Source organism: Kocuria sp. KH4, assembly GCF_053711175.1.
Genome location: NZ_JBSJYX010000001.1, coordinates 391,324 through 441,044 on the forward strand (window position 1 = coordinate 391,324; position 49,721 = coordinate 441,044).

Sequence of the window (49,721 nt, forward strand, 5' to 3'; positions counted from 1 at the left end):
CGGTAGAAGCGCACCCCGCCCGCGTAGACGGCGATGACCGGGCGCCCGGCCCACCGGGACCCGCACACGAACGCGGCCTCGTCGATCCAGCGCATGGCCGTGCCGCCGTGCACCTTCCCGCCCCAGTTGATGTCCGTGGGGGCGGCCAGGAAGCGCAGCACCGTCTCCTCGGCCGTGCCCTCGTCGGTGTGCTTCTGCTCCGCCATCAGCGACTCGATGCTGTTGCGCAGCTCGATCCGCCGCTTGGTCACCGCCTGCTGCCGGCGCTCGTGCTCGGTCTCGGGCGTCCACTGCGGGACCGGGGTGGGGCGGCCGTCCCCGTCGACGGCCACCATGATGATCAGGCAGGTGTCCCGCAGGGTCACCCCCTGCTCGCGCGGGTCCGCCGAGGCCACCTCGACCCGGATGTGCATCGAGGAGCGGCCGGTGTGCACGATCTTCGCGGCGACCTCGACCATGTCCCCCACGCTGACCGGGCGGTCGAAGTGGATGTTGCCCACGTAGGCGGTGACGCAGTAGGCCTGCGACCAGCCGACGGCGCACGCGTACGCGGCCTTGTCGATCCACTCGAGCACGCGCCCGCCGTCCACGGTGCCGGTGCGCCCGGCGTCGGTCGGGGCGGCGAGGAAGCGGAGCACAGCGGTGTCACGGGCGGCCATGGCACCAGTGTGGCACGCCCGCCCCGGGCCGGTGCTCACGGGGCGAACGGCGCCCAGGCGTGGAGGCGGCGGAGCATGTCCGACTTCTTGTGCGCGTGCCCCTCCATGCGCACCAGGATGTCGTCGAGCGCCTCGATCGCGTCCACCACGAACGGCCCCTTGTTGAGCATCACGCACTCGGCGCGCTGACCCATCGCCGCGTCGGTGACCTCGGCCCGGGAGGGCAGGCCCTTCTTGGCCAGGGACTCGAGCACCTGGGTGGCCCACACGACCGGGACGTGCCCGGCCTCGCACAGCCACAGGATCTCCTCCTGCACCTCGGCGAGCCGTTCGAACCCGGCCTCGACCGCGAGATCGCCGCGGGCGATCATCACGCCGACGTCCTGCCAGCGCATCGCCTCCAGGAGCATCAGCGGCAGCGCCTGGAAGCCGCCCACCGTCTCGATCTTGAGGGTGATGTCCAGCTCGCGGCGGCCCACGGCCTCCAGCTCCTCCAGCAGGTCGCCCACGTCCTGGCGCGAGCGCACGAAGGACATGTTGACGGCGTCCGCGTGCTCGGCCACGAAGGGCAGGTGCGCGCGGTCCTCGTCGGTGAGCGCCGGGATCCGCAGGTCGGTCTCGGGCAGGTTGATGCCCTTGCCGGCCCGCAGCTTCGTGCCCCCGGGCGCGGCCTGCAGCACCGCGAGCTCGATCTCCTCGGGGGACACGGCCGTGATCCGGCACCGGATCCTGCCGTCGTCGAGCCACACGGGCTGCCCCTCCCGGGCGTCCGTGAAGGCCTCGGGCAGCGAGCAGCCGATCCGGTGCGGCCCCTGCGCCCGGACCGGGGCGGGGGTCATGTCCCGGGTCAGCACAAGCACGTCGCCGGTGTGGACGCGCAGGAACTGCTCGAGCGCGGGCAGCTCGCCGAGGACGCCCTCGGTGCCGTCCTCCGCCTCGACGGCCAGGCCGGTGGCGAAGTAGACGGTCTTGGAGCACTCCGCCAGCACGCCCGGTCCGGTCGCCTCCAGCACCCGCAGCGTCCGCCCGGAGCCGCGGGCGTCCTTCAGCCGCAGCCGCTCCCCCGGCACGCGCGCCGCCGTCCAGGCGGGGTCGGCCACGGGGACGGCGGGGGCGTCGTCGTCCACCCCCGGGTCCGGGTCCCCCAGCCAGAGGTGGGCCGGGACGGTGACCCGGCCGCGGCTGTCCCGGACCGGCTTGATCTTCTCGACCTGCGGGCCCGGCTCGACCGGCCCGGTGCGCAGCTTGGGCCCGGCGAGGTCCATCGCCACGCGCACCTCGTGCCCGGTCGCGCGCTCGGCCGCCCGCACGTGCCCGATCATGGCCTCCCACTGCTCGGGGCCGTCGTGCGCGCAGTTGATCCGGGCCACGTCCAGGCCGGCGCGGACCATGGACTCGACGAGACGGCGGTCCCCGGCCGCCTCCGAGGGCAGGGTCACCATGATGCGGGTGCCCCGGTCCTCGCGGCCCGGTCCCAGCAGGGCGGCGGTGTTGCGGCGCAGGACCTCGGCCCCGGGCAGCTCCGGCTCCTCGAGGCCGATCCCGGGGTCGGGGGCGGCGAAGACCTCGTCGGTGCGGGCCGCGAGCACCTGCAGGGTCTCCACCACGGCGGTCAGGTGGGTCATGACGCCCGCCTCCATCCGCCCGAGCGAGGACAGGCCCAGGGCGCTGAGGTCCCGCTGCAGGTCCCGCACGTCCTGGCTGCGCACGGCCACGTAGTCCACGAGGTTCAGGGCGGAGCGGCGGTGGCGGGGGGTCACCCGCTCCAGCTCCGGCACCGCGGCGCGGCGGGCCGCGGCGACCACCTCGACGAGGGCGAGGACGCGGTCGAGCAGCTCCGCGGCGCGCTCCTGCCGGGCGGTCATCGCCGGCCTCCGGGGACCACGTCGACCCACACGGGGCGGTGGTCGGAAGCCGGGAAGGGGTGCTCGCCCGTCAGCTCGGCGCCGGGGGCGCCGGGGACGGGCCAGAACACCCCGGCACCGGTCACCCGCAGGTTCCGGGAGGGCAGCACGTAGTCGGCGCGCAGGTTACCGGGGGCGGGGTCGTCGGTGAAGTCCGCGGTGTCGTGGGCCGGGTCGGAGCGGTGGGCCCGGTTCGCCCCGCCCTGCCGGGCGGCGGCCTCGGGACCGCCGGCGGAGGCGGGCAGGGGGTCCTGCACGCGCGGGTGCGCCAGCAGCTGCTGGATCGCCCCGGGCCACGAGTCGCCGTCGAGCGGGTCCGCGTTCTGGTCGCCCATCACCACGAACCGCTCCCCCGGGCGCAGCCCGCCGCGCCCGCCCTCGTCGTCGTAGACGTACGACGACGCCGCGGGGCCGCGCACGTAGTCGGCCCAGAACCGGATCTCGTCGGCGTTGCGCCGGCCGTTGCGGTCCTCGGGCCCGTCGAAGGTCGGCGGGGTCGGGTGGGACGCCAGCACGTGCACCGTCGTGCCGCCGATGCGCACCGGGACGTCCCAGTGGGACTTGCTGGACAGGCGCAGCTGCTCCGCGTGCCCGGGGGCGTAGTGCCCGGCGGGCAGGCGGCTGCCGGGCATGTCCGCCCACCGGAAGTCCCGGAAGGTGCGGATCCCGTCGGTGTCGAGCGGGTGCTTCGAGTAGAGGACCATGCCGTACTGGCCCGGGAAGAGCCCGAAGCCCCACGCGTCGTCGGGCCCGCCCACGACCCCGTCCCGGTTCAGGTCCAGCCCCGAGGGCTCCCCGGTGTTCACCGGGGCGGTGTAGACGTACGGGTAGTGCACCGGGTCCTGGCCGCGCTGCGGGACCTCCAGGTAGTTCGTGCGGAACAGCTCCGCCGAGCGGCCCGCCGCGTCGTGGTCGAACTCGTTGAGCAGCAGCACGTCCGGAGCGGTCCGCTGGACCAGCTCGGCCACCGCCCGGGCCTGCGCGTCGTCCGGGGTGGCGAGGTCCTGCTGCAGCCGCCCCGGGGCCGAGCGGTGGAGGGACGCGTTGTACGTCATGAACCGCACCGGTTCCTGCGCCGCCATGGCCCGCTCCCTCCCGTGCCCGGGGGCCCGGCCGTGGCCCTGCGCCCGGGCCGGGCCCTCTCCCGCGGCGGCCGGCAGGCCGGCGCCCATCAGGAGCACCGCGAGCCCCACCGCCGCCGTCGATCTGCTCGGTCCCAATGATCCTCCTCGTCCGCCCGGCTGTCAGGCCCGACCGTAGCGGGTCCGGGCGAACAGCGGTTGAACGGGGAGCGGCCCGGGCCGTGCGGGCGGCTGGGACTGCCCGGGCGGCGCGGGCCGCTCAGGCGGCGCGGGCGGCCGGGGAGCGGCGCAGGCGGTAGCCGTGGACCGGGACGAGCCGGCGGGCGCCGGTCCCCGTCTCCAGGATCCAGAGCAGGCCCAGGTGCGGGGCGGACTGGCCCACCGTGCCCACGTGGCGGAGGGCGCCCTGCTCCCACACCTCGATCCGGTCGCCGGACCGGATCAGGGCCGGGTCCCGGACCCAGTCCTCGTCGGCGGGGGTCAGCTCGGCAGGGGGCAGGTCGGTGGGAGAGACCCCGGGGACCGCGGCGGTGCCGGGGCCGGCGGGGACCGTGGCGGGGATCGTGGCGGCGGCCGTGGCGGTGGTGGGAAGAGCGGTCATGGTGCACGTCCTCTCGGGGCCGGTCTGGTGGGAGCCGGGGCCCTCGACTGCGGGTTCGTCGGACACCCCCAGGATCGTCCGCCGATGTGGCCGGGACGTTTCGCTCCGGTTGACGGGCCGTGCCGTCACGCCGGGAGGCCTGTGAGATCCGCCACCGGCCGTTAGGCTCGTGCGGACGCCGCGCCCGTCCCGGCGCCGGCCCGCCACCGGAAGGACCCACCGTGAGCAGCCCGCAGAACACCGCTCCCGAGCACACCGGCTCGGAGACGACCAGCGCCGAGACGACCGGCGCCGGGAGGACCGGCCCGGAGCGGATCAACTCCGAGAACATCAGGACCTATGTGGAGCGCATGGCCTCGGACGCGCCCGCCCCCGGCGGCGGCGCCGCCGGGGCCCTGCAGGCGGCGCTGGGCGCGGCCCTGCTCGGGATGTCCGCGCGCTACTCCACCGGCTCGGAGCACGCGGCGGACGCGGCCGCCCGCACCGAGGAGCTCATCCCGGCCGCGCTGCGGCTCGCCGACGCGGACGCGGAGGCCTTCGGGGAGCTCTCCGCGGCCTTCGGGCTGCCCCAGGACACCGACGAGCAGCGGGCCGCGCGCTCCCGGGCCGTGCAGGAGGCCACCGCCGGCGCCGCCCGGCCCCCGCAGGAGCTGATCGGCGTGGCCGCGGAGGTCCTGGACCTGGCCCGGGAGCTGACCGGCTGGTGCAACCCCAACGTGCTCAGCGACGTCGCGGCGGCCGTGGAGGCCGCCCGGGCCGCCGTGGCCACCGCGCTCGTCACCCTGGAGATCAACGTGCGCTCGCTGAAGGACGAGGACGTAGCGCAGCGGCTGCGGGCCGAGGTGGCCCGCGGCGAGCGGGCCGTCGAGGACGCCGCGGAGCTCAGCCGGCGGATCCGGGAGCGGGTTCAGGACTGAGCGCAGGCCGGCGCACCGCGAAGGACCCGGCCACCGCCAGCAGCGAGATGATCCCGCCGCACAGGAAGGCGCTGTGCACGCCCGCCTCGGTGGCCTCGGGCGCCGCGGCCCCGGAGGCCGCGGCGCCGGCGGCGCCCAGGGTCAGGACGGTGACGAACAGGGCCGTGCCCGCGGCCCCCGCCACCTGCTGCAGGGTGCCCACCATGGCGGAGCCGTGCGAGTACAGCCGCTCCGGCAGGGAGCCCAGGCCGGCGGTGAACAGCGGGGTGAACATCAGGGCCAGTCCCGTGCTGAGCACCACGTGGGCGAGCAGCACCATCGGCACCGGCGTGGCCGCCGACGTGGACGCCAGGTACCACAGGGACCCGCTCAGCAGGATCGAGCCCGGCACGAGCAGCACGGTGGGGCCCGAGCGGTCGTAGACCCGCCCGACGACGGGCGCGAGCAGGCCCATGACGAGGCCGCCGGGCAGCAGCAGCAGGCCCGTGCCCAGGGGGTCGAGGCCGTGCACGGTCTGCAGGTAGATGGGCAGCACGATCAGCGTCCCGAAGAGGGCCATCATGCTGACGGCGAGCACCGCCGTGGACGCCGTGAACACCCGGGACCGGAACGTCCGCAGGTCCAGGAGCGCCCGGTCCGCGCGCTGCAGCCGGGTCTGGCGCCGCACGAACACGGCCAGCGCCGCCAGCCCCACGACCAGGGGGACCCACGCCGGGACGGCGGCCTCGCCGCCCTCCCCGAGGGTGCTCAGGCCGTAGACCAGGCCGCCGAAGCCCAGCGCCGAGAGCACCACGGAGACCACGTCCAGCGGCGCCGGGCGGGGCTCGGTGACGTTCTGCATCCGCCACGCGCCCAGCAGCAGGGAGCCCACCGCGATCGGCAGCACCAGGATGAACATCCACCGCCACTCGAGCACGCTGAGGATGACGCCCGAGATGGTCGGCCCCACCGCGGGGGCGACCGAGATCACGATGGAGATGTTCCCCATGACCCGCCCGCGCCCGACCGGCGGCACCAGGGTCAGGACCGTGGTCATCAGCAGCGGCATCATGATCGCGGTGCCGCAGGCCTGCACCACCCGCCCGACGAGCAGGGTCCCGAACCCGGGCGCGACCGCGCAGACGAGGGTGCCGAGGCTGAACAGGGTCATGGCGGCCAGGAACACGGGCCGGGTGTGCAGGCGCTGGAGCAGGAACCCCGTCACCGGGATGACCACGGCCATGGTGAGCATGAAGGCGGTGGTCAGCCACTGGCCGGCCACCGCCGTGACGGAGAGGTCGGCCATGAGACGGGGCAGGGCCACGCCCATGATCGTCTCGTTGAGGATCACCACGAACGTGGAGACGAGCAGCAGCCCGATCACCAGGCGGTTGCGGGCGGAGTGGTCGGTGGCGACCGCGGGGGCACCGGTGTCCGGGACCCCCGCGGTGGGCGCGGGGGCGGGGACCGGCGTGGTCTCGGACACGGGGAGGTCGGGAGTCATGGGCAGGGGATCCTTCGGGACGCAGCAGGGGTACACCGGTGCAGCCGCCGGGCGCGCCGGTTCATTCCCGCCGGGGACGTGACAATGGGCTCATGCGCAGATATCTCAAGGACGCCGGCGTGCACGCCGAGATCCTCCCGGACGGCTTCACCGAGGGCGGGTTCGTCCTGTCCATCGGCGGGGCCGAGCAGTCCCACGTCAACCTCGCCCACCCGGAGGAGATCTTCTACGAGTACCTGCGGCGGGTCGCCAACGTCGTCGACGTCGTGGCGGCGCCGGGCGCGCCGGTCACCGCGGTGCACCTGGGCGCCGGGGCGCTGACCCTGGCCCGCTACGTGGCGGCGACGCGCCCCGGGTCCCCGCAGGCGGCCGTGGAGCTCGAGCGGGAGCTGCCCGCGTTCGTGCTCGACGCGCTGCCCCTGCCCGCGGGGGCGGACGTGCGCGTGGTCGTCGACGACGCCCGGGCCGCGCTGCCGCACGTCGTCGCCCCCGGGACCGCCGACCTGGTCGTCCTCGACGTCTTCTCGGGCCGGGACGCGCCCGGGCACCTGACGGAGCCGTCCTTCTACGCCGAGGCCGCCGGGCTGCTGGCGCCGGGCGGCGTGCTGGTCGTCAACGTGGGCGACGACCCCGGGCTGGGCTTCTTCGCCGGTCAGGCCCGGGCCGCGCGCTCGGCGTTCGCGGACGTGTGGTGCCTGGCCGAGGAGCGGCTGCTCACCGGCCGCTACCCGGGAAACCTGGTCCTCGTGGCCGGGCGCCGCCCGCTGCCCCGGGACTGGGCGGAGGCCTTCGCGGCGGCCGGCCCGCACCCGGCGGGGGTGCTGGACGGGCTGGGCCTGGAGGAACTGCTCGCCCGCCTGTAGCCTGGCTCACACCGCCGAGCCGAGGAGCGCGCCGTGAGCAGCACCGAGAACACCGTGCAGGGCCCCGCCGGGAGCGGCACCGCGGACGGCTCCGCGGACACCGCCGTCCTGGAGTCCTCCCCCGCCGTGGAGGGCGAGACCTTCTCCCGTGTGGCCCTGACCCCGGCCGCCGTGGAGCTGCTGGGGACGCTGCGGGAGCGGCACGGGCGGCTGATGTTCCACCAGTCCGGCGGGTGCTGCGACGGGTCGGCGCCCATGTGCTACCCGGCCGGGGACTTCCTCACCGGCCCCGCGGACGTGCTCCTGGGCGTGTTCCGGCTGCCCGGGGACCCGGCCACGGCCGAGCTGGAGTTCTGGATGTCCCGGGAGCAGTTCGAGTACTGGAGGCACACCCTGCTCACGGTGGACGTGGTGGTGGGACGCGGCTCGGGCTTCTCGGTGGAGGCCCCGGAGGGCAAGCGGTTCCTCATCCGCTCCGCGCTCATGCCGGACCCGGCCGCCGCCTGAGCCGGCCCTGCCCGTCGAAGGACGGGCCCCGGTCGTGGACCGGGAAGGTGGCGAAGGCCGGGACCTCGTAGGGGTGGGCCCCGGCCATCGCCCGCAGCACGCGCTCGCGCTCGGCCGCCGGGTAGAGGGTCTCGATCCGGACCTCGTCGACCTGCTCCGGCCGCCCCACCTCCCCGATCGCGGGATCGGCCCCGGGCAGCGGCGTGAAGCGGCCGGTCCCGGGGCTGACGAAGGCCACGTGGGAGTAGTGACCGGCGCGGCCCGCCCCGGCGTCGCCGAGGGCCTGCAGGACCTGCTCCGCGTGCGTGGCGGGGACGTAGACCACCAGGCAGTGCTGCTCGGCGCTCGGGGGCTCAGGAGTCATGGGGCGCGCACACCTCCGGCTCGACGTGGTCGGCGGGCTCCAGCTGGATCGTGGAGTGCTGGACGGAGACCGGGAAGTGCCCGGCCACGCAGCGCTGGATCCGGCCCAGGGCCTCGGCCGATCCGCCCGCGTAGAAGTACTCCTCCTCGAGCACCACGTGGGCGGTCAGCACGGGCAGGTCCGAGGAGATCCGGGAGGCGTGCAGGTCGTGGACCTCCACCACGTGGGGCAGGCCGAGGATGTGCTCCCGGACCTCGGCGAGGTCGAGGCCGGGGGGCGCGCTCTCCAGCAGCACGGACAGGGACTCCACGAGCAGCCGGATGGTGCGGGGCACGATGAGCAGCCCGATGAGCAGGGCCACGACGGCGTCCGCCTGCACCCAGCCGGTGAGCGCGATGACCACGGCCGCCACGATCACCGCCACGGACCCGAGCGCGTCGTTGAGCACCTCGAGCATCGCCGCCCGCAGGTTGAGGTTGGAGCGGCGGCCCCCGAACAGCACGACCATCGCCACGAGGTTGCCCAGCAGCCCCAGCACCCCGAAGACGATCAGCTCGGCGGAGGCCACCGGCTGCGGCTCGACGAAGCGGCGCACCCCCTCCACCAGCACGAACAGCCCCACGGCCAGCAGCACCGCCGCCTGCAGGGCCGCGGCCACGATCTCGGCGCGCCGCCAGCCCCACGTGCGCCGGGCGGTCGGCGGGCGCAGGCCCAGCTGCGCGGCGACCAGTGCGAGCAGCAGCCCCCCGGCGTCGGTGAGCACGTGCGCGGTGTCCAGGAGCAGGGCCAGGGAACCGGTCCACAGCGCGCCGGCGAGCTGCACGACGAACAGGGCGGCCGTGATGCCGAACGCGGTGGCGATCCGCCACCGGTCGGTGCCCGGCCCGGCGTGGGAGTGCCCGGGCCCGTGCTCGTGCCCGTCCGCCGCGTGCCCGCGGGCTCCGGTGTGGTCGTGCGCCATGCCTCCATCGTAGAACGGCGCGGACGGACCTCCGCCGCGGCGGGGCCGGGGGCTCAGCCCGTGACGAAGGCGCGGAACTCGCCGGTGGCCGGGCCGTAGTGGGAGTCCACCTTCATGACGGCGCCGGGCACCTCGCGGCCGTGCAGGCCCCGGAGCAGGTCCCGCACCGCCCGCCGGGGGCCCTCGGCGATGATGCCCACGGTGCCGTCGGTGTTGTTGACGGCCGAGCCGACCAGGCCCAGCTCCTCGGCCCGGCGGGCGGTCCACCAGCGGAAGCCGACGCCCTGCACGGCGCCGTGCACCACCGCGGTGAGCCGCAGCGGCTCGTCGACGTCCAGCTGGTCCGGCTCGCGCCCCGCGGCGGCGCCCGGGTGGATCGGCGGCAGGCTCACAGGTCCACCACCGTGGACTCGCCGGGGTCGATCTGCTCGCCGGTGGCCCGGGCCTTCGCCCAGCGCAGGGCGGTGGCCACCGTGCCGGGAGACCGCCAGTGCTCGGCGGTCTCGGTGCGCACGCGCAGCACCACCAGCCCGGGGGTCGAGGGCCCGTCCGGGTAGTAGGCCCGCAGCGCGTCCGACCACAGCCCCTCGATCACCGCCGGGTCCTCGACCACCTCGGCGGCGCCGGCGATCGACACCCACTCGTGGTCGCCCACGAAGGCGACGTTGACGGCGTCGTTGGCCCGCACGTCCCGCACGGCGGAGGTGTCCCGGCTCGTGAAGAAGTCCAGGTCCTCCCCGGGGGCGACGTCGACCACGGTCATGGGCCGGCTGACGAGCTTGCCGGTGGGCTCCCGGGTGCCGAGCATGCCCACCCGGGTGCGGTTGACGAACTCGACGATGTGCTGGATGTCGTCCTGGTGCGTGCTCATGAGCCCAGCGTAGGCAACGACCGCGCTCCGGGGCACGGCCGGGCGCGGGAGTTCTTCGTGGGCGGAACCGGATGCCGGCCGCCGGGCGGCCGGCGCCGGGGCGCGCCCGGACCGTTCTCCCGGGCACGCACGACGAGGGCGGTCCTCAGCCGCTCAGCCGAGCACCTCGAGGGCCTCGGAGATCAGCGTGTCCCCGTCGGAGAAGTCGATCTTCCGGCCCACGGTGGAGGGGTCGTCGAGCACGGCCCCGACCACCAGGGCCACGTTGGCGCGGGAGGTCTTCCGCTCGCCGTCGCGCTCGCCGGCGGAGACGTCGATCTTGCCGCTGGCCTCGTCCTCGGTGAGGGCGCCGGGGCCCACGATGGTCCAGTCCAGCGCGGAGGCCCGCAGGTGGTCGTCGGCGTCGGCCTTGGCCTGGGCGTAGGCGTGGAAGGGGTCGTCCTCCGGGATGCCGTGGTCCTGGCCGGCCCCGAAGTAGGAGACCATCACGAAGCGCTTGGCCCCGGCCACCTCGGCGGCGTCCATCGCGCGGATCGCCGCGTCGCGGTCCACGGCGTAGGTGCGCTCCGGGCTGCCGCCGCCGGCGCCGGCGCTCCACACCACGGCGTCGTGGCCCTCGAGCAGGTCCGCGATCTGCGCGACCGACAGCTGCTCCACGTCGGCGACCACGGGAGTCGCCCCGGTGTTCTCGACGTCGTCCGTGTGGTCCGGGTTGCGGAAGATGCTCGTGACGTCGTTGCCGCCCGTCTTGAGCAGCTGGGAGAGGATGAGTGCGACCTTGCCGTGGCCGCCGATGATGGCTACGTGCGACATGGGGGTGCTCCTTACGGTGCGGAGGGAGTGCGTCGTCCTCCTCCGACGCTAGCCGCGTCCGCACCGCAGGGACACGGCTCACGCGCAGGGCGAAACCGGGAATGCGCGGCCGCCCCGCCGCGGGACCCCCGGCTCGGGTAGCCTCGGTGCGGCCACCGTTCCCGACCGAAGGCTCTCCGTGCTCATCTTCCAGGTCCTGCTGTCCACGATCGCCCTGGTCCTGTTGGTCGCCGCGCTGATCGACGGCGCGGCGATCCTCGCGCTGATCGCGGCGATGATGCTGATGGTCGCGCTGTCCGGCGTGTTCGTCGCCTACCGCCGGGAGAGGCACCTGGGCCGTCGCTGACCCGGTCCGGGCGCCCGCCGGACGCCAGGACGCGGGACGGCGGCCGCTACTCGGCGGCGTCCTCGATGCCCGTGACCGCGGTGAGCAGCAGGACCGCGTCCTCCAGGGCCTCGACCGCGTGCCGCTCCACGGGCAGGACGTGCAGCTGCCCGGCCTCGAGGACCAGGTCCTCGCCGGATCTGACGCGGATCCGGCCGTGCAGGATCTGCAGGCTGCCGGCGTACGGGGCGTTGTGCTCGGCCAGCACCGTGCCCTCCTTGAGGGCCACCAGGGTCTGGCGGAGCACCTTCTGGTGCAGCAGGCGCTCGGAGCTGCGGCCGTGGCCGTTGTGGCGGGCCTCGTTGAGGTGCTGCAGGGCGATCTCGTTCAGGTGCCGCATGGTTCTCCTCCTGGGTGGGTGATCCGGTCGCCGTCGACCACGGCGACGTCCCGCGGCGCCGCCTGGTCCCCGGCCGTGGACGGTGTGCGCTGCCATGCCCCCAACCCTACTGACCGTGTCCCTGGAGCTCCCCGGGGCCGACACGGCCGGCGTCGCGGCCCGTGCGGCTCCGGCCGCCGCGGAGGCCTCACGGCCCGGCCCCGGTCCAGCGGGCCGAGCCTCCCGGGGTCCGCCGGCCCACGACCGCCGGGGAGTTCCACGCCGCCGGGTCCACCACCGGGAAGCGGCGTCCCGTCACGGCGGCCGGGACGATCCGCACGAACCGGTCCTTGACCCCGGCCTGCCATGGGAACAGCGGCAGCTCCAGCGCGGCCATGAGGGCGTGGCCCCGCGGCACCTCCTCGGCCGAGCCCTTGAGCACCACGCTCCACGCCGTGGAGGTCGCCGGGTCGTGCCCGTCGACCTCGAAGGCCACCGGGGCGGCGGCCATCGCGGCGGCCGTCTTCGTGCCCGCCGCGGAGCGCAGGACCACCGACTCCCCGTCCACGGCGTAGTTGACGGGGAAGACCTCGGGCGCCCCGTCCACCACCACGGCCAGCCGGCCGACCCCGGCCGTGCGCAGCAGCTGCCAGCAGGTCCCGGCCGGGAGCTCCTCCACGTCCTCGCGGTACCGCTCCATCGCCGCCTCCTGCCCCTCGTGCGCGTCCACCGTGCCCGACCTGCCGCGCCTGTCCGCGGCGCCGCCCCCGGGGGCTCCCCCGGGGCGCCTCTCCCGCGGTGCGCGCCTGGTCCCAACCTATGCCCGGGCGGGCGCGGAGGGAACGGCGTGGCGCACCGGCCGGTCAGGGGTGCGAGAATGGCTGCCATGAGCGTGGTGATCGCGGGATGCGGAGACCTGGGCACGGAGATCGGGCTGCGGCTGGCCGACCAGGGGCACGAGGTGCTGGGGCTGCGCCGCCGGGCGGAGCTGCTGCCCCCGCCCCTGACGGGAGTGTCGGTGGACCTCGGCGCGGAGGTGCCCGAGCTGCCCGGCGACGTGGAGCTGCTGGTCGTGGCCACGGCCGCGGACGGGCGCACCCCGGAGGCCTACCGGGCCGCCTACCTCGACGGGCTGCGCCACCTGTTCGACGGGCTGCGCGCCGCCGGGTCGCTGCCCCGCCGCGCGCTGCTGATCTCCTCGACCGCCGTGTGCGGGGACGCCGAGGGCGCCGAGGTCACCGAGGACGACCCCCCGGCCCCCGCGAGCCCCACCGCGCAGATCCTGCTGGAGGCCGAGGAGCTGTTCCACGAGCAGTTCCCGCACGGCACGGTCCTGCGGCTGTCGGGGATCTACGGGCCGGGCCGGACCCGGCTGATCGACAAGGCGCGCTCCGGGGACACCGCGGCCGGGGCCGCCTGGACCAACCGGATCCACCGGGACGACGCCGCCGCGGCCGCCGTGCACCTGCTGACCATGGAGGCGCAGCCGCTGACTCTGTACCTGGGCACGGACGACGAGCCCGTGCCGGAGCGGGAGGTCCTGGAGTTCCTGGCCCAGGAGCTCGGCGCCCCGCTGCCCGAGGACGTGCCGGAGGCCGACGCGCCGCGGCGGGGCTCGAAGCGGCTGTCCAACGCCCGGCTGCGGGCGTCCGGGGTGCAGCTGCGCTATCCCACGTACCGGGAGGGCTACCGGGCGGTGCTCGCCGGGGAGGGCTCGCGCCACCCCTGACCGGAGCCCACCCGCAGCACCACGTCCCGCACCTCGTAGGCGGCGATGAGCTCCACCCAGGACACCCGGGGCGGGTGCGCGAACTCCAGGGGCAGCCGCAGCAGCCGCTGCAGGAAGACGTCGGTCTCCTGGATCGCGATGAACCCGCCCGGGCAGCGGTGGGCGCCGTCGCCGAAGGACATCGCCTCGGGGCGCACGCCCTTGGGCCGGGGTCGCTCCGGGCACAGCTGCCGGGCGTCCTCCCCCAGCTCCTGCGGGTCGGCGTTGGCCTGCCGGACGTAGAGGTCCAGCAGCGCCCCCGCCGGCACCTCGTGGCGCTCCTCGCCGTCCTCCAGGACGAGGTCCTGGGTGGTGCGGCGGTAGAGGTGGCCCACCACCGGCTCCAGGCGCAGGATCTCGTGCAGGATCCCGTGCCGGGCCGGCTCCTCGGCGGCGAGGTACTCCGCGCGCAGCCCGTCGTCCTCCAGCAGGTGCCAGGCCGCCACCGCGATGAACTCCCGGGTGGTGGCCATGCCCGCGGCGGCGTAGGTGAGGCACTCCACGAGGATCTCCCGGTCCGTGTACCCCTGCTGGAGCAGGTGCGAGATCACGTCCTCCCGCGGCTGCCCCCGCCGGGCACGAATGGCCGGGCGCACGTCCCGGAACCGGAAGGCGCTCATCGCCCACACCGGCCGCACGGCGCCGACGACGGCGCCCAGCCGCCCCGGGAGCCGGCGCGTCGGGGCACCGGAGGAGCCGGTGACGGGGCCGCTGAAGAAGCGCTCCAGGCGTCGGGACATCCCGTCGACGTCCGACTCCGTCAGCCCCACCACCTGGGCGGCGACCTCCACCGAGTAGCGCAGCGTGACGGCGGAGAGCTCCGCCCCGCCGTCCCGCCGGATCCGCTCGACCAGCTCGTCGGCCCGCTCCTCCATGAGGTCCCGGTAGCGCCGGCGCACGGTGGCCGGGGTGAAGAACCGGGCGGTGGCGCTGCGCTGGCGCCGGTGCTCGGGGCCGTCCGCGTAGAGAACCGGCGGGTGGTCGCCGGTCAGGCCCTGGCGGGCGGTCTCGGCGCTGAACCCGGCCTGCACGGTGGCGTCGGCCTCCCGCAGCACCTGGCGCACCAGCGGCAGGGCGCGGACGTGCCAGACGCCGTCGTGCACCTCCACCCGGGGCGTGGCCCGCTCCCCGGGCGGCGCGGTCCGGCGCCGGTCCGCGTGCGGGTCGCCGTGCGGAACGGGGCAGCGGGCGTCGTGGTCGCTCATGGAGCCATGCTACCGGCGGGGGTGACGCCGCTCACGGCGGAGCGACGACGAGCGCCGGGAACACACCGTGCGTGGGCGCGTGCACGGCGAGCGATGGGTCGAGGACGTCGGTCCGGGAGACGGGTCCCGTGCTGCCCGGCCGGGGCGCCCGCTCCCCGGCGAGGGGCCGGGCGGCGGGCCGGGCCTCAGATCCGGTCGGCCCGGTCGTTCTCCACCTGGGCCAGGCCCGGCAGGATCAGGGAGGAGGCCGGTCCGGCGAGCACCACCAGCAGCACCCGCAGCTCCGTCTCCGCGCGGTAGGTGCCCACGATGCGGTGGTTCGAGTCCAGGACCACGAGGTTGTCGTCCGCCCGGTAGACGGGCAGGGCCAGCACCACGGGCTCGCCGTCGTCGTCGGCGAGCTCCTCGCGGATCCGGTCGAGCTTCGCCTGCCGGCCCTCCGGCCAGCTGGCGTCGGCCGCCTGGGCGACGGTCAGCGGCCGGTGCTGGGGGTGCGACCACTCGCCGGGGTTGCCCTCGGGGTCCACGTGCCACACCGTGTAGAGCCTGCCGATGTCCTCCCGGGACGAGAGCACCAGATCCTCCACCTGCGCGTTCTCGTCGTCGAGCGCGTCCCAGTCGAGCCAGGTGCGGATGCTGTCCCCGAAGAGCGTCTTGAAGTCCGATACGTCCATGGCGCCATCTCAGCAGACTCACGGTCCTGCCGCCACAGCCCGGCGCGCCGCGGGGCGGGCCCGCCCGGGTGCGCGCGGTCGTCGGGACGTCAGCCGTCGGCGCCGCGGCCGTTGCGCGGCACGTGCTCGGCCCGGACGTTGAACGCCGAGGCCGAGCGGTCGCCGGGCTCGAGCGGGAAGACCGCGTGCCCCTCGGTCCAGTGGTGGCGCGCGTAGTCGTGCAGCCGCTCCGCGAAGGGTCCTCCTCGCCACTCCAGGTAGGGCATGTCCTGGCTCGCGTCGAGGAGGTAGTAGCTGCTGAAGGCCCGCACGACCTCCGGCGCGGCCGGAACCGGTCCCGGGACCGCGCCGGCCTCCGCCGCGGGACCCTCCGCCGGGACGGATTCCCCGAGGACCAGGAACAGCGGTGCCCCCGGCAGGCCGTCGTGGACCCGCACCGCCAGGCGCTCGGCGACCACGGGGTCGGTCTCCCCCAGCACGCGGAGCTGGTGGACCAGGGTGTCGAAGCTGCGGCGCAGGTCCATCGGCGAGAGCCCGTAGTGGTGGCGGATCTCCCGCAGCCGGGCCGCGAGCGCCGGCGACCGGGGGTCCAGGACCAGCAGCCGCACCCGGACCCCGGCGCGGAGCGCGCGGTGGATGGCGTCGAGATCACCGGCCAGCGTCAGCGGGAAGGTGTCCATCCACCACAGCTCCTGGCCGGGGCGCACGCTGCGGAGCACGTCGACGACGTCGAGCTCCTCGCGGACCCCCACGAGGCCCAGCTGGTCACCGCGGGGCGGGCCCGGCTCGGCGGCCGGACGGGCCGGCACCTCGGCGGGCGCGGCCGCGGACCGGCGCGCCGGCGCGGCGGCAAGCAGCAGGCCCACCCCGCCCACGGTCAGCAGCACGATCCCGGCGTCCCGCAGGACCCCGGGCCACGACGGCCCGCCCAGTGCGGCGCCCACGACGAGCGCCGCGCCGAGCACGGCCAGCATCGCCGGCACGGTGACGGCGGACTGCTCCCGGCCCGTTCGCCCGGCGGACCGCCGGGTCTCGGCCGCGGCCCGGTCCTGGGCGGCACCTCGGATCTCCAGCACGGGGCTCCCCTTCCTCGAGCGGATGTGCTGACAGGTTCGCACGCGCCCTGACCAGCGCGTTAGCACCGCCGGCTCCCTGAACGTTTGTGACAGCCGGCGGCCCGGCTGGCGTGCGGCGCCGGGTTCCGTAGACTGGATACCAGGTGAGCCGGGAAGTCTGGTCGGCACGAACATGTTGCCGCCCGATTGACGGAGGAACCCCGTGTCCGCTCACGATCCCACGGTCCGCCCGGAGGACCACCCCGAGAACCGCGCCCGGAACCACGGCGACGACACGCTGCGCCGCGGCAGCTACCGCGAGGTGCTGCGGGTCGGCGAGATCCTGCGCAAGGAGACCGTCGGCGGCCTGCTGCTCGTGGCGGCCGCCCTCGTCGCGATCGTCTGGGCCAACTCCCCGTTCGCGGACAGCTACTTCGCCCTGCGCGACCTCGAGGTCGGCTACGAGCCCTGGCACCTGAGGCTCAGCCTCGGCGCGTGGGCGGCCGACGGCCTGCTGGCGGTCTTCTTCTTCCTGGTGGGCCTGGAGCTCAAGCGCGAGTTCGTGGCCGGTGACCTGCGGGAGTTCCGCAAATCCGTCGTGCCGATCACGGCGGCGGTCGGCGGTGTCGTGGTGCCGGCCGCCGTCTACGCCGCGATCAACCTCTCCGACCCCGAGACCTCCGGCGGCTGGGCCATTCCCACCGCCACCGACATCGCCTTCGCCGTGGCGGTGCTGGCCATCATCGGCTCGCACCTGCCCGCGGCGCTGCGGCTGTTCCTGCTGACGCTCGCGGTGGTCGACGACCTGCTGGCCATCACGATCATCGCCGTCTTCTACTCGGAGGACGTCTCGGTCCAGCCGCTGCTGCTGGCGCTGATCCCGTTCGCGCTGTACCTGTTCCTGGCGCAGCGGTACCGGCGGTTCTTCGGCCTCAGGGCCCCGGCCGCCTGGCTGATCCTGCTGCCCCTGGGCGTCGTCGTCTGGGCGCTCGTGCACGAGGCCGGCATCCACGCCACCGTGGCCGGCGTCCTGCTGGGCTTCGCCGTGCCGGTGATCCGCGGCCGCGCCGAGGGCGGGCCCTCGGCCGGGCCGGGCCTGGCCGAGGTCTTCGAGCACCGCTTCCGCCCGCTCTCCGCCGGGTTCGCCGTGCCGGTCTTCGCCTTCTTCTCCGCCGGCGTGGCCGTGGGCGGCTGGGAGGGCCTGACCTCCGCGCTCTCCGCGCCGGTGACGCTGGGCATCGTGGCCGGCCTGGTGCTGGGCAAGCCGATCGGCATCGTGGGCGCCACGTGGCTGGTCACCCGGCTCACGCGCGCCCGGCTCGATCCCTCCTTCCGGTGGATCGACCTGGTGGGCGTCTCCCTCCTGGCCGGCATCGGCTTCACCGTCTCGCTGCTCATCGCGGAGCTGAGCTTCGCCCCGGGCAGCCTGCCGGGCGACCGGGCCAAGGTGGCGATCCTCGCGGCGTCCGTGCTGGCGGCCACGCTGGCCTCGGTGCTGCTGCGGGCCCGCAACACGCACTACCGCGCGATCGAGCGGCTGGAGTCGGTGGACGCCGACCGCGACGGCATCCCCGACGTCTACGAGGAGGACGAGGCACGGGAGGCAGCCGCACGGCAGGACGCGGTCCGGCAGGACGGCCGCCGCTGAGCGGCGGGGCCGCCGCGCCCGGCCCCGCACACGACCAGGCCCCCGCCCGGGATCCCGGGCGGGGGCCTGGTCGTGTGCACGGTGCCGTCAGCCCGCGAAGAGCTTCAGGGCCTCCCGGTTGAACGCCTCGAGGTCACCCGGGTTGCGGGAGGTCACGAGCCGGCCGTCGACGACGACCTCCTCGTCGGCCCAGTCCGCGCCGGCGTTCCTGAGGTCCGTGGCCAGGGAGTGGTAGGACGTGAGCCGCCGGCCCTGCGCGAGCCCCGCCTCGATGAGGATCCACGGAGCGTGGCAGATGGCCGCGATCGGCTTGCCCGCGGCGTCGAACTCCTTGACCAGGCGCAGGGCGTCCTGGTCCACGCGCACGGTGTCGGCGTTGAGGGTGCCGCCGGGCAGGACCAGGGCGTCGAAGTCCTCCGCCGAGGCGTCGGCCAGCGCGGCGTCCACGTCGTAGCTGCCGGCGCGGTCCCAGTCCCCCTGCATGGCGGTGATGCTGCCCTGCTCCGGGGACAGCAGCACGGGAGTGCCGCCGGCCTCCTGCACGGCCTTCCAGGGCTCGGTGAGCTCGGGCTCCTCGACGCCGTTCGTGGCGATGAACGCGATCTTCTTGCCGGTGATGTCGGTGGTCATGCGCATACCTCCTGCTGGATGGACGGACACGGATCGGTGGACGGGGACGGGCGGTCACGGGCGGCCGCGGGGTCGGGGACGGCCGTCCCCGGTGTCCCGCCGGCGGCCGTGCCGGTCCCGCCGCCCGGGTGCCTCCCACCGGTGCGTCCCGCTGGGGCGCACCCGTCCACTCTGGCCGCAACGGCCCGGTTCGGGAAGCTCACCGGCGCTCCGTTCTCGGACGGCGATCAACCGGGTGCCCGGAGGCCCCAGGGGATGCCTGCCGGACCGGCGGCGACCCGCCGCCTGTGCGAGGCTGGGCCCATGGTGAAACTCCTGCTGCTCGCCGACACGCACGTCCCCAAGCGGGCCCGCGACCTGCCGGAACCGGTGTGGCGGGCGGTCGACGAGGCCGACGTGGTCCTGCACGCGGGCGACTGGGTCGACCTCGCCACCTTCGAGCGGCTGCAGGAGCGGGCCGCGCGGCTGGTGGGGGTGTGGGGCAACAACGACGGCCCCGAGCTGCGCGAGCGGATGCCCGAGGTCGCCCGCGAGACCATCGGGGGCGTGCGCTTCGGCGTGGTCCACGAGACCGGTGCCGCGGCGGGGCGGGAGGCCCGCGCGGACCGGGCCCATCCCGGCCTCGACGTCCTGGTCTTCGGCCACAGCCACATCCCGTGGGACAGCACGACCCCCCGGGGGCTGCGGCTACTCAACCCCGGCTCCCCCACCGACCGGCGGCGGCAACCGCACTGCACCTACGCCACGGCCGTCGCCGACGGCGGCCGGCTCACCGGCGTGCAGCTCCACCGCCTCCCGCGGCGCTGAGCCGCTGCCGCCGATCCGGGCCGGCGGCAGCGGGCCCGCCGGTCAGCGCAGGCCCCGCAGCCCGTAGTAGCGCCGGCCCACCACGGTCCCGTTGACCCGGATCGCGGCCCACACCAGCACCAGGAGCAGCGCCACGACCACGACGGGCGCCGGCACGAAGAGCACCCACACCACCAGCGCCATGCCGGGCACGGCGAGCGCGATCGGCCAGGCGTACTGCACCATCTCCACCGCCATGTAGTCCTGCATCTCCCGCAGGACCGGGTCCTGGGGGACCGCGCCCCGGCGCACCGACGTCCGCAGCCCCTTGCTCGCCCGGGCGCGGGCGTCCATCAGGTCGTTGCGGGGGGCGTCGTCGGCGCGGGTCAGGGACAGGACCATGCCGCTGAGCAGCAGGGCCGCCCCACCGGCCCCGAGCCCCCACCGGGCCGGGCCGACCGTGCCGTCCGCCCCGAGCAGCAGCGCCGCCGCGATGCCGCCCAGCAGGCCGGCGACCAGGCTGAGCACGGCCGCCCGGACGACCCGCCGCGCCCAGACGGCGTCGAGCTCCCCGAGCCGCGGGATCTGCACGTGCGGGTGGTCGGCTCCGCTGAGCCGGATCTCCTCGTCCACGGCCGGGCACCGTCCCCTCGTCGTCGGTCTGCGTGCGGACGTCTCCATTGTCGCGCGCCGGGCACTCCGCGGCCCGGCCCGGCACCACCTCGGGCACCGCCGCGGGCCCGAGGTGGTGCCGGGCCGGGAACGGCGCCACCCCCCGGGCCCGGCAGGCTGCCGGGACCGGGGGGTGGCGTGCGGGCGAACGGGCTCAGGCCGCCTGGTAGGTGAGGCAGTCGGCCTCGTCCGCGCCGGCGCCGATCTTCACGTCGTGGGCCGTGCACATCAGGTGGGAGTTGTGCACGCACTCGGCCCGCTGGCAGGCCCCGACCTCGGCGTGGACGGTCGGCAGGCCGCCCTCCCTGCCCAGCGGGATGAAGGTGCCGCAGTGGGCGTGGCCGGAGGAGCCGGAGACGGTGATGGCGTGGGCGGTGCACTCGTGGTCGTGGTTGTACGAGCACTGCCCCACGGTGCAGTCGGAGACAGGAACGAACTCGGTGGTGGCCATGGCTGATCCTCCTGGGGATGTCCACGAGACCGGGCCGGTGGCGACGGCCTCTTCGTGCTTCCAGGATGCGCCGTATCGGCGGCCATGGATAGCACAAATTTCCGTGCCCGAATCCCCGCCGTTGCGCCCCGGGTGCCCGTCCCGGGGCGCCCGGGGCACAATGGCGGGAACCGCAGCACGGCGAGGGCACCGGGCCCGCGACGGAGGCCGCGGGCGCAGAGGGCCCCGCCGGGGCCGGAGGAGGTCCGTTCCATGCACGTCCTGACCGAACTGGGCGCGGCGCTGGCCGCCGGGACGGTGGAGGTCGTCGACCTCACCACCCCGCTGACGCCGCGGACCCCGATCCTGCAGCTGCCCGAGCCCTTCGCCAACACCGTGGGCCTGTCCATGACGCCCGTGAGCGCCTTCGACGACGCCGGACCGGGCTGGGCGTGGAACGACCTGCGGCTGGGCGAGCACGCCGGCACGCACCTGGACGCCCCCGTGCACTGGATCACCGGCCGGCACGGGAAGTCGGTGGACCGGATCGAGCCGGCCCGGCTCGTGGGTCCCGCCGCGGTCGTGGACTTCACCGCCGAGGCCGGGACGGACGCCGACGCCCTGCTCGAGCCCGAGCACCTCGACCGGTGGGAGGCCCAGCACGGGCGGTTCCCGCGGAACTGCTGGGTGCTGCTGCGCACCGGCTGGTCCGCGCGCGGGGAGGACCCCGCGCGGTTCCTCAACGCCGACGAGCACGGCCCGCACGCGCCGGGGCCGTCCGCGGCGGCCGCCCGGTGGCTGGCCGAGCACCCGCACGTGAGCGGGTTCGGGGTGGAGACCGTCGGCATCGACGCCGGCGCCGCGGGCGGCTTCGACCCGCCCTTCCCCGCCCACCACCACCTGCTCGGCGCCGACAAGTACGGGCTGACGTCGCTGCGGGGCCTCGACCGGCTGCCGGTCCTCGGCGCCCAGCTGGTCGTGGCGCCGCTGCCGGTGGTGGGCGGCACCGGCAGCCCCGCCCGCGTGCTCGCCCTCGTCGAGCGGGCCGGGGCGTGAGCGGCACCGTCGCCGAGCTCGTGGGCCGCACGCTGGCGGAGCTGGGGGCCGGTCACGTCTTCGGCGTGGTCGGCAGCGGCAACTTCCACCTGACCAACGCGCTGATCGCGGCGGGCGTGCCCTTCACCGCGGCCCGGCACGAGGGCGGGGCCGCGACCATGGCCGACGCCTGGGCCCGCACGAGCGGGCGCGTCGCGGTGCTGACCACCCACCAGGGCTGCGGACTGACCAACGCGGTGACCGGGATCGGGGAGGCCGCGAAGTCCCGCACGCCGCTGGTCGTGCTCACCGCCGACGCCCAGGCCGCGGCCGTGCACTCCAACTTCCGGGTCGACCAGGACGGCCTCGCCCGCTCCGTGGGGGCGGTGGCCGAACGGGTGCACTCCCCCGCCAGCGCCGTGGCCGACGTCGTCCGGGCCTACCGCCGCGCCCGCAACGACCGCCGCACCGTGGTCCTCAGCGTGCCCCTCGACGTCCAGGCCGCCGCCGCTCCGGACACCTCCGGGGCGCCCGTGGTCCCGCCCGCGCCGCGGGTGCGCCCGCACGGCGACGACGCCGGCCGGCTCGCCGCGCTGCTGGCCGCCGCCCGGAGACCGGTGTTCGTGGCCGGCCGGGGCGCGCGCGGGGCAGGGCCCGAGCTGGCCGCCCTGGCCGAGCGCACGGGGGCGCTGCTGGCGACCTCCGCGGTGGCCAAGGGCCTGTTCGCCGGGGAGCCGTTCGACCTCGGCATCTCCGGCGGCTTCGCCACGCCGCTGGCCGCGGAGCTGATCGGCGCGGCCGACCTCGTGGTGGGCTGGGGCTGCGCCCTGAACATGTGGACCACCCGGCACGGGCGGCTGATCGGCCCGGAGGCCGCCGTGGTGCAGGTCGACCTGGAGGAGACCGCGCTGGGCGCGCACCGGCCCGTCGAGCGCCCGCTGGAGCTCGGGGTCGTGGGCGAGTGCGCGCAGACCGCCCGCGACGTCCTGACCGCGCTGGAGGGCGCGCCCGCGCCGGCGTCGTCCTGGCGCACCCCGGAGCTGGCGGCCCGGATCGGCCGGGAGGGGCGCTGGCGGGACGTGCCGTTCGAGGACCTCTCCACGGGCGGGCGGATCGACCCGCGGGTGCTCTCCCGCGAGCTGGACGCGCTGCTGCCCGCCGAGCGGGTCGTGGCGGTGGACAGCGGCAACTTCATGGGCTATCCCAGCCAGTACCTCTCCGTGCCGGACGAGCGCGGGTTCTGCTTCACCCAGGCCTTCCAGTCGGTGGGCCTGGGCCTGGCCACCGCGATCGGCGCGGCCCTGGCGCAGCCGCACCGGCTGCCCGTGCTCGGCACGGGGGACGGCGGCTTCCTCATGGGCGTCGCGGAGCTCGAGACGGCGGTGCGGCTGGGCCTGCCGCTGGTCTGCGTGGTCTACGACGACGCCGCCTACGGCGCCGAGGTGCACCACTTCGCCGGTCCGGGCGCCGGGGACGTCGCGCTGGACACCGTCGTGTTCCCGGACGTGGACATCGCCGCGGTCGGCCGCGGCTTCGGCGCCGAGGGGGTGGTGGTGCGCAGGGTCGAGGACCTCGCCGCCGTGCGCGCCTGGGCGGACGGGCCCCGGGACCGCCCCCTGGTGGTCGACGCGAAGATCGCCTCCGACGGCGGGGCGTGGTGGCTGGCCGAGGCCTTCCGGGGGCACTGAGCCCCCCGGGGGCCGCGCGGGGTGCGGCCCCCGGTCAGGACGGCTCGGCGTCCGGCAGCCGGGTGATCCGGACCCGTTCCACCCGGCTGCGGTCCACGGCCAGGACCTCGAGCCGGTACCCGTCCACGGGCACGGCGTCGCCGGGGCGCGCCACCCGGCCCAGGCGGTCCATGACGAACCCGCCCACGGTCTCGTAGTGCCCCTCTGGGATGCTGAGGCCCGTCTCCTCCGGCACCTCCTGGATGATCAGCCCGCCGTCCACCAGGACGGCCTCGCCCTTGCGCAGCACCGTGTCCTCGTGCTCCTTCGCCCCGGTGTCGAACTCGTCGTAGATCTCCCCCACGAGCTCCTCGACCAGGTCCTCCAGGGTCACGATGCCGGCGGTGCCGCCGTACTCGTCGACCACGAGTCCGATGTGGTGGCCGCCCTTGCGCATGAACTGCAGGGTGCGCAGCACGTGGTTGGTCTCCGGCAGGAAGGGGATGGGCCGCACCACGTCCCGCAGGGTGCGGGGCGGGGCCTCGATCACGCCGTCCCCGTCGGCGTCGGCCTGCACGAGGTCGCGGATGTGCACGAAGCCGAGCACGTCGTCCACGGTGGCGCCCGTGACCGGGTAGCGGGAGTGCGGCAGGGTCAGCGCCGTGCGGTAGGCCTCGGTGATGGACAGGGTGCCGTCGAGGAACTGCACGTCGGGGCGGGGCCGCATCACCTCGGCCAGGCGCCGCTCCCCGGCCTCGAAGACGTCCGTGAGGATCGAGCGGGAGACGGGTCCGATGCCGCGGGTGTCGACGACCATCTCGCGGATCTCCTCGGCGGTGACCTCCTCGGTGACCGCGTGCGGGTTCCCGCCGAGCAGGCGCACCACGGCGTTGGTGGAGACCGACAGCAGCCAGATGACCGGGCGCATGAGCTTGGCGAAGAGGTTCAGCGGCGGGGCCAGCAGCTGGGTGAACCCGACGGAGCGCTGCATGGCCAGGCGCTTGGGCACCAGCTCCCCGAACACCAGGGAGAGGTAGGCGATCACCAGGGTCATCCCGATCAGCGCCACGGTCTGGGCCGCCGGCCCGGAGAGCCCCGCCCGCTCGATCAGCGGGGCGAGGTCCGGGGCGAGGGTCGAGGCGCCGTAGGCGGAGGAGAAGAACCCGGCCACCGTCACCCCGATCTGCACCGCCGAGAGGAACAGGTTGGGGTCGCGCACGAGCGCCGCGGTGCGCGCGCCCGTGCGCCCGGAGCGCTCGATCCGGCGGATCTGGCTCTCGCGCAGGCTCACGATCGCCATCTCGGTGCCGGCGAAGACACCCCCGATCACCACGAACAGCAGCACCAGCAGCAGGTTGACCAGGGTGTCGGAGTCCATGTCGACCACCGTACCGGCCGGTCCTGCGACGCCAGGAGATCACCGGCGCTTCACCTCGCGTCGGCCGCGCCGTCACCCGTCCCGGCTGGACTGGCCGGGCACCGTCCCCCGAGCTCGAAGGAGCACCCCCGTGTCCGTTTCCCTCGTTCCCGTCCTGCGCGCCGTGACCGCCGGAGCCCTCGGCGCGGCCACCGTGCTGACCGCCGTGGCGCCGGCCGTGGCGGCCCCCGCCGACGCCGACCGCCCGCTCGTGATCGGCCACCGGGGCGCCGCCGGCACCGCCCCCGAGAACACGGTCCCCGCGTTCAAGGACGCCCGCGCCGCCGGTGTGGACTACCTCGAGATCGACGTGCAGCTCAGCGCCGACGGCGTGCCGTTCCTCTTCCACGACGACACCCCGGCGCGCACCACGGACGTGGCGGAGGTCTTCCCGGGCCGGGAGGACGACCCCGTCACCTCCTTCACCTGGGCGGAGCTGCAGCAGCTCGACGCCGGGTCGTACTTCGGCCCGCGCTTCGCCGGCGAGCGGATCCCCCACCTCGACGACGCCGCGAAGGTCGCCACGGTCAACACCGGGGTCTACATCGAGATCAAGTCCCCGCGCAACTCACCGGGCATCGAGCAGGTCGTCGCCGACGCCCTGGCGCAGGACAAGGACTGGTCGAAGCTGCTGGGTGCCGGCAAGGTCACCGTCATCGGCTTCGACGAGGCCTCCAACCGCACCTTCGCCGGCCTCGCCCCCGAGGTCCCCCTCCAGCAGCTGACCGGGTCCGTGCCCGACGCCGCCACGATCGGGCGCTGGGCGGGCTTCGTGGACTCGGTCGGCACCAACTACCGCTCCCTGGACGCGGAGGACGTCGCCCGCGTCGACGCCGCCGGCCTGGACCTGGGCGTGTACACCGTCAACTCCCCGGAGGCCGTCCGGCACGTGATCGACCTCGGGGTGGACATGGTCACCGGCGACTTCCCGATCCAGACCGACCGCCTCCTCGACGGCCTGGACCCCTACCCGGGCGACCACGGCGTGGAGATCTCCGGCGCCGTCAACGACGTGCCCGGCGACGACGTCCGGTTCGGGACCGGCGAGCACGTCCTGCTCAGCAACACCGGCGCCCGCACCGTGGACGTGAGCGGCTGGATCCTGCGCGACGCCGCGAACAACGTCCTGTCCGTGGGCGCCGGCTACGCGCTGGCCCCGGGCGAGCAGCTGCGGGTGTACACCGGCCCGGGCTCCGACACGGAGGCGGCCTACTACAACGGCGGCTCCGCGTCCGTGCTCAACAACGGCGGCGACTCCGTGGCCCTGTGGACCGACGAGGACCGGCTGCAGGACGTCTTCGCCAACTGAGCCGGCCCGGCGCCGGGCCCCGGGCCCGGCGCCGGCTCACCAGAGGTGGCGGCAGGCCCCGTTCTGGCAGGAGAACTCGGGGGCGCGCCCGTCCGGCAGCATCATCGACGGGGACGCCAGTTCGACGTCGCGCGCGGAGTCCCAGTCGTCGGGCATGATCTGGACGTAGACGAGCTCGAAGCCCGTGGCGCCGCAGCGCGGGCACGGCGCGGTCCTGCCGCGCAGGCCGTCGGACGGGGTGGTGCTCATGGCGGGTCTCCCGGGGAGAGCGGGCACCGGGCGCTCCGGGACCGTGGGCCCAGTCTAGGGCCCCGGCCGGGCGCACCGGCCTCAGCCGGGAGGTGTCGGGCTCAGCCGGGAGGGCCGGCCTCAGCCGCAGGAGACGGTGAAGACCCGGGCGTCCCCGGACAGCTCCACGGCGGTGGGGGCGCCCCGGTGGAGCAGCGACTCCCCGCCGCCCAGCGTCCACTCGGCCTCCGGGGTGCGCACCACCGCGCGGTCCCCGACGGCGAGGAGCACCGCGGTCCCGCGCAGCTCGAACGGCACGGTGCGGCCCGGCACGAGCTCGTGGGCGACCAGGGACAGCCGCTCGTCCCACAGGGGGTAGGCGCGGGCGCCGTGCTCGTCGGCCGGGGGCTCGACCACCTCGGGGTCGGACTGCACCTCGGCCAGCACCGCGAGCAGCTCCGGCACGTCCACGTGCTTGCCGGTCAGACCGGCCCGCAGGACGTTGTCCGAGGAGCTCATCACCTCGATCGCCGTGCCGCAGAGGTACGCGTGGACCTGCCCCGCGGGGGTGTGCAGGGCCTGCCCGGGGGCCAGGCGCACGTGCTGCATGCACACGGCCACCAGCAGGCCGCGGTCGTCCGGGTGCCGGTCGTGCACGTACCCGACCAGCGCGGCCACCGGGTCCTGCGGGCCCGCGGCGCGGGCCGCCGCGACGGTCGCCGCCACGGCGTCCGCGGCGGCGTCGTCGTCGAGGGTGAGCACCCGGGGCAGCACGGGCCCCTCGCCGTCGGCGGCCGCGCGCAGCCAGTCCAGGCCGAGCCGGTCGGCCGTGGACCGCAGCCGCTCCGCCGGCTGCACGCCGGTGAGCAGCTCCACCTCCGTGAGCGCCACCACGGTCTCGGGCTTGGCCGAGCGGTCCTTGTAGTTGCGCCGCGGGTCGTCCCGGGGGATCCCTGCCCGCTGCTCGCGCTCGTAGCCCTCCTCCGCCTGCTCCGGGGTGGGGTGGACCTGGATGGACAGCGGGGCGTCGATGGCCAGGATCTTCAGCAGGTACGGCAGCTCGCCGCCGCGCGCGGACACGGGCAGGAAGCCCTCCGGGTCCTCCTGCACGAGCCGGTCCAGCGGGCGCTCGCGGTCGTCGAGCAGGACCACCGACGGCGCGGAGGGGTGCGCCCCGACCCACAGCTCGGCCTCGGGCTCGGGACTCGGCACGGGCCGGCCCCGGAGCCGGGCCAGCACCTCGCGCGAGCCCCAGGCATAGTGCTGGACCGGATTGCGCATGCGGAGGATCTCACCCATGACCGTCATCCAATCACAGACCGCCCGCCCGTCCGGCGGCGACCCGGGGCGGTCGTGGCCTAAGATCGGCGGTTGTGACTATCGATCTCTCAGCTTCGTTCAAGGCCTACGACGTGCGCGGCATCGTGGGCGAGTCCATCACCGCGGAGACCGTCCGGGCCACCGGCGCCGCGTTCGTGGACGTCCTGGACCTCGCCGGCCGGACGGTCCTGGTCGGCGGAGACATGCGCCCCTCCTCCCCCGAGTTCATGGACGCCTTCGCCGAGGGCGCCGTCCGCCGCGGCGCCGACGTGCTGAAGATCGGGCTGATCTCCACCGACGAGCTGTACTACGCCTCCGGCACCCTCGACGCCGCCGGGGTCACCTTCACGGCGAGCCACAACCCCGCCGAGTACAACGGCATGAAGATGTCCAGGGCCGGGGCCGTGCCGGTCTCCTCCGAGACCGGGCTGTACGACATCCGCGACCTCGCGCAGCGCTACCTCGACGAGGGCGGGATCCCGGCCGCCCCGGTCCCCGGCTCCGTGACCGAGCGGGACGTCCTGGCCGGCTACGCGGAGTACCTGCGCTCCCTGGTGGACCTCTCGGGGGCGCGCCCGCTCAAGGTGGTGGTCGACGCCGGCAACGGCATGGCCGGGCTGACCACCCCCGCCGTGCTGGGCGACGCGGTCCTGCCGGCCCTGCCGCTGGAGATCGTGCCCCTGTACTTCGAGCTGGACGGCACGTTCCCCAACCACCCCGCCAACCCCCTGGAGCCGGAGAACCTGGTGGACCTCCAGCGGGCCGTGCAGGAGCACGGGGCGGACCTGGGCATCGCCTTCGACGGCGACGCCGACCGCTGCTTCGTGGTCGACGAGCGGGGCGGGACGGTCTCCCCGTCCGCCGTGACCGCGCTCGTGGCCGAGCGGGAGATCGGGCGGGCCCGGGCCGAGGGCGTCGAGACGCCGGTGATCATCCACAACCTCATCACCTCCCGGGCCGTCCCCGAGCTGGTCACCGCCCGCGGCGGGCGGCCCGTGCGCACCCGGGTGGGCCACTCGTTCATCAAGGCCGTGATGGCGCAGGAGTCCGCGGTGTTCGGCGGCGAGCACTCCGCCCACTACTACTTCCGCGACTTCTTCAACGCGGACACCGGGATGCTCGCGGCGATGCACCTGCTGGCGGCGCTGGGCGAGCAGGAGCGGCCGCTGAGCGAGCTGATGCACCAGTACGACCCGTACGCGGCCTCGGGCGAGGTCAACTCCACGGTCGAGGACAAGGCGGGTGCCGTGCGCCGCGTCGTGGACGCCCTCGCCGACCGGGACGTGGTCGTGGAGACCCTGGACGGGACCACGCTCAGCTGCCCGGACGAGGGCTGGTGGTTCAACCTGCGCCCCTCCAACACGGAGCCGTTCCTGCGCCTCAACGTCGAGGCGAAGGACGCCCCGACGATGGAGCGGGTCCGGGACCGGGTGCTGGAGCTCGTGCGCTCCTGAGCCCGGCCGCCGGCCACGGCCCCGGAGAGCCTCCCGGAGCCCCGCCGCGGCCGGGCGGCGAGCGAGCGGGACTTCTCGGACAGCATCGTTGCCTCCCGGGGTGCCGGTGTCCGACACCCCGACAGCAGCGTGCCAGTTGCTCTACCGGGGCATCGGTGCCGCCGGGACCGCGGGCCGGGCGTCCGGCTCCCCCGGGGGCTGCATCCCCATCGACACGAGCACCGGCCCCACCTGCCGCTCGCTCACGAGATCGCGCACCCGCACGTCGTCGAGCGCCCGGTAGAAGGCCTCCCGGGCGTCCGCGAGGGCCCGTCGCAGCCGGCACCCGTGGTCCAGGGGGCAGTGCCCGTCCGGGGCCTCGCACGCGACCATCGCGGAGCCCCCCTCGAGCTCGCGCAGCAGCGTGCCCACGGGGGCGTCCAGCCCGGCGGGGGTGATGGAGATCCCGCCGGTGCGCCCGCGGCTCGAGGCGAGCAGACCGAGCCCGCTCAGCCGGCCGACCGTCTTGGTCACGTGGTGGTAGGGCGCGCCGACCCCCTCGGCGATGGCGCGGGTGGTGAGCCGCTCCCCCTCGGGAGCCCCGCCGGCGAGCAGGAGGACCCGCAGGGCGATGTCGGAGAATGCTGTCAGCCGCACGGCCGGCCCCTCCCGTTCCTCATGGCGGCTCCTTCCCGGATCCGGGCGCTCCCGGCCGTCCGCGGGAGCTGCCCCATTCTCCCACGCACGACGGAGGGGCCCCCGGTGCGGGGACCCCTCCGTCGTGCGTGCTCCCGGTCGGCGCCTCCCGGGCCGGCGGCTCAGGCCTGGTGCAGACGGTCCTCCAGGCCGGCGCGCTGCTCGAGGATCGACTCGGGCACGTGGCCCAGCCGGTGGAACCACTCGTCGATGCTGGGCAGCTCCGCCGCCCACTCCTCGACGTCGACCTTCAGGGCGGCCTCGAGGTCCTCGGGGGCCAGCTCCAGGCCGGCCAGGTCCAGGTCCTGCGGGGTGGGCACGGTCCCGATCGGGGTGTCCTGCCCGCCGGCGGTGCCGTCGAGACGCTCCGCGATCCACTTGACCACGCGGGAGTTCTCGCCGAAGCCCGGCCACGCGAACCCGCCGGTGGGGGTGCGGCGGAACCAGTTGACGTAGAAGACCTTCGGCATGTTCTCCTCGCCCACGCGCTCCCCGATCTCCACCCAGTGGGCGAGGTAGTCGTTGGCGTTGTAGCCGATGAAGGGGAGCATGGCCATCGGGTCGCGGCGCACCACGCCGACGGCGCCCTTGGCGGCGGCCGTGGTCTCCGAGGAGAGCGTGGCGCCCTGGAAGACGCCGTGCTCCCAGCCGAAGGACTGCGAGACCAGCGGCACCGTGGTCTTGCGGCGCCCGCCGAAGACGATCGCGGACAGCGGCACGCCCTCGGGGTCGTCGTACTCGGCGGCCAGGATGTCGACCTGCTTGATCGGGGTGCAGAACCGGGAGTTCGGGTGCGCGGCCGGACGGCCGGACTCCGGGGTCCACTCGCGGCCCTTCCAGTCGGTCAGGTGCTCGGGCACCTCCTCGGTCATGCCCTCCCACCAGACGCCGCCGTCGTCGGTGAGCGCCACGTTCGTGAAGATCGTGTTGCCCCGGGCGATGGCGCGCATGGCGTTGGGGTTCGTGGGCCACCCGGTGCCCGGGGCCACGCCGAAGAGGCCGGCCTCCGGGTTGGTCACGCGGGCCTGGCCGTCCTTGCCGAAGCGGATCCAGGCGATGTCGTCGCCGACCATCTCCGCCTTCCAGCCCTCGATCGTGGGCTCGAGCATCGCGAAGTTGGTCTTGCCGCACGCGGAGGGGAAGGCCGCGGAGATGAACCGGCTCTCCCCCTGCGGGTTCGTGACCTTGAGGATGAGCATGTGCTCGGCCAGCCAGCCCTCGTCGTGGGCGATGGCCGAGGCGATCCGCAGGGCGTAGCACTTCTTGCCCAGCAGGGCGTTGCCGCCGTAGCCGGAGCCGAAGGACCAGATGGACCGGTCCTCGGGGAAGTGCACGATGTACTTGGCGGGGTTGCAGGGCCAGGGCACGTCCTCCTCGCCCGGGGCCAGCGGGGCGCCCAGGGAGTGCAGGCACTCGACGAAGAAGCCGTTCTGCGCGGTCATCTTCTCGAGCACGGGGGTGCCGATGGTCGCCATGATGCGCATCGAGCACACCACGTACGCGGAGTCGGTGATCTCCACGCCGTAGCTGGGCCGGGCGGCGTCGAGGTGGCCCATCACGAAGGGGATGACGTACATGGTGCGCCCGCGCATGGCCCCGTGGAAGCGCTTGCGCAGCGCCGCCTTCATCACCTCCGGGTCCTCCCAGTTGTTGGTGGGACCCGCACCCTTCTCGGTCTTGGTGCAGATGAAGGTGCGCTCCTCGACGCGGGCGACGTCGTCCGGGTCGGAGAACGCGGCGAAGGAGTTGGGGAACTTCTGCTCGTCCAGGCGCACGAAGGTGCCGGCGTCCACGAGCTCGTCGGTGAGCAGCTTCCACTCCTCCTCCGAGCCGTCGACCCAGTGGATGCGGTCCGGCTGGGTGAGCTCCGCCGTCTCGCGCACCCAGTCGAGAAGGTGTGCGTGGGTGGTGGGCGCGTTGTCCAGCGCGCTCGTCACAGCCTCGTTCAGCCCGGTGGTCGCCGTCGTTGCAGTGGGGTTGTCAGCCATTGACATGTCTCCTCGTTGAGGCCGTCAGCCGACCGCCCGGGGCTCTCGTGGTGGTGCTCGCCTTCGAACACACGACCCGGTCGCACCGGGCCCACAGTGAGCGGCAGGGAGAGGGGCGGCCGGTCTCTACTGTGATGTGGGCTCATCCTATCGTCCGGCCGGGGGCGGCCCCAGCAGGGTTACGTGCGCGGCGGTCCGCGGACCCGGTCAGCCGGCGATTTGGCGCTCCCGCGGCCCGCATGTAGAGTTGTACCCGGCTTGAACGGCGGTGACGCCGGGAAGCCGATGCGCCTGTAGCTCAACGGATAGAGCATCTGACTACGGATCAGAAGGTTGGGGGTTCGAATCCCTTCGGGCGCACCATCCACGAGAACCCCCGCCGGCTCCTGCCCGCGGGGGTTCTCGTGCATCCGGAACCGGACGGTTCCATTTCACCTGCCGGGAATTCCCCTTTCTTTGCGAATTCCTTGATTTGCGGTCGCTATCCATTATTCGCGGCGATGCGCTCGGCCCGACGCCGAATTCACCCCTTTCGACCCCGTACGGCACGGACCGGATCCGACCGCGCCCCAGGACTGCTGCGCGACGGGCGGGCGCCAGACCGGCCCGCTCCGCCTCGGGACCCGACGCGGCACCTGAGGCGACCGCCACCTGGGCCGTTGCTCGTGCCGGCCCCGAGTGCCCTCCGGGGACCGGGACGCGTCCGCGCCGTCCGGCCCGCCGGAACGAGGAATTTTGCCGCCCATGCCCTCGGTGTTCGCAGCGGTAATTCTTAACGTTGGGAATTTCGCTTGTGCACATGATTGTGCGGTCCCTAGCCTGATCCCACCTGATTCGCGGTGGGAAATCTGGCTCATTCCTGAGGGGGAACACCATGAAAGATCTGCGGCACACTCTGACCGGCGCCGCCCTGGCGGGCCTGCTCGTGGCAGGCGGCTTCTCCGCCCCGGCGTACGCGGCGGACGACCACGGGCACGACAAGGGCGGCCACAGCCACGAGGACGAGCGCAAGAACGGCGAGGTCGACGTCGTCGTGAAGTACCGCCACCACGGCGAGTGGAAGTCCAAGGAGTACGACGACGTCGAGCTCAAGAAGGCCGCCTCCATCGCCAAGGACAAGGCCGGCGGCGGCGACTGGCACAAGTACCACCGCGACGCCAAGTACACGGACAAGACCGACAAGACGGTCAAGACGGTCGACAAGAAGGACGTCAAGGTCCTCTTCAAGCAGGACGAGGACGGGGAGCGCAAGAACGGCGAGGTCGACGTCGTCGTGAAGTACCGCCACCACGGCGAGTGGAAGTCCAAGGAGTACGAGGACGTCGAGCTCAAGGAGGCCGCCTCCATCGCCAAGGAGAAGGCCGGCGGCGGCGACTGGCACAAGTACCACCGCGACGCCAAGTACACCGACAAGACCGACAAGACGGTCAAGACGGTCGACAAGAAGGGGGTCAAGGTCCTCTTCGAGCAGGACGAGGACTAGGACCGCCGCTTCTGCGGCTGAGTCGCGGGTGTGACCGACGAGGGTGCCCGTCCGGTGGACGGGCACCCTCTGCCGTGGCTCATCGCTCCCCGGAGGACGGCCGCGGCACCGTGAAGTCCACGAGCCGCGCGTCGGCGCCGTCCAGCTCGGCCCAGGAGCCGGGGACCTCCAGGACCGCGAGCCCGGACGTGGGGCAGCCGTCGGCGAGGGCCATCACGGCGTCGTAGTCGGAGTCCGGCGTGGCCAGGCGCAGGGCGGCGTCCCGCAGGCCGGGCAGGTGGCCGATGAGCAGCAGGGAGTCCACGGTGTCCGGCACGTGGTTGACGGCCGCGATGATCCGGGCGTCCGGCGCCCCGTAGAGGGACTCGTCGAGCCGGGCGGTCGGGGCGAGATCGCCCAGGACGCTGCACACCCAGGTGCAGGTCTGCCGGGCGCGCAGCGCGCTCGAGCACAGGATCATGTCCGGGACGTGGCCCTGCGCCAGGAGCCAGCGCCCGGCCGCGGCCGCGTCCTGCGCCCCGCTCCGCTCCAGCGGGCGGTCGTGGTCGGTCACGCCCCAGGGGTGCTCGGCCTCCGCGTGGCGCATGAGGACGAGCTTCTTGCGGTCGTGGCGGGTCATCGGTTCATGATGCCACGTGCCCGACCGGCGCGGGACGGCCCCGGCACCCCCGCACCGCGGGAGGGAGCCGGGGCCTGCACGGGCCGGACGGGGCTCAGATGGAGTACTCGGGGGCCGCCCACACGACGACCTCGGGGTGCTCGTAGAAGCGGTAGCCCTGACCGCGGACGGTGCGCACCGTGTTGGCCAGCCGGCCGAGCTTGGAGCGCAGGCGCCGGATGTGCACGTCGATGGTGCGCTCGTTGGGCACCTCCTCCGAGTCCCGCCACAGGCTGTGCAGCAGCTCGTGGCGGCCCACGGTGCGGCTGCCGTTCTCCACGAGGTAGTTCAGCAGCTCGAACTCCTTGAAGGTCAGGTTGAGCAGCCCGCCGTCGAGGAAGACCTCGCGCCGCGAGAGGTCGATGAGCACCCCGGTGGACTGGTTGGTCTTGGTCTCGGGGGCCGGTGCCGGCGCCGCGGGGGCGGCCGGGCGCACCGCGCCGGAGGTCGGGTCGCCGAGGGCGTTGCGCACGACCTCCAGGTCGCTCCCGGCGGTGTTCGCCGGGGCCAGGGCCACGGCGGCGTAGGAGTCGGCCTCCGGGACCAGCTGCTGGGCGTAGGCCCGGATGCTCTGGACCATCTTGACCAGCGAGGTGCCGTTCGCGGCGGCGGTCTCCTCGTTGAGGCCCACGTAGATCACGAAGCCGCGGGCCTCGTTCTCCTGGACCTGCGGGCGCGGCGCCGCCTCCCGCTCCAGACGCGTGGGCAGGGGCGGCTCCCCCGGTGCGGCCGGCATGGTCCCGAGCGTGCTGCGGAGGCTGCGGTAGTCGGCGGGCGCGCCCGGCGCCCGATCAGGAGCCGTGGCCGGACGGCGGGCAGCGCGTGCCTCGCTCGTGCGGGTGCGCTGGGAAATGTGCACGTATCCCGGTGTACCTGGCATCTGGTGCGCCTCGTCTCTGCGTCGTGCGATGGACGTCATCCGTCCACCCGGGCCGCTCCGCCCCTCGGACCGACCCCACCACTCCCAGCTCCCGGATCACCGGCCTCGGACTTCTCGGGGACCGTCCCCGCGAAGCTGATAGATCCCTGGTAGTGGCATCGGTCTCATGGTCCACCAGGCCGCGGGAACTCGCAAGTAATAATCGTGACACTTTCTCACGATGTGAGACACGACCGACGGCAGCCCCCACGAGCCGCCAAAATGAACCCCCTTCATTCGCTGTGCGCCCCCGCTGCGGGGCGCGAAACCCCGCGCACACGGCGTACGGAGCGACTCGATCACCTGTCGAGGACTTCACGCACAGCCGCTGGTGATTGTCAAGAGACCGAATGCGCCCATCCGTCCATCTCAGGATGTGGACACATCCGCCCGGGGACGACGGAGGCCCGTCGACGGGGTCGACGGGCCTCCGGGGTGGCGGATCCGCGGGATCTGCGGGGCGGCGCTCAGTCCACCACGCCGTAGAGGCGGTCACCGGCGTCGCCGAGCCCCGGGACGATGTACGCATTCTCGTCGAGCCGCTCGTCCTTCGCAGCCAGGACGATGTTCACCTCCGAGTCCCCCAGCTCCTCCTCCAGGGCGGCCAGGCCCTCGGGGGCCGCGAGCAGGCAGACGCACGTGATCTGCTCGGCGCCGCGGCGGTAGAGGAACTTGATGGCCTCGCGCAGGGTGCCGCCGGTGGCGAGCATCGGGTCCAGCACGAAGACCTGGCGGCCGGTGAGGTCGTCGGGCAGGCGCTCGGCGTAGGTGATGATGTCGAGCGTGTCCTCGTTGCGGGCCATCCCGAGGAAGCCCACCTCGGCCGTGGGCACCAGGCGGGTCATGCCCTCGAGCATGCCCAGACCGGCCCGCAGGATCGGCACGACGAGCGGCCGCGGCTTGGACAGCCCGGTGCCGGTGGTCCGGGTGACCGGCGTGTCGATCTCCACCGGTTCCACGCGGACGCCCCGGGTGGCCTCGTACGCGAGCAGCGTCACGAGCTCCTCGACGAGCAGCCGGAACACCGGGGAGGTGGTGTTCTTGTCCCGGAGGACGGTCAGTTTGTGCGCCACCAGAGGGTGGTCGAGAACGGTCACTCGCATGCACCAAAATTACCACCGGGGCTCCGCGGCTCCCGCCGGACCCCGGCCCGGCCCGGAGCCCGCGCCCGCAGGACCGCCGGGCGAGGACCGGGAGAGGACCAGGAGAGGACCAGGATGGCACTGCCCCCGCGCACCCGGGACGAGGCCCGCGCCGAGGAGTGGATGCGGCTGGCCCTCGCGGAGGCCCGCGCCGCCCTGAAGACCCAGGACGTGCCCATCGGCGCCGTCGTCCTCGCCCCGGACGGGACGGTCCTCGGCCGCGGCCGCAACCGCCGGGAGGCCGACGGGGACCCCACCGCCCACGCCGAGGTCCTGGCCCTGCGGGAGGCGGCGCGCGCCCGGGGCACCTGGCGCCTCGACGGCTGCACCCTCGTGGTGACCCTCGAGCCGTGCGCGATGTGCGCCGGGGCGATCGTCCTGGCCCGGGTGCCCCGTGTGGTGCTGGGCGCGTGGGACGACAAGGCCGGGGCCGCGGGCTCCGTGTTCGACGTGCTCCGGGAGCGCCGGCTCAACCACTGGGTGGAGGTCACCGGCGGCGTCCTCCAGGCGGAGTGCTCGCGCCTGCTCCTCGACTTCTTCGCCGGGCACCGGCGCGCCGGGCACGACGGCGCCGGAGCGGCGGACCCCGGATCCGCCGGGCCGGCGGGTTTTGGCGCTTGAGCACGCCAGCCGGTACAGTACTGCGAGCTGGTGACGTGTCCGAGCGGCCGAAGGTGCATCACTCGAAATGATGTTTGGTGTAAGAGCCAACGAGGGTTCAAATCCCTCCGTCACCGCCAGTCGAGAAGGGCCCTGCTCCTCCGGGAGCGGGGCCCTTCTCCGTGCCCGGCCGGACACGAGGAAGGGCCCCTCCGCGCCGGGTCGTGACCGGCACCGGCTACCGTGGTGCCGGTCACGGCCCGCCGCCCGGCGGGCGGGAACGGAGAGGCGCGGCATGACGACGTCGGCACCGGCGGTCGGACACCTGGGAACGGACGGGGAGGAGTACCCGGACGCCTACTTCGTGCGGCTGGACGCCACCCGCTTCCGCTCCACCCTGCACGCGCAGGGCGCGTGGAACGCGGCGGAGCAGCACATGGGCGCCGCCTCCGGGCTGCTCGCCCACGCGGTGGAGGTCGACCACCCCCGCGCGGACCTGCTGCCCGCACGGTTCTCCTACGACATCCTCGGCCTCATCCCCGGCGGCGAGGTGGAGGTGAGCACGCGCGTGGTCCGCCCCGGCCGCACGATCGAGCTGGTCGAGGCGACGATGAGCCAGGGGGGCCGCTCCTGCATCCGGCTCAGCGTGTGGCGGCTGGTGCGCGGCGGGACCGCCGCGGTCGCCGGGACGCACCGGGAGGCCCTGCCGCCCGTGGCCGGCGCCCGGCCCACGACGATGACGGGACGGTGGCCCGGCGGCTACATCGCCTCACTCGAGGGCCGCACCGTGCGCGGGCACCGGCCCGGCCGGGCCGCCATGTGGCTGCGCGCGCCGCACGCCGTCGTCGCCGGGGAGGAGGCCTCCACCACGGCACGGTTCCTCACGGCGGTGGACGCCGCCAACGGCATCGCCGTGCGGGTCGGCCCGGACGAGCTGGCCTTCCCCAACGTGGACCTCGCCGTGCACCTGGTGCGGGAGCCGGTCTCGGCCTGGGTCGGTCTGGACACGCACGTCACCTTCGGGGCGACCGGGGCGGGCCTCACCGAGTCGGCGCTGCACGACGAGGCCGGCTACCTCGGCCAGGTCGCCCAGGCCCTGACCGTGCGGCCGCTGCCGGGCGCCCGCTGAGCCCGCTCCCGTCCGGGACGCCCACCGCGCGACCGTACAATGGGCGGCGGGATTTCCGACGTCGAGACCAGGGGCCACCACGCCCCGAGGAGGCCATCGAAGTGAGCAGCATCAACATCACCGTGATCGACCGCGAGGGCAACCGCACCGAGGGCGTCGAGTGGAAGGACTTCGAGAGCCTCATGGAGGCCCTCACCCGCCACAAGTACCCGATCCTGGCCACCTGCGGCGGCAACGCGTCCTGCTCCACCTGCCACTCCTACCTGGACCAGGGCTCCTTCGCCAGGGCCAACGAGATCAACGACGAGGAGGAGGACCTCCTCGACATGCTCGACGACACCCGTCACGACACCTCCCGGCTCAGCTGCCAGGTCGAGTGGTCCGAGGACCTCGACGGCGCCGAGGTCACCATCGCCCCCGAGTGGTGACCCGCCCGTCCCCGCGGGGACGGCACCCCCGACTCTGAAACCAGCCCCCGGACGGACCGGCGTCGCCGGCGCGCAGGAAGTGGACCCATGACCGAGATCCGTGACGACCTCACGACGCGCGCCGCCTACGTCTCCGACGCGTCGATCTACCGGCGGCTGCCGGCCGCGGTGGCCGAGCCGGCCAGCGTCGAGGAGGTCCGCGAGCTGCTGGCGCTGGCGCACGAGCGCGGCTGGCCGGTGGTCTCCCGCGGTGGCGGGACGTCGGTGGCGGGCAACGCGATCGGCGAGGGCCTGGTCATCGACACCTCCCGGCACTTCAACCGGATCCTGTCCATCGACCCCGAGGCGATGACCGCCACGATCCAGCCGGGCGTGATCTGCGACCAGCTGCGCGCGGCGGCCTCCGAGTTCGGCCTCACCTACGGGCCGGACCCCTCCACGCACTCGCGGGCCACGGTCGGCGGGATGGTGGCCAACAACGCCTGCGGCTCCCACTCCGTGGCCTGGGGCACCTCCGCGGACAACCTCGTGTCCCTGAAGGTCGTGCTCGCCGACGGCCGGGAGGTCGAGCTGCACCGGGGCGGGACCTCCGAGCCGGGGATCGACCGGGCGCTGACCGCGATCCGGGACCGGCACCTGGCGATGCTGCGCACCGAGCTGGGCCAGTTCCCCCGCCAGGTCTCCGGGTACGGGCTGCACTACCTGCTCGGGGAGAAGGGCTTCGACACCGCCAAGGCCTTCGCCGGGACGGAGGGCACCTGCGGGATCATCACGGAGCTCACCGTCCGGCTGGTCCGCAAGCCCGCCCACACCGCGCTGGCCGTGCTGGGCTTCGAGGACGCCTTCGAGGCGGCGACGGCCGCCCCGAAGCTGCGGGTGCCCGGGGTGTACACGATCGAGGGCATGGGCTCGGACCTGGTCGAGGCCCTGCAGACCCGCCCGGGCCGGGAGACCTCCGGCTCCGAGCTGCCCCGCGGCGGGGGCTGGCTGTACTGCGAGGTGGGCGCCGACACGCTCGAGGAGGCCGAGGCGGCCGCCCGCGCGCTGCCGGGCCTGGTGCCCGAGAACGTCGTGGACTCGCTCATCGTGGCCGAGGCGCCGCTGGCGCGCGCCCTGTGGGGGATCCGCGAGGCCGGGGCGGGCATCGTGACCCGCCTGCCCGAGGGCGGGGAGGCCTGGCCGGGATGGGAGGACTCCGCGGTCCCGCCGGCGCGGCTGGGCGAGTACCTGCGCGACCTCTACGACCTGCTGCACGAGCTCGGCCTCACCGGCATCCCCTTCGGGCACTTCGGGGAGGGCTGCGTGCACATCCGCATCTCCTTCGACTTCGGCACCGACGAGGGGATGGCGACCTACCGCACGTTCATCGAGCGCGCCGCCGCGCTGGTCCACCGCTACGGCGGCTCGGTCTCCGGGGAGCACGGCGACGGCCGCGCCCGCTCCGAGCTGCTCTCGACCATCTACTCCCCCGAGGCCCTGGCCGCCTTCGCGGAGTTCAAGCGCGTCTTCGACCCGGACGGGTTCTTCAACCCCGGTGTGCTGGTGGACCCGGAGCCCATCGACCAGGGCATCCGCCCCGGCCCCGGCGCCCGGACGTTCGAGCTCACGCCCGTGCACGCGTTCTCCCGGGACGGCGGGTCGTTCTCCAGCGCCGTGAACCGCTGCGTGGGCGTGGGGTCCTGCCGCTCCGACGTCGGCGCGATGTGCCCGTCCTTCCAGGCCACCCACGACGAGGTGCACTCGACCCGGGGCCGCGCCCGGTCCCTGGCCGAGATGCTGCGCGGGGAGTCCATCACGGACGGCTGGAGGTCGAAGGAGACCCTCGAGGCCCTGGACCTGTGCCTGTCCTGCAAGGCCTGCGCCACGGAGTGCCCGGTGAACGTGGACATGGCCACGTACAAGGCCGAGTTCCTGCACCACCACTACCGGCACGGCCTGCTCTCCTTCCTGGGCCGGGGCCGGCGGCCCATGGCGCAGTTCACGATGGGCTGGATGCCGCTGCTGATGCGGATCGTGGAGAAGGTGCCCTTCTCCTTCCGGCTGATCAACCTGCTGGAGTCCCACCGGGCGGTCGAGGAGCTGACCAAGCGGCTGGGCGGGATCGAGCCGAAGCGGCGGATGATCTCCTTCGTGGACCAGCCGCTCACCCGGTGGTTCCGCGGCCGCCCCGCCCGCCGTCCCGGCGACGACGCCGACGGGCGGCCCACCGTGGTGCTGTGGCCGGACACGTTCACGAACTTCGCCGCCGACGCCCCCGGCAAGGCGGCCGTGGAGGTGCTCGAGGCCATGGGCTACCGGGTGCTGCTGCCCATGGACAACGTCTGCTGCGGGCTCACCTGGCACTCCACCGGGCAGCTGGACATGACGCAGAAGGTGCTGCGCGACACCCTCGACGTGATGGAGCCGCTGCTGGAGGCCGGGTACCCGATCATCGGCCTGGAGCCTTCCTGCACGGTCATGCTCCAGGACGAGATCACGGAGCTGCTCCCCGGCGACCCCCGCGCCCGGCGGGTGGCCGAACTGACGACGACGATCGGCTCGTTCGCGGCCGCCCACCTGGCCGCCGGCGGCCCCTGGCCCTTCCGGGAGCTGACCACCGAGGCCGGCCCCGCCGAGGCCGTGTGCCAGGTGCACTGCCACCAGAAGTCCATGCTCGGCTACGGCCCCGAGCTGCAGGTGCTGGCGAAGCTGGGCGTGGACACCGCCGTGGTCGGCGGCGGCTGCTGCGGGCTGGCGGGCAACTGGGGCTTCGAGCCCGGCCACTACGAGGTCTCGCAGACCCTCGGCGAGAAGGAGCTGTTCCCCGCGATCCGCGCCGCGGCCGACGGGACGATCGTGCTCGCCGACGGCTTCTCCTGCCGCACCCAGATCGCCCAGGGCACCGGCGCCGAGGGCGTCCACCTGGCCGAGGTGATGCGCGCCGCCCTGCCCCCGGCGGAGGCCGGCGAGCGGTAGCGCCCGCCCCGGACGCCATACCGGCCCCGGCGCAGGACGCGTCCGGGGCCGGTGTCGGTGGCCCTGCCTAGAATGAAGTCCCTGGGAGGGCCCCCTCCTCAAGGCGTGGCCCGCCACGACGTCCGCACGAGGAGGATATCCCCCCATGTCTTCGCTCTCCCCCGTCGCCCGCCCCGTCCTGGGCGCCCTCGCCCTCGCCGCGGCCCTGGCGCTCACCGCCTGCGGCGGCGGGCCGCCGGAGCAGGTCGGCACCGCCGCCGCCCCCGCCCCCGCCGGGAGCGCCTCCGCGGCCCCGGCCGGCACGGCCCCCGCCGGCGGCGCCCCGGCGGAGGGAACGTCCCCGTCCGGGGAGCCGACCGACGGGCGGGCCGCCACGGCGGCCACCGCCCCGGCCGGCGACCCCGCGGAGCCCACCGGCGGGCCCGCCGAGGGGACGGCTGAGGAGACGACCGAGGAACCGGCCGAGGAGCCCGCGATCGATGCGGCGGAGGAGACCGCCGACGGGACCGGTGGAACCGCGGACGGCGCCGACGACGCCGGCGGCGAGCCCGCCCGGCGCGGCGGCCCGGACCGGTGCGCAACCTCCGCGCTGGAGGTCTCCGCCGCACCGGCCGGGGGCGCCGCGGGGTCGGTGCACGTGGACCTCACCGTGACCAACGCGGCCGCGGAGCCCTGCGTGCTCGCGGGCTACCCGGGGGTGTCCTTCGTGGACGCCGACGGCGCGGCCCTCGGCGCCCCGGCGGTGCGCGACGCCGGTGTCCCCGGGACCGGCGAGGAGCTGGCGCCGGGCGAGTCCGCCACCGCCGCGCTGCGCATCAGCCAGGCCGCCGTCCACCCCGGGTGCGCGGCCCGGGAGGCCGCGGGGCTGCGCGTCTACCCGCCGGAGAACAGGCAGTCCCTGGTGGTGCCCTTCCCCGCCGAGGCCTGCACCGGTCCCGGCATCCAGCAGCTCGAGATCCAGGGCTTTGGCACCTGATCCGGCGCTGAGCCTGTTCACCGAGCACACCCGGGCCTGGTTCTCGGGTGCGTTCGCCGCGCCCACGGCCGCCCAGGAGGGCGCCTGGCGGGCCATCGCCGCGGGGCGCCACGCCCTGATCGTGGCGCCCACCGGCTCCGGCAAGACCCTGGCCGCGTTCCTGTGGGCCCTGGACCGGTTCGTGGCCGAGGCGGCGGCGGGACGGCACGCGGCGACCGGCCGGCCGGGGACCGGGGACACCGCGCCCGCGGCCGGACCCGGGAGCGCCGCCTCCGCGGCACAGGCCGGGACCGCCGGGAGCCTGCGCACCAAGGCCCGCTCCGCGAGCGCCCGGGGTGAGCGGCGCGGCACCCGGGTGCTCTACATCTCCCCGCTCAAGGCGCTGGGCGTGGACGTGGAGCGCAACCTGCGGGCCCCGCTGATCGGGATCTCCCAGACCGCCCGCCACGCCGGCGTCGAGCCGCCGGAGGTCAGCGTGGGGGTCCGCTCCGGGGACACGCCGCAGGCCGTGCGCCGGGCCCTGCTCTCCAGCCCCCCGGACATCCTCATCACCACGCCCGAGTCGCTCTACCTGATGCTCACGTCCAAGGCGCGGGAGACCCTCACGGACGTGCACACCGTGATCGTGGACGAGGTGCACGCCGTGGCGGGCACCAAGCGCGGGGCGCACCTGGCGCTCACCCTGGAGCGGCTGGACGCGCTGCTGGAGAAGCCGGTGCAGCGCATCGGGCTGTCGGCCACGGTCGAGCCGGTCGAGACGGTCGCCCGGTTCCTGGGCGGGCGGGAGCCGGTCTCGGTCGTCGCGCCGCGGGCGGAGAAGCGGTGGGACCTCACGGTCTCGGTGCCGATCCCGGACATGACGGTGCTGGGCGGGCCCGCCGCCTCCCCGTCCCTGGCCGGGTCCGGCTTCGGCGACGACGACCTCGACGCCCTCGCGCCCACGACCACCGCCTCGATCTGGCCGCACGTCGAGGAGCGGGTCGTGGACCTGGTGCTGGAGAACCGCTCGACCATCGTGTTCGCCAACTCCCGCGGCCTGGCCGAGAAGCTCACGGCGCGGCTCAACGAGATCTACGCCTTCCGCCTCGAGCACACGGACCCGGACGGCGGCGCGCCGGAGGACGCGCCCGGGGAGGGCGGCGGCCCGCGCGACGACGCCGCGCCCGGTCCCCCGGCGGGCTCCGCGCCGCAGCAGCTCGGGGACGTGCTGCGCACCGCCCTGGCGGGGCGGGACCCGTCCGCGCCCGGCGGGACCCCCGAGCCCGCGGACCTGCGCCGGCAGACCGGCCGCTACGAGGGCGCGGACCCGGTGCTGGCCCGCGCGCACCACGGGTCGGTCTCCAAGGATCAGCGGGCGGTCATCGAGGACGACCTCAAGACCGGCCGGCTGCGCTGCGTGGTGGCCACGTCCTCCCTCGAGCTGGGCATCGACATGGGCGCCGTGGACCTGGTGGTCCAGATCGAGGCCCCGCCCTCGGCCGCCTCGGGGCTGCAGCGCGTGGGCCGCGCCGGCCACCAGGTCGGGGAGGTCTCCCGCGGCCGGTTCTACCCCAAGCACCGCGGGGACCTGCTCGACGCCGCGGTGACGGTCGAGCGGATGCTGCAGGGCCGGATCGAGCCGCTGGCGGTCCCGCTGAACCCGCTGGACGTCCTGGCCCAGCAGACCGTGGCCGCCACCGCCCTGGGGCCGGTCGAGGTGGAGGAGTGGTTCGACACCGTCCGCCGCTCCTCCCCGTTCCTGACCCTGCCCCGCTCCGCCTTCGACGCCACCCTGGACCTGCTCTCGGGCCGCTATCCCTCCGACGAGTTCGCCGAGCTGCGCCCGCGCATCGTCTGGGACCGGGAGACCGGCACGATCGAGGGCCGGCCCGGGGCGCAGCGGCTGGCGGTGACCTCGGGCGGGACCATCCCGGACCGCGGCCTGTTCGCCGTGTACCTGGTCGGCGAGCAGGACGGGAAGAACTCGAAGCGGGTGGGCGAGCTCGACGAGGAGATGGTCTACGAGTCCCGCGTGGGCGACGTCATCGCCCTGGGCGCCTCCAGCTGGCGGATCGAGGAGATCACCCACGACCGGGTCATCGTCTCCCCCGCCCCCGGCGTCCCGGGCAAGCTCCCCTTCTGGCACGGCGACGGCCCCGGCCGGCCCGTGGAGCTGGGCCGCGCGGTGGGCCGGTTCAACCGGGAGATCGCCGGGGCCGCCGAGGACGAGGCCCGCGCCCGGCTGGGCGCGGCCGGGCTCGACGAGTGGGCCGCCGACAACCTGCTGGCCTACGTGGGCGAGCAGAAGGAGGCCGTGGGGCAGGTGCCCTCGGACCGGCTGTTCGTCGTCGAGCGCTTCCACGACGAGCTCGGGGACTGGCGGGTGGTGCTGCACTCGCCGTTCGGGATGCCCGTGCACGCCCCCTGGGCGCTGGCCGTGGGGGCCCGGCTGCACGAGCGCTACGGCCTGGACGGCTCCGCGCAGGCCGCCGACGACGGCATCGTGCTGCGCGTGCCGGCCATGGAGGACGAGCCCCCGGGGGCGGAGCTGTTCCTGTTCGACCCGGACGAGCTGGACCGGATCGTGACCGAGGAGGTCGGCGGCTCGGCGCTGTTCGCCTCCCGCTTCCGGGAGTGCGCCGCCCGGGCCCTGCTGCTGCCCCGGCGCGACCCCGGCCGGCGCACGCCGCTGTGGCAGCAGCGCCAGCGCTCCGCGCAGCTGCTGGACGTCGCCCGGAAGTACCCGCAGTTCCCGATCATCCTGGAGACGGTGCGCGAGTGCCTGCAGGACGTCTACGACCTGCCCGCCCTCAAGGAGCTGCACCGGGCCGTGGAGCGCCGGGCGATCCGGGTGGTGGAGACCACCACCGACCAGCCGTCCCCGTTCGCCCGGACCCTGCTCTTCGGCTACGTCGCGCAGTTCCTCTACGAGGGGGACTCCCCGCTGGCGGAGCGCAAGGCGGCGGTCCTGTCCCTCGACGCCGCCCTGCTCAACGAGCTCCTGGGCCGCGCCGAGCTGCGGGAGCTGCTGGACCCGGACGTGCTCGAGCGCACGGAGGCGGAGCTGCAGCGCCTCGCCGCCGACCGCCGGCTGCGCGGGCTCGAGGGCGCCGCGGACCTGCTGCGCCTGCTCGGCCCGCTCACCACCGCCGAGGCCGCCCGGCGGCTCCAGGACCCGGACGACCCGGAGGCCGCCTGCCCCGAGGACACCGCCGCCGGGTGGCTGGAGCGGCTCGTGGCCGCCAACCGCGCCCTGCGGGTGCACCTGCGCGGCGTGGAGCACTGGGCGGCGATCGAGGACGCCTCCCGGCTGCGCGACGCCCTGGGCGTGCCCCTGCCCATGGGCGTGCCGCTCGCCTTCGTCGAGCCCGTCGAGGACCCGCTGGCCGACCTCGTCTCCCGCTACGCCCGCACCCACGGGCCCTTCACCGTGGACGAGGCCGCGGCCCGGCTCGGGCTGGGCACGGCCGTGGTGCGGACCACCCTGGAGCGGCTCGCCGCGGACCGGCGGGTCGTCGAGGGCGAGTTCCGGCCGGCGCGCCCGGACGCCGCCGGGGCCGGGCCGGCCCCTTCCGAGTGGTGCGAGGCGGAGGTGCTGCGGCGGATCCGGCGCCGGTCGCTGGCCGCGCTGCGCCGCGACGTGGAGCCGGTCCCGGGGCAGGTCTACGCCCGGTTCCTGCCCGCCTGGCAGCACGTGGGCCGCGGCCACCAGCTGCGCGGCGAGGACGGCGTGCTCACGGTCGTGGACCAGCTGGCCGGCGTCGCCGTCCCGGCCTCGGCGTGGGAGCCGCTCGTGCTGGCGGCCCGCGTGGCGGACTACCGGCCCGAGCTGCTGGACGAGCTCACCGCGTCCGGGGAGGTCCTGTGGTCCGGGGCCGGCTCCCTGGCCGGCGACGACGGGTGGGTGTCGCTGCACCTGAGCGAGGCCGCCCAGCTGACCCTGCCACCCGCCGAGACCCTCGCCGTGGCGGCCGCCGCCCTGGACTCCACCCTCGAGCGCCGGGTGCTCGACGTCCTCGCCCCCGGCGGCGCCTGGTTCTTCCCGCAGCTGCTGGGGCTGCTCGAGGCCGACGGCGCCCCGGTGCCCGCCGGGGAGCTCACCACCGCGCTGTGGAACCTCGTCTGGGCCGGGCTGATCACCAACGACACCTTCCTCCCGGTGCGCTCGCTGCTCTCCGGCGGGCAGGCCGCCCACCGGCACCGGGCCAAGCCCCCGCGGGGCCGCTCCACGGCCCGCCGCGGCGCCGCCCGGCTGCGTCCCGGCGGCGGCGCGTCCCGGCCCGGGACCGGCGGGGCGCTGCGCATCACGAGCGGTGCGGCCACCCTGGAGCGGCACGACTCCCCGCTCGTGGCCGGGCGCTGGTCGATGCTGCGCCCGGAGCCGCTCGAGCCCACGCTGCGGGCCTCGGCCACCGCCGAGCTGCTCATGGACCGCTACGGGGTGGTGACCAAGGGGCCCGTGGCCGTCGAGGAGATCCCCGGCGGCTTCGCCACGGTCTACAAGGTGCTCTCCACGCTGGAGGACACCGGCCGCGCCCGCCGGGGCTACTTCATCGAGGGCCTGGGCGCCGCCCAGTTCGCCCAGCCGGCCACGGTGGACCACCTGCGCACGTTCAGCACCGACGACCAGGTGCGCGCCGAGGAGCCCGTGGCGCTGGCGCTGGCCGCGACCGACCCCGCCAACCCCTACGGGGCCGCCCTCGAGTGGCCGGACCCGGTCGCGGCGACCGCCCCGGACGGCGAGGACGCGCCGGCCGGACGGCACCGGCCCGGGCGCAAGGCGGGCGCCGTCGTCGTGCTCGTGGACGGCGCCCTGGCCCTGTACGTGGAGCGCGGCGGGCGGACCGTCCTCGCGTTCACCGAGGACGCGGACGCCCTGGCCGCCGCCGGCCCCGCCGTGGCCGGCACCGTCCGGCGGGGCGCGGTGGACAAGCTCACGGTCGAGAAGGTCAACGGGGCCCCCGTGCTCGGCCCCGGCCCCCTCGAGACCGCGGTCCGGGAGTCCCTGCTGGCCGGCGGCTTCTACTCGACGCCGCGCGGGCTGAGGATGCGCCGGTGAGCGCGGCGCGCGATCGAGGAGGCCGCCGTGCCCGAGGGTGACACCGTCTACCGCCAGGCGGCGCTGCTGCGCCGCGCCCTGGCCGGTCAGGTCCTCACGCGCAGCGACCTGCGCTTCCCCGCGATCGCCACCGCGGACCTCTCCGGGCGCACGGTGACCGAGGTGCTCCCGCGCGGCAAGCACCTCCTGATCCGCGTGGACGGCGGCCCCGAGGCCCTGGCGCCGCTGACCCTGCACTCCCACCTGCTCATGGAGGGGATGTGGCACGTCTATCCGCGCGGGACCCGGTGGCGGCGCCCCGGCTACCAGGCCCGCGCGGTGCTGGAGACCGCCGCGGCCCAGGCGGTGGGCTTCGACCTCGGAATGCTGGACCTCGTGGCCACGGCGGACGAGGACGAGCTCGTGGGCCACCTGGGCCCGGACCTGCTCGGCCCCGACTGGGACCGGGCGGAGGCCCTGTCCCGGCTGGCCCGGCACCCGCACCGGCCCGTGGCCGCCGCGCTGATGGACCAGCGCAACCTCGCCGGGATCGGCAACGTCTACCGCAACGAGATCCTCTTCCTGCGGCGGCTGCACCCCTTCACCCCGGTGGCCGGCGTCGAGGACCTCGGGGCCGTGGTGGACCTCTCCCACCGGCTGCTGCACGCCAACCGGGACCGCTCCCAGCGCTCCACCGTGGGCGGCCCGGCCCGGCGCGGCGAGCAGTTCTGGGTCTACGGCCGCGGCCGCCAGCCCTGCCGCCGCTGCGGGGCCCCGATCCGGGAGACCCGGATCGACGACGCCGAGCTGGCCCCCGGCGAGGCCCACCCCGGGCCCCCGCAGGACCGGGCGCTGTGGTTCTGCAAGCGCTGCCAGCCCGCCCCGTGACGGCGGGCCCCCGCGGGGTCTTATCCTGGGAGCGCCGCAGCCGCTGACCACCACCAGGAGACGACCATCGACACCATCACGCTCGACACCGCCTACTTCCCCGCGCCCGAGGACGGGCCCGACGGCGAGGAGTTCCGCAGCGCGTCCCGCGCCTCCGCCGCGGCGCTCGACGAGCGCCCGGACGTGGTCCGGTACAAGGGCCGCTTCGCCCTGCGCATCACCGACCAGACCCCCCACGACGTCATGGTGCAGAACCTGCTCTTCCTGCGCCGTGTCCTGGAGGACGCCGGGATTGACCACCTCCTGGTGCGCGGCAACGACGAGCGCCCCGTGGTCGCGGTGGACCTGCACGACCGCGCGCGGCTGCGCGAGGCCCTGGTGGAGGCGGCCGTCGGCGAGCCGTACTACGTCAAGCCCATGGACACGAAGACGCAGACCTCCGAGCTGCTCGCGGACGGGCAGCTCACCCACCGGCGCAACGCCCGCGTGTTCCGGCTCTACCGCCCGCACTACTCGAAGCGCTCGAAGCTGTACTACGGCGCGGCGACCGGCGTGCAGCTCGAGCTGTGGGAGTTCGGCGAGCACGAGATCCGCCTGCCGGTGGAGAACTCCCTGACCCGCCGGACCGTCTCCCGCGCGGAGGCCGTGCGCGGCAGCGTGGAGCGCTTCGGCCTGCAGTGGCCGACCATCGAGAACATGTTCGCCGACCACGCCAGCGACATCGACTTCGAGATCGACATGGTCTTCTCCTGGGTGGACGGCTCCGACGCCGAGTACCGGCGGGTCCGGGCCTCCTACATGGAGGGCGCCGTGGTCGGGGAGGGCGACGACCACGAGGCCCGCTTCCGGCAGGTCGACGAGCTCAAGTACGCCCTGCGCTCGGTGCACATGTTCGCCCCCTGGGTCCGCACCATCTACATCGCCACCGACTCCCGGCCCCCGGCCTGGCTGGCCGAGCACCCCCGGGTGCGCCTGGTGCGCAGCGAGGAGTTCTTCGCGGACACCTCGGTGCTGCCCGTCTACAACTCGCAGGCGGTCGAGGCGCAGCTGCACCGGATCGAGGGCCTGTCCGAGCACTTCCTGTACTCCAACGACGACATGTTCTTCGGCCGCCAGCTCGGGCCCTCGCTGTTCTTCTCCCCCGGCGGGGTGACGAAGTTCGTGGAGGCCAGCACCCGCATCGGCCTGGGCGAGGGGCACCCCGAGCGCTCGGGCTTCGAGAACGCGGCCCGGGTGAACCGGCGGCTGCTGTGGGAGCGGTTCGGCCGGATCACCACCCGGCACCTGGAGCACTGCGCCGCCCCGCTGCGCCGCAGCGTGGTGGCCGAGATGGAGCGGGAGTTCCCCCGGGAGTTCCTCCGCACGGCCTCCAGCCGGTTCCGCGCCGCGGAGAACGTCTCGGTGACCAACTCGCTGTACCACTACTACGCCCTGCTCACCGGCCGGGCCGTGACCCAGGACACCGCCCGCACCGAGTACGTGGACACCACCACCCGGGCGGGGCTGCAGCAGATGGACAAGCTGCTCCGGCGGCGAAGCCTGGACATGTTCTGCCTCAACGACGGCAGCTTCCCGGAGGTGCCGGCGGCCGAGCGGGCCGAGCGGATGACGGAGTTCCTGGAGCGGTACTTCCCGATCCGGGCGCCCTGGGAGAGGTGACCGGGCGCGGGGAGGGGTGTGCCGCCGGAGCCGGTCCCGGTAGCCTCGGGGGCACCCGACCCGGAAGGACGTCACCGTGACCGACCACTACCACTCCCCGGACGACCTCAAGCGCCTGCCCGAGTTCAAGGAGCTCGTCCCGCAGGAGTTCACGGCCTTCGCCGCCTTCGACGGAAC

Annotated in this window: 46 protein-coding genes and 2 tRNA genes (1 of these 48 running past the window's edge); 22 read left to right on the forward strand and 26 right to left on the reverse strand. The window is 74.8% G+C overall.

Features of this window, described 5'->3' with window-relative positions; translation table 11 throughout:
- The 4 genes from ACWCOM_RS01870 to ACWCOM_RS01885 form a co-directional block, all read right to left on the reverse strand.
- A protein-coding gene (locus ACWCOM_RS01870) for an acyl-CoA thioesterase (RefSeq protein ID WP_454547031.1) crosses the window boundary here: on the reverse strand, nucleotides 1-659 show its 5' portion. The gene continues 316 nt to the left of window position 1, outside the view; only the first 659 of its 975 coding nucleotides appear in the window; it begins with the start codon at nucleotides 657-659; its stop codon lies beyond the left edge, outside the window.
- Nucleotides 660-694: 35 nt separating this feature from the next.
- Nucleotides 695-2,524: a pyruvate kinase gene (locus ACWCOM_RS01875; protein ID WP_454547032.1), complete on the reverse strand. Its 1,830-nt coding sequence runs from the start codon at nucleotides 2,522-2,524 to the stop codon at nucleotides 695-697.
- Entirely contained in the window at nucleotides 2,521-3,783 is a 1,263-nt protein-coding gene (locus ACWCOM_RS01880) for an endonuclease/exonuclease/phosphatase family protein (protein WP_454547033.1), read from the reverse strand. The genes ACWCOM_RS01875 and ACWCOM_RS01880 overlap by 4 nt, the downstream gene beginning before the upstream one ends.
- Nucleotides 3,784-3,904: 121 nt before the next feature.
- A complete protein-coding gene (locus ACWCOM_RS01885; protein ID WP_454547034.1) occupies nucleotides 3,905-4,246 on the reverse strand; it encodes a hypothetical protein in 342 nt (113 codons plus the stop codon).
- 221 nt (nucleotides 4,247-4,467) lie between these two features.
- On the opposite strand from ACWCOM_RS01885, the gene ACWCOM_RS01890 reads away from it, so the two are divergent.
- Nucleotides 4,468-5,163, forward strand: coding sequence for a cyclodeaminase/cyclohydrolase family protein (locus tag ACWCOM_RS01890; RefSeq protein WP_454547035.1), 696 nt, complete (start codon nucleotides 4,468-4,470; stop codon nucleotides 5,161-5,163).
- On the opposite strand, the gene ACWCOM_RS01895 is transcribed toward ACWCOM_RS01890, so the two are convergent.
- Nucleotides 5,129-6,646, reverse strand: coding sequence for an MDR family MFS transporter (locus tag ACWCOM_RS01895; RefSeq protein WP_454547036.1), 1,518 nt, complete (start codon nucleotides 6,644-6,646; stop codon nucleotides 5,129-5,131). The genes ACWCOM_RS01890 and ACWCOM_RS01895 overlap by 35 nt on opposite strands.
- A gap of 92 nt (nucleotides 6,647-6,738) precedes the next feature.
- On the opposite strand from ACWCOM_RS01895, the gene ACWCOM_RS01900 reads away from it, so the two are divergent.
- Both ACWCOM_RS01900 and ACWCOM_RS01905 read left to right on the forward strand, forming a co-directional pair.
- Nucleotides 6,739-7,509, forward strand: coding sequence for a spermidine synthase (locus ACWCOM_RS01900; RefSeq protein WP_454547037.1), 771 nt, complete (start codon nucleotides 6,739-6,741; stop codon nucleotides 7,507-7,509).
- 108 nt (nucleotides 7,510-7,617) lie between these two features.
- The gene (locus tag ACWCOM_RS01905; RefSeq protein ID WP_454547085.1) at nucleotides 7,618-8,016 is read left to right on the forward strand and encodes a DUF779 domain-containing protein; all 399 of its coding nucleotides are present in this window, start codon (nucleotides 7,618-7,620) and stop codon (nucleotides 8,014-8,016) included.
- Here ACWCOM_RS01905 and ACWCOM_RS01910 read toward each other — a convergent pair.
- The 5 genes from ACWCOM_RS01910 to ACWCOM_RS01930 form a co-directional block, all read right to left on the reverse strand.
- Nucleotides 7,991-8,380 carry a hypothetical protein gene (locus ACWCOM_RS01910; protein ID WP_454547038.1) on the reverse strand — a complete coding sequence of 130 codons (390 nt, stop codon included), beginning with the start codon at nucleotides 8,378-8,380 and terminating at the stop codon, nucleotides 7,991-7,993. The two genes, ACWCOM_RS01905 and ACWCOM_RS01910, sit on opposite strands and share 26 nt — an antisense overlap.
- The gene (locus tag ACWCOM_RS01915; protein WP_454547039.1) at nucleotides 8,370-9,341 is read right to left on the reverse strand and encodes a cation diffusion facilitator family transporter; all 972 of its coding nucleotides are present in this window, start codon (nucleotides 9,339-9,341) and stop codon (nucleotides 8,370-8,372) included. Before ACWCOM_RS01915 ends, ACWCOM_RS01910 begins: the two co-directional genes overlap by 11 nt.
- A gap of 53 nt (nucleotides 9,342-9,394) precedes the next feature.
- The gene (locus tag ACWCOM_RS01920) at nucleotides 9,395-9,733 is read right to left on the reverse strand and encodes an acylphosphatase (RefSeq protein ID WP_454547040.1); all 339 of its coding nucleotides are present in this window, start codon (nucleotides 9,731-9,733) and stop codon (nucleotides 9,395-9,397) included.
- Nucleotides 9,730-10,212 carry a pyridoxamine 5'-phosphate oxidase family protein gene (locus ACWCOM_RS01925; RefSeq protein ID WP_454547041.1) on the reverse strand — a complete coding sequence of 161 codons (483 nt, stop codon included), beginning with the start codon at nucleotides 10,210-10,212 and terminating at the stop codon, nucleotides 9,730-9,732. Before ACWCOM_RS01925 ends, ACWCOM_RS01920 begins: the two co-directional genes overlap by 4 nt.
- 153 nt (nucleotides 10,213-10,365) lie before the next feature.
- Nucleotides 10,366-11,025 carry an SDR family oxidoreductase gene (locus ACWCOM_RS01930; RefSeq protein ID WP_454547042.1) on the reverse strand — a complete coding sequence of 220 codons (660 nt, stop codon included), beginning with the start codon at nucleotides 11,023-11,025 and terminating at the stop codon, nucleotides 10,366-10,368.
- A gap of 178 nt (nucleotides 11,026-11,203) precedes the next feature.
- Between ACWCOM_RS01930 and ACWCOM_RS01935 the strand changes: the two genes are divergently transcribed.
- The gene (locus ACWCOM_RS01935) at nucleotides 11,204-11,371 is read left to right on the forward strand and encodes a hypothetical protein (RefSeq protein WP_454547043.1); all 168 of its coding nucleotides are present in this window, start codon (nucleotides 11,204-11,206) and stop codon (nucleotides 11,369-11,371) included.
- 46 nt (nucleotides 11,372-11,417) lie between these two features.
- On the opposite strand, the gene ACWCOM_RS01940 is transcribed toward ACWCOM_RS01935, so the two are convergent.
- Nucleotides 11,418-11,750, reverse strand: a complete 333-nt coding sequence (locus ACWCOM_RS01940) for a cupin (RefSeq protein ID WP_454547044.1) — start codon at nucleotides 11,748-11,750, stop codon at nucleotides 11,418-11,420.
- A gap of 187 nt (nucleotides 11,751-11,937) precedes the next feature.
- A complete protein-coding gene (locus ACWCOM_RS01945) occupies nucleotides 11,938-12,459 on the reverse strand; it encodes a pyridoxamine 5'-phosphate oxidase family protein (protein WP_454547045.1) in 522 nt (173 codons plus the stop codon).
- A gap of 156 nt (nucleotides 12,460-12,615) precedes the next feature.
- Here ACWCOM_RS01945 and ACWCOM_RS01950 point away from each other — a divergent pair, with 156 nt between their 5' ends.
- Nucleotides 12,616-13,458, forward strand: coding sequence for an SDR family oxidoreductase (locus ACWCOM_RS01950; protein WP_454547046.1), 843 nt, complete (start codon nucleotides 12,616-12,618; stop codon nucleotides 13,456-13,458).
- Here the strand turns inward: ACWCOM_RS01950 and ACWCOM_RS01955 are convergent.
- From ACWCOM_RS01955 to ACWCOM_RS01965, 3 genes are all read right to left on the reverse strand, one after another.
- Nucleotides 13,416-14,702 carry a cytochrome P450 gene (locus tag ACWCOM_RS01955; RefSeq protein WP_454547047.1) on the reverse strand — a complete coding sequence of 429 codons (1,287 nt, stop codon included), beginning with the start codon at nucleotides 14,700-14,702 and terminating at the stop codon, nucleotides 13,416-13,418. The genes ACWCOM_RS01950 and ACWCOM_RS01955 overlap by 43 nt on opposite strands.
- Nucleotides 14,703-14,887: 185 nt before the next feature.
- Nucleotides 14,888-15,376, reverse strand: coding sequence for a hypothetical protein (locus ACWCOM_RS01960; RefSeq protein WP_454547048.1), 489 nt, complete (start codon nucleotides 15,374-15,376; stop codon nucleotides 14,888-14,890).
- Nucleotides 15,377-15,465: 89 nt separating this feature from the next.
- Nucleotides 15,466-16,452 carry a hypothetical protein gene (locus tag ACWCOM_RS01965; RefSeq protein WP_454547049.1) on the reverse strand — a complete coding sequence of 329 codons (987 nt, stop codon included), beginning with the start codon at nucleotides 16,450-16,452 and terminating at the stop codon, nucleotides 15,466-15,468.
- A gap of 277 nt (nucleotides 16,453-16,729) precedes the next feature.
- On the opposite strand from ACWCOM_RS01965, the gene nhaA reads away from it, so the two are divergent.
- A complete protein-coding gene (gene nhaA / locus ACWCOM_RS01970) occupies nucleotides 16,730-18,079 on the forward strand; it encodes a Na+/H+ antiporter NhaA (protein ID WP_454547086.1) in 1,350 nt (449 codons plus the stop codon).
- Between the two features lie 87 nt (nucleotides 18,080-18,166).
- Here nhaA and ACWCOM_RS01975 read toward each other — a convergent pair whose 3' ends face one another.
- Nucleotides 18,167-18,709, reverse strand: a complete 543-nt coding sequence (locus ACWCOM_RS01975; RefSeq protein WP_454547050.1) for a type 1 glutamine amidotransferase domain-containing protein — start codon at nucleotides 18,707-18,709, stop codon at nucleotides 18,167-18,169.
- Nucleotides 18,710-19,012: 303 nt separating this feature from the next.
- On the opposite strand from ACWCOM_RS01975, the gene ACWCOM_RS01980 reads away from it, so the two are divergent.
- Nucleotides 19,013-19,516: a metallophosphoesterase family protein gene (locus ACWCOM_RS01980; RefSeq protein WP_454547051.1), complete on the forward strand. Its 504-nt coding sequence runs from the start codon at nucleotides 19,013-19,015 to the stop codon at nucleotides 19,514-19,516.
- 42 nt (nucleotides 19,517-19,558) lie between these two features.
- Here the strand turns inward: ACWCOM_RS01980 and ACWCOM_RS01985 are convergent, their stop codons facing one another.
- Together ACWCOM_RS01985 and ACWCOM_RS01990 are read right to left on the reverse strand one after the other, a co-directional pair.
- Complete coding sequence (locus ACWCOM_RS01985; RefSeq protein WP_454547052.1) at nucleotides 19,559-20,128, reverse strand: hypothetical protein; 570 nt, start codon at nucleotides 20,126-20,128, stop codon at nucleotides 19,559-19,561.
- Between the two features lie 193 nt (nucleotides 20,129-20,321).
- On the reverse strand, nucleotides 20,322-20,618 hold the full coding sequence (locus ACWCOM_RS01990; RefSeq protein ID WP_454547053.1) for a DUF1540 domain-containing protein: 297 nt from the start codon (nucleotides 20,616-20,618) through the stop codon (nucleotides 20,322-20,324).
- Between the two features lie 252 nt (nucleotides 20,619-20,870).
- Between ACWCOM_RS01990 and ACWCOM_RS01995 the strand changes: the two genes are divergently transcribed.
- Nucleotides 20,871-21,653: a cyclase family protein gene (locus ACWCOM_RS01995; protein ID WP_454547054.1), complete on the forward strand. Its 783-nt coding sequence runs from the start codon at nucleotides 20,871-20,873 to the stop codon at nucleotides 21,651-21,653.
- A complete protein-coding gene (locus ACWCOM_RS02000; protein ID WP_454547055.1) occupies nucleotides 21,650-23,320 on the forward strand; it encodes a thiamine pyrophosphate-binding protein in 1,671 nt (556 codons plus the stop codon). The genes ACWCOM_RS01995 and ACWCOM_RS02000 overlap by 4 nt, the downstream gene beginning before the upstream one ends.
- Before the next feature lie 34 nt (nucleotides 23,321-23,354).
- Here the strand turns inward: ACWCOM_RS02000 and ACWCOM_RS02005 are convergent, their stop codons facing one another.
- Nucleotides 23,355-24,677, reverse strand: a complete 1,323-nt coding sequence (locus ACWCOM_RS02005; protein WP_454547056.1) for a hemolysin family protein — start codon at nucleotides 24,675-24,677, stop codon at nucleotides 23,355-23,357.
- Between the two features lie 130 nt (nucleotides 24,678-24,807).
- On the opposite strand from ACWCOM_RS02005, the gene ACWCOM_RS02010 reads away from it, so the two are divergent.
- Entirely contained in the window at nucleotides 24,808-26,025 is a 1,218-nt protein-coding gene (locus tag ACWCOM_RS02010; RefSeq protein WP_454547057.1) for a glycerophosphodiester phosphodiesterase family protein, read from the forward strand.
- A gap of 36 nt (nucleotides 26,026-26,061) precedes the next feature.
- Here ACWCOM_RS02010 and ACWCOM_RS02015 read toward each other — a convergent pair whose 3' ends face one another.
- Nucleotides 26,062-26,274, reverse strand: a complete 213-nt coding sequence (locus ACWCOM_RS02015) for a hypothetical protein (protein WP_454547058.1) — start codon at nucleotides 26,272-26,274, stop codon at nucleotides 26,062-26,064.
- Between the two features lie 120 nt (nucleotides 26,275-26,394).
- Nucleotides 26,395-27,552 (reverse strand): mannose-6-phosphate isomerase, class I, encoded by a 1,158-nt coding sequence (gene manA, locus ACWCOM_RS02020; protein ID WP_454547059.1) that lies wholly within the window; start codon nucleotides 27,550-27,552, stop codon nucleotides 26,395-26,397.
- Nucleotides 27,553-27,626: 74 nt separating this feature from the next.
- On the opposite strand from manA, the gene ACWCOM_RS02025 reads away from it, so the two are divergent.
- Nucleotides 27,627-29,027, forward strand: a complete 1,401-nt coding sequence (locus ACWCOM_RS02025) for a phosphomannomutase/phosphoglucomutase (protein WP_454547060.1) — start codon at nucleotides 27,627-27,629, stop codon at nucleotides 29,025-29,027.
- A gap of 141 nt (nucleotides 29,028-29,168) precedes the next feature.
- Here the strand turns inward: ACWCOM_RS02025 and ACWCOM_RS02030 are convergent, their stop codons facing one another.
- Complete coding sequence (locus ACWCOM_RS02030; RefSeq protein ID WP_454547061.1) at nucleotides 29,169-29,663, reverse strand: RrF2 family transcriptional regulator; 495 nt, start codon at nucleotides 29,661-29,663, stop codon at nucleotides 29,169-29,171.
- A 161-nt stretch (nucleotides 29,664-29,824) separates the two neighbouring features.
- The gene (locus ACWCOM_RS02035; protein ID WP_454547062.1) at nucleotides 29,825-31,690 is read right to left on the reverse strand and encodes a phosphoenolpyruvate carboxykinase (GTP); all 1,866 of its coding nucleotides are present in this window, start codon (nucleotides 31,688-31,690) and stop codon (nucleotides 29,825-29,827) included.
- 287 nt (nucleotides 31,691-31,977) lie between these two features.
- On the opposite strand from ACWCOM_RS02035, the gene ACWCOM_RS02040 reads away from it, so the two are divergent.
- Together ACWCOM_RS02040 and ACWCOM_RS02045 are read left to right on the forward strand one after the other, a co-directional pair.
- Nucleotides 31,978-32,053, forward strand: a tRNA-Arg gene (locus ACWCOM_RS02040).
- Between the two features lie 511 nt (nucleotides 32,054-32,564).
- Nucleotides 32,565-33,173 carry a hypothetical protein gene (locus tag ACWCOM_RS02045; RefSeq protein ID WP_454547063.1) on the forward strand — a complete coding sequence of 203 codons (609 nt, stop codon included), beginning with the start codon at nucleotides 32,565-32,567 and terminating at the stop codon, nucleotides 33,171-33,173.
- Nucleotides 33,174-33,252: 79 nt separating this feature from the next.
- Here the strand turns inward: ACWCOM_RS02045 and ACWCOM_RS02050 are convergent, their stop codons facing one another.
- The 3 genes from ACWCOM_RS02050 to upp all read right to left on the reverse strand — a co-directional run bounded on the left by ACWCOM_RS02050 (nucleotide 33,253) and on the right by upp (nucleotide 35,853).
- The gene (locus tag ACWCOM_RS02050) at nucleotides 33,253-33,792 is read right to left on the reverse strand and encodes a SixA phosphatase family protein (protein ID WP_454547064.1); all 540 of its coding nucleotides are present in this window, start codon (nucleotides 33,790-33,792) and stop codon (nucleotides 33,253-33,255) included.
- A 94-nt stretch (nucleotides 33,793-33,886) separates the two neighbouring features.
- A complete protein-coding gene (locus ACWCOM_RS02055) occupies nucleotides 33,887-34,711 on the reverse strand; it encodes a winged helix-turn-helix domain-containing protein (RefSeq protein ID WP_454547065.1) in 825 nt (274 codons plus the stop codon).
- A 506-nt stretch (nucleotides 34,712-35,217) separates the two neighbouring features.
- Nucleotides 35,218-35,853, reverse strand: coding sequence for a uracil phosphoribosyltransferase (upp, locus tag ACWCOM_RS02060; protein WP_454547066.1), 636 nt, complete (start codon nucleotides 35,851-35,853; stop codon nucleotides 35,218-35,220).
- A 114-nt stretch (nucleotides 35,854-35,967) separates the two neighbouring features.
- Here upp and tadA point away from each other — a divergent pair, with 114 nt between their 5' ends.
- The 9 genes from tadA to ACWCOM_RS02105 all read left to right on the forward strand — a co-directional run bounded on the left by tadA (nucleotide 35,968) and on the right by ACWCOM_RS02105 (nucleotide 49,544).
- A complete protein-coding gene (tadA, locus tag ACWCOM_RS02065; RefSeq protein ID WP_454547067.1) occupies nucleotides 35,968-36,513 on the forward strand; it encodes a tRNA adenosine(34) deaminase TadA in 546 nt (181 codons plus the stop codon).
- 29 nt (nucleotides 36,514-36,542) lie between these two features.
- A tRNA-Ser gene (locus ACWCOM_RS02070) sits at nucleotides 36,543-36,632 on the forward strand.
- A 155-nt stretch (nucleotides 36,633-36,787) separates the two neighbouring features.
- Nucleotides 36,788-37,621 carry a thioesterase family protein gene (locus ACWCOM_RS02075; protein ID WP_454547068.1) on the forward strand — a complete coding sequence of 278 codons (834 nt, stop codon included), beginning with the start codon at nucleotides 36,788-36,790 and terminating at the stop codon, nucleotides 37,619-37,621.
- 101 nt (nucleotides 37,622-37,722) lie between these two features.
- Nucleotides 37,723-38,049, forward strand: coding sequence for a 2Fe-2S iron-sulfur cluster-binding protein (locus ACWCOM_RS02080; RefSeq protein ID WP_454547069.1), 327 nt, complete (start codon nucleotides 37,723-37,725; stop codon nucleotides 38,047-38,049).
- Between the two features lie 87 nt (nucleotides 38,050-38,136).
- Nucleotides 38,137-41,004, forward strand: coding sequence for an FAD-binding and (Fe-S)-binding domain-containing protein (locus tag ACWCOM_RS02085; RefSeq protein WP_454547070.1), 2,868 nt, complete (start codon nucleotides 38,137-38,139; stop codon nucleotides 41,002-41,004).
- Between the two features lie 145 nt (nucleotides 41,005-41,149).
- Nucleotides 41,150-41,980: a DUF4232 domain-containing protein gene (locus tag ACWCOM_RS02090; RefSeq protein WP_454547071.1), complete on the forward strand. Its 831-nt coding sequence runs from the start codon at nucleotides 41,150-41,152 to the stop codon at nucleotides 41,978-41,980.
- Nucleotides 41,970-47,018, forward strand: coding sequence for an Lhr family ATP-dependent helicase (locus tag ACWCOM_RS02095; RefSeq protein WP_454547072.1), 5,049 nt, complete (start codon nucleotides 41,970-41,972; stop codon nucleotides 47,016-47,018). Before ACWCOM_RS02090 ends, ACWCOM_RS02095 begins: the two co-directional genes overlap by 11 nt.
- Before the next feature lie 27 nt (nucleotides 47,019-47,045).
- On the forward strand, nucleotides 47,046-47,885 hold the full coding sequence (locus ACWCOM_RS02100) for a DNA-formamidopyrimidine glycosylase family protein (RefSeq protein ID WP_454547073.1): 840 nt from the start codon (nucleotides 47,046-47,048) through the stop codon (nucleotides 47,883-47,885).
- A 183-nt stretch (nucleotides 47,886-48,068) separates the two neighbouring features.
- Nucleotides 48,069-49,544 (forward strand): stealth family protein, encoded by a 1,476-nt coding sequence (locus tag ACWCOM_RS02105; protein WP_454547074.1) that lies wholly within the window; start codon nucleotides 48,069-48,071, stop codon nucleotides 49,542-49,544.
- The last annotated feature ends 177 nt before the right edge of the window (nucleotides 49,545-49,721 follow it).

Bases quoted from the DNA above. Each gene is read 5' to 3' on its own strand.
- upp (WP_454547066.1), bottom strand. From the start codon at position 35,853: ATGCGAGTGACCGTTCTCGACCACCCTCTGGTGGCGCACAAACTGACC.
- ACWCOM_RS01885 (WP_454547034.1), bottom strand. From the start codon at position 4,246: ATGACCGCTCTTCCCACCACCGCCACGGCCGCCGCCACGATCCCCGCC.
- ACWCOM_RS01895 (WP_454547036.1), bottom strand. From the start codon at position 6,646: ATGACTCCCGACCTCCCCGTGTCCGAGACCACGCCGGTCCCCGCCCCC.
- ACWCOM_RS02055 (WP_454547065.1), bottom strand. From the start codon at position 34,711: ATGCCAGGTACACCGGGATACGTGCACATTTCCCAGCGCACCCGCACG.
- ACWCOM_RS01995 (WP_454547054.1), top strand. From the start codon at position 20,871: ATGCACGTCCTGACCGAACTGGGCGCGGCGCTGGCCGCCGGGACGGTG.
- ACWCOM_RS01875 (WP_454547032.1), bottom strand. From the start codon at position 2,524: ATGACCGCCCGGCAGGAGCGCGCCGCGGAGCTGCTCGACCGCGTCCTC.
- manA (WP_454547059.1), bottom strand. From the start codon at position 27,552: ATGGGTGAGATCCTCCGCATGCGCAATCCGGTCCAGCACTATGCCTGG.
- ACWCOM_RS02045 (WP_454547063.1), top strand. From the start codon at position 32,565: ATGAAAGATCTGCGGCACACTCTGACCGGCGCCGCCCTGGCGGGCCTG.
- tadA (WP_454547067.1), top strand. From the start codon at position 35,968: ATGGCACTGCCCCCGCGCACCCGGGACGAGGCCCGCGCCGAGGAGTGG.
- ACWCOM_RS02005 (WP_454547056.1), bottom strand. From the start codon at position 24,677: ATGGACTCCGACACCCTGGTCAACCTGCTGCTGGTGCTGCTGTTCGTG.
- ACWCOM_RS02090 (WP_454547071.1), top strand. From the start codon at position 41,150: ATGTCTTCGCTCTCCCCCGTCGCCCGCCCCGTCCTGGGCGCCCTCGCC.
- ACWCOM_RS01950 (WP_454547046.1), top strand. From the start codon at position 12,616: ATGAGCGTGGTGATCGCGGGATGCGGAGACCTGGGCACGGAGATCGGG.
- ACWCOM_RS01915 (WP_454547039.1), bottom strand. From the start codon at position 9,341: ATGGCGCACGACCACACCGGAGCCCGCGGGCACGCGGCGGACGGGCAC.
- ACWCOM_RS02085 (WP_454547070.1), top strand. From the start codon at position 38,137: ATGACCGAGATCCGTGACGACCTCACGACGCGCGCCGCCTACGTCTCC.
- ACWCOM_RS01940 (WP_454547044.1), bottom strand. From the start codon at position 11,750: ATGCGGCACCTGAACGAGATCGCCCTGCAGCACCTCAACGAGGCCCGC.
- ACWCOM_RS01955 (WP_454547047.1), bottom strand. From the start codon at position 14,702: ATGAGCGACCACGACGCCCGCTGCCCCGTTCCGCACGGCGACCCGCAC.
- ACWCOM_RS01900 (WP_454547037.1), top strand. From the start codon at position 6,739: ATGCGCAGATATCTCAAGGACGCCGGCGTGCACGCCGAGATCCTCCCG.
- ACWCOM_RS01930 (WP_454547042.1), bottom strand. From the start codon at position 11,025: ATGTCGCACGTAGCCATCATCGGCGGCCACGGCAAGGTCGCACTCATC.
- ACWCOM_RS02035 (WP_454547062.1), bottom strand. From the start codon at position 31,690: ATGGCTGACAACCCCACTGCAACGACGGCGACCACCGGGCTGAACGAG.
- ACWCOM_RS01980 (WP_454547051.1), top strand. From the start codon at position 19,013: ATGGTGAAACTCCTGCTGCTCGCCGACACGCACGTCCCCAAGCGGGCC.
- ACWCOM_RS02075 (WP_454547068.1), top strand. From the start codon at position 36,788: ATGACGACGTCGGCACCGGCGGTCGGACACCTGGGAACGGACGGGGAG.
- ACWCOM_RS01925 (WP_454547041.1), bottom strand. From the start codon at position 10,212: ATGAGCACGCACCAGGACGACATCCAGCACATCGTCGAGTTCGTCAAC.
- ACWCOM_RS02050 (WP_454547064.1), bottom strand. From the start codon at position 33,792: ATGACCCGCCACGACCGCAAGAAGCTCGTCCTCATGCGCCACGCGGAG.
- ACWCOM_RS01990 (WP_454547053.1), bottom strand. From the start codon at position 20,618: ATGGCCACCACCGAGTTCGTTCCTGTCTCCGACTGCACCGTGGGGCAG.
- ACWCOM_RS01910 (WP_454547038.1), bottom strand. From the start codon at position 8,380: ATGACTCCTGAGCCCCCGAGCGCCGAGCAGCACTGCCTGGTGGTCTAC.
- ACWCOM_RS02015 (WP_454547058.1), bottom strand. From the start codon at position 26,274: ATGAGCACCACCCCGTCCGACGGCCTGCGCGGCAGGACCGCGCCGTGC.
- ACWCOM_RS01960 (WP_454547048.1), bottom strand. From the start codon at position 15,376: ATGGACGTATCGGACTTCAAGACGCTCTTCGGGGACAGCATCCGCACC.
- ACWCOM_RS01975 (WP_454547050.1), bottom strand. From the start codon at position 18,709: ATGACCACCGACATCACCGGCAAGAAGATCGCGTTCATCGCCACGAAC.